Source organism: Noviherbaspirillum sp. FW303-A3 (genome assembly GCF_058788695.1).
On the sequence record NZ_JBYTAZ010000002.1, the window covers coordinates 278,178 to 319,095 of the forward strand.

Annotated in this window: 47 protein-coding genes and 2 tRNA genes (1 of these 49 running past the window's edge); 40 read left to right on the forward strand and 9 right to left on the reverse strand. The window is 57.8% G+C overall.

Translation table 11 applies throughout. From position 1 onward, the window contains the following. Positions 1 to 343, reverse strand: partial view of an ATP-dependent helicase gene (locus AC3WOY_RS27560; RefSeq protein ID WP_492429676.1) — the 5' end (the start) only. Its footprint begins 1,853 nt before the window's first position; the window shows 343 of its 2,196 coding nt (coding positions 1-343); it begins with the start codon at positions 341 to 343; its stop codon lies beyond the left edge, outside the window. 207 nt (positions 344 to 550) lie between these two features. Here AC3WOY_RS27560 and AC3WOY_RS27565 point away from each other — a divergent pair, with 207 nt between their 5' ends. From AC3WOY_RS27565 to AC3WOY_RS27580, 4 genes are all read left to right on the forward strand, one after another. Continuing rightward, positions 551 to 1,297 (forward strand): SprT family zinc-dependent metalloprotease, encoded by a 747-nt coding sequence (locus AC3WOY_RS27565; RefSeq protein WP_492429677.1) that lies wholly within the window; start codon positions 551 to 553, stop codon positions 1,295 to 1,297. 7 nt (positions 1,298 to 1,304) lie between these two features. Continuing rightward, on the forward strand, positions 1,305 to 3,296 hold the full coding sequence (locus tag AC3WOY_RS27570) for an O-linked N-acetylglucosamine transferase, SPINDLY family protein (protein ID WP_492429678.1): 1,992 nt from the start codon (positions 1,305 to 1,307) through the stop codon (positions 3,294 to 3,296). Beyond that, positions 3,296 to 4,585: a hypothetical protein gene (locus AC3WOY_RS27575; protein ID WP_492429679.1), complete on the forward strand. Its 1,290-nt coding sequence runs from the start codon at positions 3,296 to 3,298 to the stop codon at positions 4,583 to 4,585. Before AC3WOY_RS27570 ends, AC3WOY_RS27575 begins: the two co-directional genes overlap by 1 nt. 78 nt (positions 4,586 to 4,663) lie before the next feature. Beyond that, a complete protein-coding gene (locus AC3WOY_RS27580; protein ID WP_492429680.1) occupies positions 4,664 to 5,170 on the forward strand; it encodes a hypothetical protein in 507 nt (168 codons plus the stop codon). 241 nt (positions 5,171 to 5,411) lie between these two features. On the opposite strand, the gene AC3WOY_RS27585 is transcribed toward AC3WOY_RS27580, so the two are convergent. Further along, positions 5,412 to 5,840, reverse strand: a complete 429-nt coding sequence (locus AC3WOY_RS27585; protein ID WP_492429682.1) for a bacteriohemerythrin — start codon at positions 5,838 to 5,840, stop codon at positions 5,412 to 5,414. A gap of 179 nt (positions 5,841 to 6,019) precedes the next feature. On the opposite strand from AC3WOY_RS27585, the gene AC3WOY_RS27590 reads away from it, so the two are divergent. From AC3WOY_RS27590 to AC3WOY_RS27625, 8 genes are all read left to right on the forward strand, one after another. Further along, positions 6,020 to 6,952, forward strand: a complete 933-nt coding sequence (locus tag AC3WOY_RS27590) for a hypothetical protein (protein WP_492429684.1) — start codon at positions 6,020 to 6,022, stop codon at positions 6,950 to 6,952. Between the two features lie 118 nt (positions 6,953 to 7,070). Further along, positions 7,071 to 7,691 (forward strand): hypothetical protein, encoded by a 621-nt coding sequence (locus tag AC3WOY_RS27595; RefSeq protein ID WP_492429685.1) that lies wholly within the window; start codon positions 7,071 to 7,073, stop codon positions 7,689 to 7,691. Between the two features lies 1 nt (position 7,692). After that, positions 7,693 to 8,259, forward strand: a complete 567-nt coding sequence (locus AC3WOY_RS27600; protein WP_492429687.1) for a hypothetical protein — start codon at positions 7,693 to 7,695, stop codon at positions 8,257 to 8,259. Beyond that, a complete protein-coding gene (locus tag AC3WOY_RS27605) occupies positions 8,256 to 8,861 on the forward strand; it encodes a phospholipase D-like domain-containing protein (protein WP_492429688.1) in 606 nt (201 codons plus the stop codon). The genes AC3WOY_RS27600 and AC3WOY_RS27605 overlap by 4 nt, the downstream gene beginning before the upstream one ends. Further along, the gene (locus tag AC3WOY_RS27610) at positions 8,861 to 10,267 is read left to right on the forward strand and encodes a tetratricopeptide repeat-containing S1 family peptidase (RefSeq protein ID WP_492429689.1); all 1,407 of its coding nucleotides are present in this window, start codon (positions 8,861 to 8,863) and stop codon (positions 10,265 to 10,267) included. Before AC3WOY_RS27605 ends, AC3WOY_RS27610 begins: the two co-directional genes overlap by 1 nt. Before the next feature lie 80 nt (positions 10,268 to 10,347). Next, complete coding sequence (locus AC3WOY_RS27615; protein WP_492429690.1) at positions 10,348 to 10,851, forward strand: hypothetical protein; 504 nt, start codon at positions 10,348 to 10,350, stop codon at positions 10,849 to 10,851. 34 nt (positions 10,852 to 10,885) lie between these two features. After that, entirely contained in the window at positions 10,886 to 11,152 is a 267-nt protein-coding gene (locus AC3WOY_RS27620; RefSeq protein WP_492429691.1) for a hypothetical protein, read from the forward strand. A gap of 20 nt (positions 11,153 to 11,172) precedes the next feature. Continuing rightward, positions 11,173 to 11,937: a tetratricopeptide repeat protein gene (locus AC3WOY_RS27625; protein ID WP_492429693.1), complete on the forward strand. Its 765-nt coding sequence runs from the start codon at positions 11,173 to 11,175 to the stop codon at positions 11,935 to 11,937. A gap of 28 nt (positions 11,938 to 11,965) precedes the next feature. Here the strand turns inward: AC3WOY_RS27625 and dnaG are convergent, their stop codons facing one another. Together dnaG and AC3WOY_RS27635 are read right to left on the reverse strand one after the other, a co-directional pair. Beyond that, positions 11,966 to 13,699, reverse strand: a complete 1,734-nt coding sequence (gene dnaG / locus AC3WOY_RS27630) for a DNA primase (RefSeq protein ID WP_492429694.1) — start codon at positions 13,697 to 13,699, stop codon at positions 11,966 to 11,968. 4 nt (positions 13,700 to 13,703) lie between these two features. Then, entirely contained in the window at positions 13,704 to 13,940 is a 237-nt protein-coding gene (locus AC3WOY_RS27635; RefSeq protein ID WP_492429695.1) for a helix-turn-helix domain-containing protein, read from the reverse strand. 223 nt (positions 13,941 to 14,163) lie between these two features. On the opposite strand from AC3WOY_RS27635, the gene AC3WOY_RS27640 reads away from it, so the two are divergent. From AC3WOY_RS27640 to AC3WOY_RS27660, 5 genes are read left to right on the forward strand one after another with little or no spacing between them, the layout of a single operon-like run. Further along, complete coding sequence (locus AC3WOY_RS27640; RefSeq protein ID WP_492429696.1) at positions 14,164 to 14,694, forward strand: hypothetical protein; 531 nt, start codon at positions 14,164 to 14,166, stop codon at positions 14,692 to 14,694. An 8-nt stretch (positions 14,695 to 14,702) separates the two neighbouring features. Continuing rightward, positions 14,703 to 15,122, forward strand: a complete 420-nt coding sequence (locus AC3WOY_RS27645) for a hypothetical protein (RefSeq protein ID WP_492429698.1) — start codon at positions 14,703 to 14,705, stop codon at positions 15,120 to 15,122. 3 nt (positions 15,123 to 15,125) lie between these two features. After that, on the forward strand, positions 15,126 to 15,398 hold the full coding sequence (locus tag AC3WOY_RS27650; RefSeq protein WP_492429699.1) for a hypothetical protein: 273 nt from the start codon (positions 15,126 to 15,128) through the stop codon (positions 15,396 to 15,398). A gap of 1 nt (position 15,399) precedes the next feature. Then, a complete protein-coding gene (locus AC3WOY_RS27655) occupies positions 15,400 to 16,014 on the forward strand; it encodes a hypothetical protein (protein WP_492429700.1) in 615 nt (204 codons plus the stop codon). After that, positions 16,014 to 16,319, forward strand: coding sequence for a hypothetical protein (locus tag AC3WOY_RS27660; RefSeq protein WP_492429701.1), 306 nt, complete (start codon positions 16,014 to 16,016; stop codon positions 16,317 to 16,319). The genes AC3WOY_RS27655 and AC3WOY_RS27660 overlap by 1 nt, the downstream gene beginning before the upstream one ends. Before the next feature lie 2 nt (positions 16,320 to 16,321). Here AC3WOY_RS27660 and AC3WOY_RS27665 read toward each other — a convergent pair whose 3' ends face one another. Then, the gene (locus AC3WOY_RS27665) at positions 16,322 to 16,831 is read right to left on the reverse strand and encodes a hypothetical protein (RefSeq protein WP_492429702.1); all 510 of its coding nucleotides are present in this window, start codon (positions 16,829 to 16,831) and stop codon (positions 16,322 to 16,324) included. Positions 16,832 to 17,020: 189 nt separating this feature from the next. On the opposite strand from AC3WOY_RS27665, the gene AC3WOY_RS27670 reads away from it, so the two are divergent. The 4 genes from AC3WOY_RS27670 (at position 17,021) to AC3WOY_RS27685 (ending at position 19,349) form a co-directional block, all read left to right on the forward strand. Continuing rightward, complete coding sequence (locus AC3WOY_RS27670) at positions 17,021 to 17,311, forward strand: hypothetical protein (RefSeq protein ID WP_492429703.1); 291 nt, start codon at positions 17,021 to 17,023, stop codon at positions 17,309 to 17,311. 3 nt (positions 17,312 to 17,314) lie between these two features. Beyond that, the gene (locus AC3WOY_RS27675) at positions 17,315 to 17,833 is read left to right on the forward strand and encodes a hypothetical protein (protein ID WP_492429704.1); all 519 of its coding nucleotides are present in this window, start codon (positions 17,315 to 17,317) and stop codon (positions 17,831 to 17,833) included. A 478-nt stretch (positions 17,834 to 18,311) separates the two neighbouring features. Next, entirely contained in the window at positions 18,312 to 18,734 is a 423-nt protein-coding gene (locus tag AC3WOY_RS27680) for a chemotaxis protein CheW (RefSeq protein WP_492429734.1), read from the forward strand. A 246-nt stretch (positions 18,735 to 18,980) separates the two neighbouring features. After that, entirely contained in the window at positions 18,981 to 19,349 is a 369-nt protein-coding gene (locus tag AC3WOY_RS27685; RefSeq protein ID WP_492429706.1) for a hypothetical protein, read from the forward strand. A 2-nt stretch (positions 19,350 to 19,351) separates the two neighbouring features. Here the strand turns inward: AC3WOY_RS27685 and AC3WOY_RS27690 are convergent. Further along, positions 19,352 to 19,440: transfer RNA gene (locus AC3WOY_RS27690), tRNA-Leu, on the reverse strand. A gap of 7 nt (positions 19,441 to 19,447) precedes the next feature. Beyond that, positions 19,448 to 19,534: transfer RNA gene (locus AC3WOY_RS27695), tRNA-Leu, on the reverse strand. Between the two features lie 165 nt (positions 19,535 to 19,699). On the opposite strand from AC3WOY_RS27695, the gene AC3WOY_RS27700 reads away from it, so the two are divergent. The 13 genes from AC3WOY_RS27700 to AC3WOY_RS27760 all read left to right on the forward strand — a co-directional run bounded on the left by AC3WOY_RS27700 (position 19,700) and on the right by AC3WOY_RS27760 (position 28,930). Further along, on the forward strand, positions 19,700 to 20,158 hold the full coding sequence (locus AC3WOY_RS27700; protein WP_492429708.1) for a hypothetical protein: 459 nt from the start codon (positions 19,700 to 19,702) through the stop codon (positions 20,156 to 20,158). 60 nt (positions 20,159 to 20,218) lie between these two features. Continuing rightward, on the forward strand, positions 20,219 to 21,781 hold the full coding sequence (locus AC3WOY_RS27705; RefSeq protein WP_492429709.1) for a sensor histidine kinase: 1,563 nt from the start codon (positions 20,219 to 20,221) through the stop codon (positions 21,779 to 21,781). A 197-nt stretch (positions 21,782 to 21,978) separates the two neighbouring features. Continuing rightward, positions 21,979 to 22,215 carry a hypothetical protein gene (locus tag AC3WOY_RS27710; RefSeq protein ID WP_492429710.1) on the forward strand — a complete coding sequence of 79 codons (237 nt, stop codon included), beginning with the start codon at positions 21,979 to 21,981 and terminating at the stop codon, positions 22,213 to 22,215. Between the two features lie 51 nt (positions 22,216 to 22,266). Continuing rightward, positions 22,267 to 22,872: a hypothetical protein gene (locus AC3WOY_RS27715; protein WP_492429711.1), complete on the forward strand. Its 606-nt coding sequence runs from the start codon at positions 22,267 to 22,269 to the stop codon at positions 22,870 to 22,872. Between the two features lie 410 nt (positions 22,873 to 23,282). Beyond that, positions 23,283 to 23,549, forward strand: coding sequence for a hypothetical protein (locus AC3WOY_RS27720; RefSeq protein ID WP_492429712.1), 267 nt, complete (start codon positions 23,283 to 23,285; stop codon positions 23,547 to 23,549). Between the two features lie 69 nt (positions 23,550 to 23,618). After that, positions 23,619 to 24,062 carry a hypothetical protein gene (locus AC3WOY_RS27725; RefSeq protein ID WP_492429714.1) on the forward strand — a complete coding sequence of 148 codons (444 nt, stop codon included), beginning with the start codon at positions 23,619 to 23,621 and terminating at the stop codon, positions 24,060 to 24,062. Between the two features lie 54 nt (positions 24,063 to 24,116). Further along, a complete protein-coding gene (locus AC3WOY_RS27730) occupies positions 24,117 to 24,530 on the forward strand; it encodes a hypothetical protein (protein WP_492429715.1) in 414 nt (137 codons plus the stop codon). A 57-nt stretch (positions 24,531 to 24,587) separates the two neighbouring features. Beyond that, positions 24,588 to 24,827, forward strand: a complete 240-nt coding sequence (locus tag AC3WOY_RS27735; protein ID WP_492429716.1) for a hypothetical protein — start codon at positions 24,588 to 24,590, stop codon at positions 24,825 to 24,827. Between the two features lie 91 nt (positions 24,828 to 24,918). Beyond that, positions 24,919 to 26,478 (forward strand): DNA cytosine methyltransferase, encoded by a 1,560-nt coding sequence (locus AC3WOY_RS27740; protein ID WP_492429717.1) that lies wholly within the window; start codon positions 24,919 to 24,921, stop codon positions 26,476 to 26,478. An 80-nt stretch (positions 26,479 to 26,558) separates the two neighbouring features. Beyond that, on the forward strand, positions 26,559 to 26,996 hold the full coding sequence (locus AC3WOY_RS27745) for a hypothetical protein (RefSeq protein WP_492429718.1): 438 nt from the start codon (positions 26,559 to 26,561) through the stop codon (positions 26,994 to 26,996). A 400-nt stretch (positions 26,997 to 27,396) separates the two neighbouring features. Next, positions 27,397 to 27,747, forward strand: coding sequence for a hypothetical protein (locus AC3WOY_RS27750; RefSeq protein WP_492429719.1), 351 nt, complete (start codon positions 27,397 to 27,399; stop codon positions 27,745 to 27,747). Positions 27,748 to 27,833: 86 nt separating this feature from the next. After that, complete coding sequence (locus tag AC3WOY_RS27755) at positions 27,834 to 28,331, forward strand: hypothetical protein (protein WP_492429721.1); 498 nt, start codon at positions 27,834 to 27,836, stop codon at positions 28,329 to 28,331. Beyond that, a complete protein-coding gene (locus AC3WOY_RS27760; RefSeq protein WP_492429722.1) occupies positions 28,328 to 28,930 on the forward strand; it encodes a hypothetical protein in 603 nt (200 codons plus the stop codon). Before AC3WOY_RS27755 ends, AC3WOY_RS27760 begins: the two co-directional genes overlap by 4 nt. Before the next feature lie 289 nt (positions 28,931 to 29,219). Here the strand turns inward: AC3WOY_RS27760 and istB are convergent, their stop codons facing one another. Beyond that, entirely contained in the window at positions 29,220 to 30,002 is a 783-nt protein-coding gene (gene istB / locus AC3WOY_RS27765) for an IS21-like element helper ATPase IstB (RefSeq protein WP_492429723.1), read from the reverse strand. A gap of 22 nt (positions 30,003 to 30,024) precedes the next feature. After that, the gene (gene istA, locus AC3WOY_RS27770; RefSeq protein ID WP_492429725.1) at positions 30,025 to 31,575 is read right to left on the reverse strand and encodes an IS21 family transposase; all 1,551 of its coding nucleotides are present in this window, start codon (positions 31,573 to 31,575) and stop codon (positions 30,025 to 30,027) included. 1,004 nt (positions 31,576 to 32,579) lie between these two features. On the opposite strand from istA, the gene AC3WOY_RS27775 reads away from it, so the two are divergent. From AC3WOY_RS27775 to AC3WOY_RS27800, 6 genes are all read left to right on the forward strand, one after another. Then, a protein-coding gene (locus tag AC3WOY_RS27775; protein ID WP_492421301.1) for an IS3 family transposase occupies positions 32,580 to 34,135 on the forward strand; the annotation gives its coding sequence in 2 pieces (ribosomal slippage) (positions 32,580 to 33,042 and positions 33,042 to 34,135; 1,557 coding nt in all). Between the two features lie 653 nt (positions 34,136 to 34,788). Next, entirely contained in the window at positions 34,789 to 35,118 is a 330-nt protein-coding gene (locus AC3WOY_RS27780) for a hypothetical protein (RefSeq protein WP_492429727.1), read from the forward strand. 341 nt (positions 35,119 to 35,459) lie between these two features. Continuing rightward, positions 35,460 to 36,170 (forward strand): hypothetical protein, encoded by a 711-nt coding sequence (locus tag AC3WOY_RS27785; RefSeq protein WP_492429728.1) that lies wholly within the window; start codon positions 35,460 to 35,462, stop codon positions 36,168 to 36,170. Further along, positions 36,167 to 38,185, forward strand: a complete 2,019-nt coding sequence (locus tag AC3WOY_RS27790) for a hypothetical protein (RefSeq protein ID WP_492429730.1) — start codon at positions 36,167 to 36,169, stop codon at positions 38,183 to 38,185. Before AC3WOY_RS27785 ends, AC3WOY_RS27790 begins: the two co-directional genes overlap by 4 nt. Before the next feature lie 8 nt (positions 38,186 to 38,193). After that, positions 38,194 to 39,312 (forward strand): ATP-binding protein, encoded by a 1,119-nt coding sequence (locus tag AC3WOY_RS27795; protein ID WP_492429731.1) that lies wholly within the window; start codon positions 38,194 to 38,196, stop codon positions 39,310 to 39,312. A gap of 109 nt (positions 39,313 to 39,421) precedes the next feature. Next, complete coding sequence (locus AC3WOY_RS27800) at positions 39,422 to 40,735, forward strand: hypothetical protein (protein ID WP_492429732.1); 1,314 nt, start codon at positions 39,422 to 39,424, stop codon at positions 40,733 to 40,735. Positions 40,736 to 40,918: the final 183 nt, after the last annotated feature.

The following is a 40,918-nucleotide window of genomic DNA, read 5'->3' on the forward strand; positions in this document are numbered from 1 at the left end:
GCACCTTCCAGTCTTCCGTCATCAACTCGGCGCGTGGGAGCAATCCCTGCGCTTCCAGCCAGGAGCACACCCGGCCGCCAAATGCATGGAAGGTCTGGACGTCGGGCGCGGTCACGCCTTTCTCTGCGCAGAGTGCCCTCATGCGTGCGGCGAACTCTTCCTGCGCGTTGGCGTTGAACATCAGAACGAGGATGCGGCGCGGATCGATACCTTTCTCGATTTCACGCGCTACACGGTAGACAAGCGTGTGCGATTTGCCCGACCCGGCCACAGCGGAGACGATCGCGTGCTTGCCGTCGAACTGTTCGACAGCGGTCTGTTCCTGAGTGAGGCGTTTCGTCATATTTTGAAAAGTTCTCTGTTTTGAGAGAAATTATACGAACCGCTGCAGGGGGTTCAAATTCCGGCTGCGGAGGTGCCGGTACCCGGGCGCGCAGCATGATCGCCGCCGGGAAACTTTTTAAAGTGCCGTTTTGGGCAAGAAAGGCCCGTTTTTCTTTACACAGCTTACTGCCACAATCGCTCGCACCCATTGGTCTCAAGCCACCTCATGAACGATGTCAAAACGCCAATCCTGGAAACCCTCGACCGGATGGTCGACGAGGAGTTGACGCGCTGTGAGCAGGTTGCCCGGAGTCAGCTGGGCGCGGCGTTTCCACGTCCCCAGGTGGATTGGACGCTGAAGGGGCGCTCGGCCGGACAGGCATGGGGGTTCGAGAAAATCCGGCTGAACCGTATGGTGGCGCAAAGCCACCCGGAGCGGCTCAAGGAAACGGTCGCGCATGAGTACGCGCACTCCGTCACGGAGTTCCTGCGGGCTCGGACGCCGCGGGCGACACGAAAGGGTGAGTGGTCCTCGCACGGCGCGCGCTGGGGAAGCGTCATGACCGCCTTCGGCTACGAGGCATCGAGGACGCATTCGATGGAAGTCGTGGCTTCGCGGACGGTCACTCGCTACGAGTACCGGTGTAACTGCCGCTCCCACGCGTTGACGAACGTCTGGCATCAAAAGGCGGTGCGCGCCGCAAAGACAGGACGCGGCGTGCGTTGTCGCGATTGTCGGGGAGCGTTGCGACCCGTGATGAACAAAGCTGGAACTGGTGTGGCTGTTGTCCCGATTCGGCGGCTGTCCATCACGAAAGAGGGCTTCGCTGGCCTGGCCGTGTGGCAGCGGCTTGCGGACAGTTGGCGGTGTGCTGAGGTCAGTTCTGCCGCGCTGTCTTTCCTGAAAACGGTGCCAGTCGAACGTGCGAAAGACGCGCTGTTGGAGCGCGGTTATTTATTTGTGTGGCAATAGGAGCGCAATGTCTTCAGATCGAATCGCAAAGGCGCTTCAACGCGCCCACGCCAGTATGCAGATGGGTGATGCCGCGGAAGCTGTCGCTGTGCTGCACAAGACGGTTCAGAAATTTCCCAAGGATTACGACTGCTGGCTGTTGCTCGGACAGGCCAAAGGTACTCTCGGCGACCATGCTGGTGCCGACCCCTGCTTTCGGAAGGCGATTGCAATCGACGCCCGTAACTTGAACGGATGGAACGGCTTGGGCCAGACGTTCCTGGCCCGAAACCTTCATGCACAAGCTGCAACCTGTTTTAAGCGGGCACTTGAATGCGAAAAAAACCCGCATCCTGATATCTTCCAAAACTACTGCGCTGCGCTGATCCGGTTGGACCAATTCGGCAAGGCCGCACAGGTCCTCGAAACGGTAACGGCGCAGACGCCAACTCGCGACTTGCTGAGGATGCTGGCCGTAAGCTATCAAGGTCTTGACCGTTTCGCCGATGCCGCCCGGGTCTATCGTCAGATGCTGGCAGGAGGGGCGAGGGACCACACCGTCGACCTGAATTTAAGCTGCGTGTATATCCAGCTCAACGACTTCGAGCAGGCCACTGAACATGCTCGGCGCGCGGTGTCCGTGAACCCGTCGGACGGGGCTTCGATCTACAACCTCGGATTGGCGCTTCTGAATAGCGGGAAGATTGAGGAAAGCATCGAGGTGTTGCAGGCAAGTGGCGAAGCGTCGGCGCGCAGCGCGCTTCTCCTCGCCCATAGCTACATGGACCCGCCTGACCCCGTGGCGCTCCGTCGCGCACATGAGGAACAAGGCGAATTCTTCGCCGGCGGCGCACCGCGCACCATGGGTCTCGACCTCACTAGTCCGGATGAGAGGCTGCGGCTGGGCTTCTTTTCCCCTGATCTGCGCGAACATCCGGTCGGCTTCTTCTTCGAAGGCCTGTTTTCGAAGCTCAATCGGGAACGCTTCGAGCTTTTCGTGTACTCGGACACTCAAAAACCTGATGCCATGACCGCGCGGTTCCAGGTCGGTGCGGAGCACTGGCGCGACGTTTGCGGCAAGTCCGACAACGACTTGGTTTCCATGGTCGCGGAAGATAGGATCCACATCTTCTTCGATCTCGCCGGCCACCTCGCAAACGAGCGACTTGCGCCGATTGCAAGGCGGATCGCACCAGTCCAGGTCAGCTATCTCGGATACAGCGCCACTACCGGCCTCGCGGCAATGGACTACTTTTTCTCCGATGCCGTCATTACCCCGGACGCGGAGGCAGAATCGCACTATACGGAGACCGTCATCCGTCTCGGCGACGTCGTCGCCACCTATACGCCGCCCTCGGACAGTGACCCCATTTCCGCACCGCCGCTCGCCTCGAACGGCTATCCGACTTTCGGGTCGTTCGCAAAGTTGAGCAAGATCAGCGCTACCACCGTGCGGCTCTGGGCAGATACGCTCCAGGCGGCGCCAACTTCAAGGATGTTGCTCATGGCAAAAGGCCTGAGTAGCCCGGTCGTACAACAACGGATCTCCGATCAGTTTGCCGCCCGTGGGATCGATCCCTCCCGCCTCACCTTCCGCGATGCCGGGTCGCTCAGCGAATACATGAAGGCACACCATGACGTCGATCTGATTCTGGACACCGTGCCGTGGAATGGGCACACAACGACCATGCATGGGCTCTGGATGGGCGTGCCGACGCTTTCGGTAGTTGGCGCGCATCATGCTGGCCGTTTTGGTGAGTCGGTGTTACGCGCTGCTGGATTGACTCGTTATCTGTCGCCCAATATGGACGGCTTTGCCCAACTGGCAGCGGCGATTGTTGGCGATGCGGAGAGCCTCGCGCGCGATCGCAGTACGATGCGCGAACGACTGTCAGGCTCGCCATTGATGGACCATGATGGTATTGCCCGCCGCTTTGAAGAGGCGTGCATGGATATCGTCCGGATCCATGCTTCGCGTGAAGAGATGGGAGCGCCAGAACTCGAGCTGGAGGCCGCGTAATGCGAAAGGCAGTCGTTTTTGCGACCTTGCTTGGCATTGCGGCAACCGCAACGGCCGCAGTGTATTTTGGTATGCGTGAGATCCACAAAGACTCGGCGCTGGCATCGTTGATCGATGTACCGCGCCGAGGAGCCGACTGGGTGCTGACTGTCGATGATGGGACGCGGCTGCAGATGCCGTCCCAACGCGCTGAACTGGAGCGCGCGGCGAGCGGCAATAGGCTGTCCGAGCTATCGACCTTGATCGAACTGCGGGACGTCAATATTGACGCCATGAGGAACGCGGCTCGTCAGCTGGAAGCGCTCGTGCCCGCCGCACAGTTCCTGCCCGCCTACAGGTCGCCAGCCTCCATGGTGCTGGTAACGGTGCGGGATAGCGCCGATGTTGAGGGCATTATTCCTGTTGTGAAGGCATTTCCAGCCGGATTGCGCATGCTCGCCGTGGCGGCGCCTGGCCAGAAGGGCGTTGTCGAGCAGGCTTTGCGGGCGAACGGCGTCCCGGTAACTGTCGTAGAGGAACAGAAGAACCCGCACCTGTCGGCGCCCGCAGTTGGCTCCGCACAGCTCGCCGCCGCAATTTACCCATTGCGCGCGCGTGACGGTTCTGCCTGGCTCCCCTACACCGTATTCCACCGGTCGGCAAAGGATCTTAGCTGGCCAGACGTCTCTTTTCTGGACGATGTGGCCGGGGTTGCGGGGATGACCGCCGTGCGTATGCCGTTGGCGGGAAGCAGCGCAGACATCCTGCTGGCAAAAGGGCAACAGAAGGATCTTTTCATCGCGGAATCCTTGCTGCGCGAGGAGGCAAGCAAGCGGGAACGTCTGCTGCTGCCCCGTCCCTCGCGCGAAGGTCTGCTCGAAGCGTACAGGCGCACCTTCTCTGCCGACCGGGTGTTCACGGTCGATACGGGGAATAACAGCCTCTCCTCATTCCTGCTCTTTAGCGGCGACGGTAATGCCGTGCTCTCTTCGATACCCCATGATGATCCTGACCGGCACCGGCTCGGAGACCTTCCAGTCGGTCGTCTGTCGGAGACCTTGTTGAGCGCCGGGTACAAGGTGCACCTGGTGCCGACGACGGCAGCACACATTCGGGAAGGGCGGTCGCCGCTCGCCGGGCCGTACTTTTTTGACAAGGGCTTGAATCGCCCCGTGCTTCTGGTACCGCTGACCGGATCGAAGGCCGATGGCGAGACGCTTGCGGCCCTTTCCGGTGTAGGCGTGCACGTCATCCCTTTTTCCCTCGGAGAGAAGTACGCCGCCATTTCCCGGTATGTCGCGGCCCTTTGAGGATTAGCCAGCTCTCGAAAATAACGACTGACGCATCGAGATCGATTCACAACGAACATTCACCATAGCGAGGTACACATGGCTCTTGGCATCAAAAAACCGGCATCCACGCCTGCATCGACCATTCCGACTCCGGATATGTGCGGCCCGATGAACGTTCTGCAATTCCGCACGACGATGGACAAGGCAATTGCGGCAGAAGCGGTGAAGGCGCCGATTGCCGACAGCCTTTTCCCGGCCCATTTGAAGAAGAACCCGTTCCTGCAGAACCAGACGATGCGCCGAGTCCTCGGGGTGGCCATGGTGGAATTGAAGGACATCGACCTCGCATTCAACTTCTTCTTGCGTTTCATCGCCATGCAAGGCGTCATTGCTCTGCCGAGAATGGCGGACTGGATGCCGGAAAGTAATGAGAAGGTCGCCGCCTTGCATCCGGCAGTCTTTGAGGCGCTGGCAACCCACCCGATGCGGCGCAACGGTGGCTTCGACGCCGACGACTTTTTCGCAAAAGTCGCGGAGCTGGCCGCGGAAATCGACGCGAATGCCGAGGTCGCATCCGACGAGTCGTCGCAGGAAACCGCATGAACGGCTTGTAAAGTGCCCAAAAGGGAAAGAAAGCCCCGTTCCGCGCGTCACTGGTTGGTGCAACAATCCGTGCCAACCATACAGCGGAAATGCGGCCATGTTGCCTTGGCCCTGTCATGGGGCACCGTAGATCTACCTATTCCCCTTCACGAGGCATTGCCGCTCCATGGAAATCCAAGCACCCCGGACGCTACTGCAAGCAGAATATGCGTTCAGCCAGGCGCGGCTCGGCGACGCAGCATCAGCGCCGGGGATGGAGCACGTGGACGGTCGCCTTTGGAAGTTGGCGGGCGTATTGCAGATCGATGCCGGTGATGTGCTCAAGAATCCAGTCCCCCACGAGGAAGGACATGATTTCGTTCTCGGCCGCCAGTCCACGCTTCTTGAAAAGCTCCTCAACGCGCAGAAGCTCCTTGCGAAGCTGGGCGTGACTGGCCTGGTGAAGCGGCAGATCGTCGTAGCCCGCCTCACGCAACATCGCTTCTTCCTGCGTGAAATGGTAGTCCGTGTAGTCCTTCAGCGCCTTAAACGCTTCGTCAATCACTGTTCTTTCGCGCCGCTCGGTTATCGCGGTGTACAAGGTATTGATGGTGTCGAACAAGGCGCGGTGCTGTCGATCCATTTCGCTGTTATTCACAGCATAGTCTTCGGTCCAGGTCAGGATGGTCATTGGGCGCTCCTTCGCTCAAAGTCCTTATGTATTTATGGAAATCATACACGACCGAATGCAGCAAGGCTTTGGCCCAACGTGTGCCGTAATTGGAACAGACCTCAGGGCAGCGGTATGTTGAATAAGCGATTCCAACTCTGGAATCCTGCTAGCCAACCGATTTAACCAGGAAATTTCGAATGTCAGTACAAGTTGTTGTCACCCCGCTCGTTCCGCCCTCGATGCTCTGCGGGGCCGTTCGCCTTATGCTTCAGGCTGCCGGGTACACAGTAGCCGATCAGCGCGACGGCTCTGCCGAGATCCGTAGTGCCGACACAGTCGTCGCGGAGGAAAGCGTGCCTCCGCTGAAATCCTTCCTGGCGGACCTCGCAGCAGCTGGTGGTGTGTCGTCCAATGTCTCCGATTTTTTCGACACCCTGAAGCGTTTCGAGCCCGATTCCTCCGCGATCGCGTCGTTGCGATCGGCCTCGGGGTTTCAGAACGAATACCTCGCTGCAGTCGCACTGCAGTACGCGTTGCAAAAGGCCGGAAGTGACTCGCCAGTGAGCGACTTCGAAATGCTCTGCCATGGCACCGATGACCTGTCTCGCGGGTTCGTGAAACTGATCACCCCGCAGGCGATCAGGACCGCAACGCTGAAGGACGCCGGGAAATTGCTCCGCTCAGCGCCGCTGCCGCCGCTGCCGGTCCTGCGTCAGCCCCTCGATGCAGAAACAGTCGAACGACTTGCTGCAGACGCCGGGGGAATTGTCGAGGCCTTGGTGCCGTTCAAATTCATGGGCGTATTTGAAGAAGAGGGCTGCGCTGGCATCTATGAGCTCTTTCTGGATGAGGTGGCAACCAAAGTCGTCGGCGCACCGACTCTTGGCGAAATAACGGTGACACCCGTCGGTGTCGATGATGCCGGAGACCTGCTCCTGCGCGTGCGGGGTCGGATAGCCGCCCACGCTCCCAGCCACGAAGCACAAAGCGGCCCGGATGCAGGCGGCTGTTGCGGGGGCGGCTGCAGCGGAGACGGTTGCGGCGGCAGCTGCGGGAGTGGCGGAGGTTGCGGTGGCGCTTGCGGCGGACAACACGGCAAGGAAGAACATGCCTGCGCGTGCGGGCACTGAGTCACCAGCGGATGGATGGGCGGATGTACAACGAAGCGGGGTTCCAATGAAGGTCATAGAGAAAGACAGTACAACGGCAGGTCTATTCATTCCTCTCCGCTATCCGGAGGGAAGCAGCGTGGACTTGATCTATACGCAGGCGATGGCCACGATCGAGGATCTCGCCCAGCAGCAGCTCGATATCGGATTGCGCCGCCTATTCGACGCTACCCCGGCACTTGCCGGATTTGTGTTGCGGCTGCATGCCGCTGACGGCAAGTTCGACCTGCTGACGGAAAGCGTGGAACTTGCGGCAGATGCGCCTGACGATACCCGCCTGGCCGACGTCAGGTCTGCAATCAGCGCCTTTATCGAGGGCACGGTCCCTGTTCTCCTGTACGGCAATCTGGACGGTCGCCGGCTGTCACGGGAGGACATTGCCAAAGCCGAAGGCGCAGTTCCGCTGCGCCCGATCGCGCCCTCGGGTCGAGCGCAGGGGGTCGGCGTGGACGAAGAGGGGATCACGGTGGCAGGAATTACGCTGGCGTTCCCGAAGACGGACGCCCAGCCAGGGTATATCCGGATGCTTGATGCGGCCGGCGAAGAGTCCTTGTTCCTCGACACGGCTATTGCACATGCTGAACCGGCCTACGTGATCCGCATTTTCGTTGATCTCTTCCGATCCTTTGCAAGTGCAGGCTATGCGCAACCGGTGACGCAGGGGACCAGTGAGACGAGGGAGCTTTCCGAGGTAGCCTGAGATGATGTATCGAACCCGCGCCGCGCTGGCGCTCATGATGGATGCCCATGCGGAGCACTACGACCTTGCAGGAGAGCCGTTTTTTTGGCATCCGCTTCGGGTCATGGTACGGCTTGGACCCAACGCGACGGAGGACGAACGCCAGGTCGCACTGCTGCACGATCTGCTCGAGGGCGGGCATGCGACCAAGAAGGTGCTCATAAAACTTGGATTCGGCGCAGCGGTGGTCGGTGCGGTCGACCTGATGAGCCGTCCCCCTGGATCCACGTATTTCGGCTATATCCATAAGCTGCTTCGGGCTGGCGACATGCTCCCGCTTCGCGTGAAAGCGAGTGATCTTGCCGACAACACCGCACCCGGCCGCGTGGCAATGCTGCCCCCCGACAAGGCAGGCTTGGAACGGCGCTATCACAAGGCTATCAGCATGCTGGGGGCGGATTATCCCGGCATCATGGAGACAGTAATGACCGGCGACCTCCACCCGATGGACGTGGTCACCTGCATGCCGCCGGACTTGGTCGATATTCTGCGCCGGTACCCGCAATTCTCGCTCCGGGAGGCAGCATGAACATTTGGCGCCGACTTGCTGTCGCGTCTTTGGCTGCCGCGCTGGCCGGCTCTGCGGCAGCGGGGACAGCGGAGCGCATCGTGTCCGCGCTTGCCGACGAGGCCGCCAAGTTTGTCGACCGGACCCTGAGGTCGTCGGAGCGCATGCAGGCGCGCGGGACCGTCGAGGTCGGATTCAGCCCCGGCGGCAACGTCGGCGCGATGATTGTCAACGCGATCAACGAGGTGGAACGGGGCGATTTTCTGCTGGTGAGCGTCTACACGTTCACCCATCCCAAGATTGCAGAGGCATTGGCGAAGGCGCACGCTCGCGGCGTCACGGTGCGGGTCATTGTCGACCGCAGCATGAAGACTGCCCGCTATAGCGTCGCCACATACCTCGCCAATCACAATGTCCCCGTGCGGTTCGACGGCGCGCATCCCATCCAGCACAACAAATTGTTCATCAGTGGAGAGATGGTTGGGCAAGGGAGTTTCAATTTCACTGAGCGTGCTGACAAGGAAAACAGCGAGTCGTTCGTCATTCACCGCGGGAACCCCGAACTGGTGAAAGCATTTGTGCGCGACTGGGAACTGCACTGGCGTCATGCGGAGGATTACTGATGAAACGTTTGCTGCTGACTCTGTATTGCTCGGCCTTCGCGGCGGCAGCCCATGCATCCGAAGCAGACGCTTTGTTCAGCAAGGTGAGCCCGAGCATTGTCTCGATCTTCACCCAGGTCGGTAACAAGAGCACCGGTTCGTTCGGGAGCGGGGTCACGGTGGGAACCGGACTGGTCGTGACGAACTGCCACGTCGTGGCCCGTAACGCCGGCATCTGGATTCACCATGATGGTAAGTACTATCGCGGGGAATCGGCAGCGTCAGATCCGCGGCGGGACTTGTGCCTGGTCCGCGCCCCCGGCCTGGCCGCCCCAGTCATTGTTGTGGGTTCGTCGCTCGCTCTGAAGGAAGGGCAGGAGGTTTGGAGCCTCGGCGCTCCCAAGACGCTGGAGAAAACCATCGGCAGCGGCATTGTCGCTGGCCTTCGCGCGATGGACGGCGGGCATATCATCAAGACCACTGCCCCGGCCTACGCGGGGGCGAGCGGCGGCGGACTGTTCAACGCGCAAGGGCAACTCGTCGGCGTGTTGACCGCAACATCCAAGAGCGGAGCGAACCTCCAGTTTGCGCTGCCGGCTGAATGGATCCGGAAGATCGGCGAACCGCAGGGCAAGGAGGGGTTCCGTCCCCCGGTGTCCATCCTCGAAGAAGCGACCAACATCGAGGCCGGTCACATTTCCAAGAGTGGTGTGATCACCGCCGCCGATCAGAACGATGAGTTTTTCAACAGCAATCCGAAGAAGGAAGCGGAGAAGAACGAACAGGCGCGCAAGATCATGGCCAACGGTAACTGGGAACGGCTGCGAGGCTATGCTGAGCAATGGATCGAGGCGGACCCGCAGTCGGTTGACGCATGGATGTACCTCGGGCATGCCAATTCGGCGCTCAAGGACACGAAGGAAACCATCGCAGCCTTTACGGAGGCGGTGAAGCTCGATCCCGAGAACGCACTCGCCCATTACTATCTTGGCAATACCTATGTATTCCTTGGAAAGAACTCCGATGCGGTAGCGGCGTATCAGGAGGCGGTCCGGCTCTCGCCGCGCGACAAGACGTTCCGAAATGCGCTGGAGTGGGCACAGGAAGCGATCGAACGTCACACTGCAGCGGCACGGCCGCGGGTGACAGCGGCGTCTCAGCAGCGCGCGGAGCCAACAGACCCGGTCATGGAAGAAGCGGACCTTGGCTATAAGCCGACGCCCGATCGTCCGGGGGTTGGCAAGGCGATTCTGATTCTTGGTTTCCTGTATGCGCTGTCGGCGTTCGCGATCTACGTGACCTACCTGGTCAACGTGGCAAAGCCGTGGGGCACGCCGTACCCCGAGGAGAATCGGAAGGGAGCAGCAATCCTGGCGGGTGCCGGGGCGTTCGTCCTGTTCGTTCCGACGTACATCTTTTTCTTTTAGTGATATTGCTGCCGGCCCTTCAGGATGGGGAGGGACGGTGGGTAAAATGAAGCACGAGTCGGTGCAGTTAGAAGAAAGTTATGCAACAGATACATTTGTTATTACCCGTCCCTCCGATTTTTGAGCGCGCCCTTTGGTACAACGAGAGCCGCCGGTATATCGGCATTTACTGGGACTGCCTGTTCGACGATTGCATCATCGCCGACGGTCGCGGTGAGCACGTCGGTTCGGGCCGGGCGTGGAAGGCGTTTATTGGGCACACGAGGATCGCGAAGGCGCTCAGCCAGTACCACTTCGGGACATCCGTGACACACCCAGATCATATGTTCATGCTGGACCGCAAAATGCGGCGAGCTTTCGTGATGGAGTACGCGGAGGGCGATGAATTCCTGCGCTTGCAGGCATGCGATGGTGAGTCGCCGGTACCGCCGCCACCACCCCGCAAGCGTCCGGTCCTTACGGTCGTTGGACAACCGGAAGCCGAACTTGCAATGCCGATGGTTTCGAAAGAAGCGATCGACGACATCATGAAGATGAGCCGCGGACTGGAAACCGCAATGATTTCATGGCTGGACGCGCGCTAGGGCGACGTCCATATCTCACAGTGGGAGGAAGGAAATGAATGACGTAGTGCCGGCCAGCGCCGTGCAGGAAGCCGAAAACGAGGTTTGCGCCGTTGCGCAGGCAGTTACTCCGGGCGGACTCTTCGTTCGCCAGACGTCGACGGGTGAGTCCAGTTACCAGGTTGCCGAAGTCGTCTCGCGCGACCCGGCGGATGCGGTTGTGAAGCTGCACGGCATAGGCGCACGGGCTTCACTCGGTGACTTTAAGGAAACCGTCTCCAAGCTCGTTCGCAACGGATACCACTACCGTCCCGGCAATTAGTCGATCAAAGAAAGTCAGGCATGAAACGCAGCCGCGCCCGTAGCGCTTCCCCGTCGTCCATCCGCAATTACCTTGAGCAGACACTCAACCCGGCAAACCCGGAGATTGAGGCGATGGTAGAGGACGCTTATGCCCGCTTCGAGGCATCGCCCGCCACCCAGGAGCCGCTCGTTTGCACCTTGGCCGTCTCCCTTCTACATCAGGGATCGGTTACTGCGGCGGCACACGGGATACGCTTGCTGGAGCGTCTGTGCGCGAAGGATGTTGTCCCGGCCATGTACAACCTGGCAGTGGAAAAGCAACGGGGCGTACTCGTGCCCAAGGATTTTCACGGGGCGAACCAGCTCCTCGCGAAGGTCGACGCTTTGGGCTACCACGACCCGAAGCTACTCGCGTTGGCGCACTCGTCCATCGGCACTGCGGCAATGCAAGGGTGGGGACGTCCGGTAGATCTGGACCTTGCGCTGGCGTGGTTTGACAAAGCATCCCGGTACGGGATTCCTGACGCGGCATACAACGCGGGACTTATTTGCCATGGCAAGCTCGATTCGAGACGCCCCAATTTCCCCCGCGCAGCTCATTACTACCAGATCGGTGCCGACGCCGGCCATACGTTTGCGCGCACCAACCTTGGATTGTTGAACGCAATGGAAACGTTTCCCGGTGCGGATCCGGCGCGCGGTATCCTCATGTTGCGTAGGTCGATCCAGGAAGGCGATGCCGTTGCAGTATCGACACTGAAAACAGTGTTGGAAGTGCGCGCATCGTATGGCGGACGTCTGTAGAGTTGTACCTTGTCCCACAGGCGTCGGTTCACACCGACGCGTGCTCTGCCAGCAGATCCTTCAGACGAACCTTGTCCTCCCCGTCTAGCACCGGGCCCTTTGCCAGCAGGGCATCGATCTTTCGCTGAATCGTGAAGCGCTGGAATTGCTTCAGTGCGCCGTCAATCTCGGCGGAGAGGTCGTATGCCTCCATGTCACCCAGCGTGTCGTTCATTGCCAACTGCGCGACAAGGTCACCGATGTAGAGGTCGCGTTGGTGTTCAAAGATTCCGGCCGCCGTCTTGATCCCAGGATTGTCCCTGATGATCCTTACCAAAGCGTAGAGCGCGTCGCCGTCCTCGCCGCAGACATCGCGTTCCACCTCGAAATCGAGGGACCGGGCGAACTGCGGCGCAAGCGCCAGCAGACGGAACAAACTGAGTGCCGGACTCAAGGGCTGGGCGCCGACTGCGACGACAGCTGCTGCGCCCACGCTGTCTTGGCGCCGGGTGAGGGTGCAGATCTCGGACAAGGGCAGGGAGGTCGCGCCTGCCAGGTCGCTGCGTATGGCGGCAGCCAGGGCCGGCGCATTGTAGATATGGGCGAGGTGTGCGGCAGCTCGTGCGATGAGTGTCGCTTTGCCTTCCGCAGTCGCCAGGGCGAGGCCTTGCCCCAGTCCTTGAAGCAGAAACGCCGACAGCGGGATCGTGCGATCGAGCAACTCTTCAAACCTTTGCGTGCCGTTCTCGCGGACATAGCTGTCCGGGTCGTGCTGTTCGGGCAGAAAAAGGAAGGACACGTGCTTGTCGTCTGTGACAAGCGACAGGCATACCTCGAGCGCGCGCCACGCCGCCTTTTGCCCGGCCTTGTCGCCATCGAATGAGAAGATCACGCGATCGGTCAGACGGAAAAGATTCTGGATATGGATAGGCGTCGTCGCGGTACCCAGGGTCGCCACGGCATAATGGATGCCACTCTGCGACAGCGCGACGACGTCCATATACCCTTCGACGACGAGAACCCGCCCGGCCGCCTTGATCGCGTCTGCGGCTTCAAATAGGCCGTATAGCTCGCGCCCCTTGTTGAAGCAAGGTGACTCCGGCGAGTTGAGGTATTTCGGCTCGCCGGCGCCGAGCACCCGGCCGCCAAATCCGATGGTTTTGCCTTTCCGGTTACGGATCGGAAACATCAGGCGGTCGCGGAAACGGTCGTAGCGGCGCTTCGGATTGTCCGCCTGCTCGATCAGCATCCCCGACTTGACCAGCATTTCGCTGCTCGAATAGTCGCGATACACGGGCTCCAGCGACTGCCATCCCGCCGGCGCGTACCCGATACCGAACCGTTCCATCGTTTGCGCGTTCAAGCCGCGCGTTGCCACGTACTGCTGTGCGGCGTCCGATTTGGCCAACTCCTTCTGATAGAACGCGGCCGCTTGTCCGATGAGGTCGGCGCACTGGTCGTATTCCGAGCGCCCTTCATTTTTCCTGTTCTGCTCGCGCGGTACTGCCAGCCCGGCCTTTCGCGCCAGCTCCTCGATGGCGTCGACAAACCCCATGCCGGCGTACTCCATCAGGAACGAAATGGCCGTCCCGTGCGCGCCGCAACCGAAGCAGTGGTAGAACTGCTTGCGCTGGCTGACGGTGAATGACGGCGATTTTTCGGTATGAAATGGACAACAGGCCGAGTGATTCGCACCGGCCTTCTTAAGCTCGATGTGCGCGCCGACGACATCAACGATGTCGGTTTGGTTCAGGAGCGTGTCAATGAAGGATTGTGGAATCATTGCGCTACTTCGCCGAGACCTTGACGGCTTTGAAATCGAGTGACAGCGCCTGGAGCTTCACCAGCAACTCCATATGCATCAACACCAGCTTCGGGATTGTTGCGCCCCCTAACCAGCGAGTAACCTGATACTCCGAATAGTCGAACTGCTCGGCGAGGTCTGCCTTGGACCAATTCAGGATGGCAAGCATCTCCTTGAAGCGCTCGGTGTCGGCTGGCGAGAATGTAGATGGCGAAGTCATGGCGCTATGGTAGCAACGCAGCCGCTGAAATTCTACGTGTGCAGAGTATCTTCCCGAGAGTTGACCGTTTTGGTCACCTTACGGGAACATCGCGTCACCCTTTTTGGATAGTATGCAAAGGCATATTCATGCTGCACGCCAACGATGCTGTTGCGGCTCTTTATCACTACCTTGGGAACACTGCACAATTATGGGAATCGGAGCGCGCATACGCCAGGCCCGCATGGGCGCAATGAAAAGCGTGGCGCACCTTGCCAAACTGTGCGAGACCGATCTGGCTACGGTCAATGGCTGGGAGAATGAGTCAATCGAATTCCCGAGGGAGTTCATCTATCGGATCGCCCAGGATCTGAACGTGTCGATCGCGTGGCTCGAGAAGGATGAAGGTCCAGCAGAGGTCGAAGCACCCCCGGCGGACGCCAAGCCCCCGAATGGCGGAGGGCTCCTGTCAGCTCCACCAGTAGTGTCCCGCCTTCCCATGGCCTCAGCTGGGCGAAGCGAGCAGACAGCGCAGGCTGCCGAACCTGCCGTTCGTAGGCCAAAGGGGTTGTCGCGTGAAGATGTTGGCGCCGACGGTGAGCCAGGCACGCTGCGGGAGAGCTTGCTCGAGTCGCTCGCTTCGTGCGCGACTATGCTTGCTGCGGATCCAGCGAACGCCCTGACACGGCGAACCATGAAGGACATCCTCCAGGCGCTCGATTCGTATGAAGCGTTGTCGACAGCGCTGACCAACATAAACGGTGGACGCAGATGACGGGACCCGTGAACTACAACGACGGTGCGCCATTGGAGCTCTACGCCGGGGAATACGATCGTCTGGAGCCGGTGCTGCAGAAGGCGCTGAGCGCCAAGATTCTGCATTGGGAGTGCAATCAATTTGCGCGTGTAATGACCCGCACCGCCGCCAAGTTGACGGCAATACCGGTCGTTCTTCTTCTGGCGACGAGTGATGCTATGGGGGTTGTGGCGCTGATGCCGCCCGAATTGCCTGAGTACCTTGCATTGTGTGGAAAGGTGCTGATCGGATGGATTGCCCTTTATAGCGTCTTGGATTTCCGGACTCTGTACCGACTAACCATGTCCAAAAGGAAAGCCGAGCACGTGGCCACGGCCGCTGGAATTGATCTTTCCTGCGTCGTTGTGCACTTTGGCGATAGACACAATACGACGAAAAAGGAGTAAGCGATGATAGCTCTTCGCAATCTGAACAGGCGTGAAGCCTACGCCGCAGTCGCCCTGTTGATGGCCACCCCGACGTTGTTTGCGGGTGCAGCGCTGAAGATGGACGCCGCACTGGCAGCGGGCTGGATACTGGCAATAACGAGCTTCCTGCTCTACATACCGACATATCTCTTCTCGCGTTCGACGCCGCATGTTGCATCACATGGTGACGGCGCGGAGAGCCGGAAAGACCGCAGGGCCCGGCAGCGCGCGGAACGGCGTGCTGGGAGGAACTGAAATGATCGACAGTGCACGTTTCGTTTTTACAAATCCTGCCGTGTACATGGCGGGGGTGAGAGGCTTAAACGCACTTGCGGCTGACGGGCACGGGATGGCGCCGGCGCGCGGCCTCTTTGCTTCCGAGCTGGCGACAGCGGCCGGCAAACTGCGGCTGAAGCCGCATGAGGACGGCTATCGGTTCGCGCCGTACGACATGACGGCCGACGACAAGGAAGAGGTTTTGCACTTGCGCGTGGCGACCGGGGCGGATCTAGCCAACGTACCGTCCGCGCTGCAGGCCTTCCGAGGGTGGAAATGCACTGCCATTGAACCGAGCGTCGTTGAACCTGGTGGTGCGGTTGACCTTCTTTTCTACGTGAAGAACAATGACCGCTGCGCCAGCTTCGCATGGCTGACGGTCCACGACGAGGAACTGCGCGAAGCAGTGCTTATCATGGCGGGCGCAGAGCGCGCATGGCTGCCCCAGATCAGCCTGCGCCTGAATGACTCCCATATCGCTCCGGAAGATCGGGTGAAGGTGCGGAAGTCCGTTGCCTTTGCCGAGCACCTGGTGCGAAATGCCGGCAAGGTCATGTCTGATCCCCTGGACGAGAACGCGAGGGAAGTGGAGTGATGAAACGGCTCGTCCTCGCCTTTCTGGTTGGCGGTTTTGTCCTCTGCGGGAACGCGTTGGCAACGCCTCGCGCTGACAGCGTCGCAAGGGACGAACAGAAGACCACACAGCGTACGGTCCATAAGAAGGAAAAGGCGCGTGAGGATCGCGCTAAGCGTGGGGCGGACAAGCAGGCGGCCGCCTTCGATCCTGCCGTTGAGTGCAGTTGCGATGCTGGGAAGTACTGTCTCAATCCGAGGAACGTCGCGTTCTGCGTGAATCGCAAGGGCCAGAAGCGCATGCTCGGCACTGCCCCTGATAGCTGATCCTACCGGCCAACCCAGTCCAGAAACCGACCCAACAACGTTGTCCGCTGCTGCTTGGCTGCGAACCCCGGTGGCGCGTACCGCAAAGGATTGTTCAGCAGATCATAGACGGTGTGATTGAATCCGTCATAAGCGTGGTCAAAGGGGAGATGGCATTTCTCGGCCACGTACTTCGCCACGGCAGCAGAGCGGCTTTTTCCGGCATGGCAGTGGACGACCAGGTCGTAAGCCGTGGGGCTCTCGCGCAGTGCCTCAACAAAAACACGGATCTCCTGGGCATGCTCATGGTTAAAGAAGCCCATCGCGAGGTATTTGTCGTACCCGCCAATGAACTCAATCATGCGATCGTCGCACCCTGCGTCCGGGAAGTAGCACCGTTTCAACGGTTGCCAGCCTGGCTGTAGCGGCACCTCGTAGATTCCGGGATCCGTGATCGACAGCATGGCTGCATCCCGTCTCGGCACACGATTAACCGCTTCTTTTTCCGATATGAACTCGACCGAACGAATCATGGCTCCCCCTGTGGACATCGCATTCTAGCGGCATTCATGACACGGGAAATTGTGAAAGGTGACCGTTTCGGGCCGCAATCGCCTATGGTTCTGTGCGCGCTGGCGTGCTGTAATCCTGTCGCGCTGAGTGCCCCGTTAAATTGAACAACGCTCTCCCGCAAGGCATCCTGTTCCTCGAAGGAGAGCACCATGAAACTGACAGGAAACGGCGTGCAGCGACTGATGCGCAGGCATCGGATCACGATCCGGCAATTGGCCGCAAAGATGAACGTGACCCAAAAGCGCGTGCGGCAGGTAAGGCACGACGGCGTGGAAGGGGTCCTGATGACAACGGATTGGCTCGAGGCGATCACCGGCGAGCCGTGGTTCGCGCGCGTGAGTTCCGCCGGGGCGCAATCAGGCAATCTCCAGCAGGACACGACGCAACACCGCCGGCAGCGACTCCCAGTCGGACGTGACAGCACGATAATTGAAAGATAACTGATGCCCACCGAAGCTACTGCAGAAACGCGGAAATCCCCGAAATGGTTCATTGGCCTTCTCGTGTTCGCCGGTCTATACGGCGGGTGGGTGGGCATCTCACTCAATTACGTCATCCCCTGGTTATGGGGGCCGTATGCTGAGCTATTTGGGGACGCGGGTCCGTTGGTCGTGACTCGCGGTGGTGCGATTGTCACCGTGGGGTTGTTGCCGTTTGTGGTGCGAGCGTTGATCGCATTGCTGGCCCAAAGGGAATTCCTGCGCATCGCGGTCCTGACAATCTGCACGGGCGCGGCCTTCGTCGGATACGGGTATTACCTCCACCACATAGTGCACTTCCAAGGAGTTGGCAAATCGGAATTGTTTTGGCGCGCAGAAGTCGGTCTTCCAGCGGACGCGCCCACGCCGGCGAGAGTGCTCCAAGCCTTTGCCCTGTCCGACGAGCTGGCTTCCGAAGGTAATGCTCCATGGCTGCCGCGGCAATGGACGCGGGTGAGCTGGCCCGGGTTACTGAAGCCCTGACGCGACGGAACGAACGCGGTTCGAAAACGGCATGGGCGCAGATCGGGCGAGCAAAGTTGAGAAAATGGTATGGGAGCGAGGCTCCCGCAGCCACTCGCTTTGGCTTGGCAAAAATTGCGTCGGCCGCATCAAGCTTGAAGACACTGAAGAAGGCACCGTCTACCGGTGCAGCTCGGGGACTACGACCGGCGAGACGACGAACCTTCGGGCCGCAAAGAAGTGGGTGAAGTTTCATGCCGAACTAGCGCTTGTCCAGTTGTCGCTTTTCTAATCTGCCGTTGTAATTTTTTCCCTGTTGTTGGAATCGACTCTCAAGATTGGTGGGAAAAACGCGTTCGCTTCGGCAGTACAACGACATACCTTAGGCCCGCGTACGACTTTTGAAGCTGGCCCGTCATTTGCATACGTCTCGTGGACTATGGCTAATCCAACACACGTGACTGCAGCCTTTGAGCTACCCAAGGACGTCTTGACGTTCGTGCTCGGTCAGACGCATTACGGCGTCGATGCGATGCGGGTGCAGGACGTGCATGCGGTGCCTTCTCCGATGAAGATCGCAGGCGATCTCACCAGCGGCAGCCTGAGCATAGCGGGATCGACGCTGCCCGTGTTGGACCGGCGAACGAACGTCTCCTCGGAGTCTTGTTCCAATGGCGAATTGGTGAAGGTCCTGGTCCTGAAGGGCGCCGACTGCACTTTCGCGCTGGCGGTTGACCAGGTTGCGGATCTCGTTCGGCTGCTTCCGACATGGATCGAGCCTGCGAACGACGAGCACTGTGCGATGGGAACCTGCTATGTCGTGGAGGTAGCGGACCAGGCTCCCAAACTCTCGGTCGTGTGCGTTGACCGCTTACTCGACCGCGCGAAGCGATCAGGATCGATTCAATCCGCGGCGGGTTAGGCGCCGTTGTACATCGATGTCTCCTCTAGTCCCAAATGGGATTGGCTTGAGCCCGCTGCCACACAGGCCAGCGGGCTTTTTTTCGCTACTGAGCTGAGTACGGTCCCACTGGGGGCACTCGAACACTGAGAACGGTCTAAAAGAACGCCAGGCACTCCTCGCGCAGTGGGAATAAATTCGCTTTTGCGGCCAGCTCTCCTACAATCGACATTACTGACCCTATACCCGAAAGGCGCCCGTCACCTCATGGCCGTGTTCACATTCCCCAGTACGACTCCCATTGCACCCGAACAAGCCGCATGGGCTCGCGCACAACTGCGTGATGCGATGGAGAGCAACAAGACGCGCTTCAAGGAGTTGGTGGGCAATGCGCAGGCAACGGCCGATGCAGAGGCGGCAGTGCTTCTGGTCGCTTCTCGCAAACGCGAGGCATACGAACGGGCGAAGAAGGGCGCTGCTGCAGAGTCGTTCGGATGGGTGCTTGCCGATCCGGGCCTCGCCGCGGCCAGCGCGGTGCTGGACCGCCTTCACGTCATGTCTCAAGACTTGGACGCTCTCCCATTGGAAATCGCTCAGATTGTCCCGGTCGACGAGATGCAGGCTGCGCTTTTCTGATTTGGTCGGAGAGGCCGGGGTCAAACCGGCATAGCATTGCAGCTCTCATTGGGTTTAAGCCACGGGCGTCTACCGATTGCGCCACTCTCCGCTTAAAGTGGTCGGCAAGACGGGGCCTCGATCCCGCACGCTCTTTCGAGCACCAGTTTTTGAGACTGGCATACCTACCAATTCCAACCTTGCCGTCGTAACTTCGCGCTTCAATGCCCAGTTCGGCGGCGACGTTGTAACAGTGTCAATGTTTGTCGCGTTTCTGCTGCTGACGCGGCCAAGAACCGGAATCTAGGTCAAGGATTGCGGCAATTCACTGCCGCATAATCTTGTATTTTGGACCTCCGACTATATCGGCTATGACCATCTCCAACCACTCCGACGTAATCTACTGCGATGCGATCGTGTGTCGGCTAGCCGATCTCAAAGCGGCCATGAAGGCGCAAAACGTCCATGTCATCGCAGGGGACTGGCCGCTCGTCAGATCTACCGTGGTGGGCAGTAATACGCGGCACCCCGCCGGGGAAATGATGGATGAGTTCCGCGCGCTTGCCGACGTTGCGGCGCAAGCCGAAAGAGCCCAACTGGGAAACTGGCGGCTGGGATGCTTGGTGCGCACCACCTATGTGTCCCAATATGCTGAGCAATTTGCTAAGGAACATGGCTTGGTCGATCCGAAGACAAACTGGCCCGCGAGGCATATCAACTGGCATGAAGCGGCGCGTGATCTCCTCCAGTCCTGCCAGCAGGTGACGTTTGACGGTGTGCCGTACTTTTTTGTGGCACCTGAAAGCGAGTGCTTGGCCCTTGAGCGATAAAATGCATTACCACATCAACCGGGCCGGGTTCGAGTCGGGGTAGAAAAAGGGATTCATAGCTTGATCCGAATATTGCGCTCCGCCTTGCGGGAATACCTGAGTCGAACTGGCTTTCGGTTCCAGATCATTGTCCTAGTGAGTACGGCCATTTGTTGTGTGGCGTTGCTCTCGTCACTGGTCATCTCCTTGCAGGTTCAGTCGCGTCTGCGAGAGTTTTTCGTCAGCCAGGGTGAGCATGCGGTTGAAAACCTCGCCAGCCAAAGCCAACTGGTGTTTCTATTCGCGTCACCCGAAAATGCCCAGCGAATTAGTGAAATCGCTCTGAACTATCCGGATGTCCAACGCATCCTTTTCACGGACGACAAATTCAATCTGATTCACGCCCAGGAGCGTAAGGGAACGGAGTCGATCGAGATACCGCTCCAAAAGGAGCCGATCCGGCGAACGAAGCTCACGGGTGAAACTGCGGAAGCGTGGCGGTTTGGTACCCCAGTAATCAATGAACGTAAAGATTCGCCATTTGACGTCAACGTTCCAGTCGCGTCGACGCTCGGGTATATCTACATCGACGTGAGCAAGCGCTCAATGCAAACACTGACGTGGGCGCTTCTGCTCGGCAGCGGGCTCGTGATGGTAGTGGTGGCGGCCATCGTTCTCTTCCTGGTGAGTTTGCTGACTCGTCAACTAATCAAGCCGCTGAACAATCTGGGGCAAGCGATGCTCGACGCCAGGCGCGGGCAGTCCGGTGTTCGCTCAACCCCGTCCGGGCCGCGAGACCTCAGGGAAATGGCTTTGGTCTTCAACAAGATGATGGATGCGCTGGAGCAGCGCGAGGGAGACTTGGAGAGGAAGGTTGTCGAACGTACCCTCGCGCTGGAGCACGCACGCGATGAGGCGGTCAAGTCGAATGAAGAACGGCGAAAGCTGATTCAGACAGTCAATAACGCGATCGAGGAGGAGCGGAAGAGCATCGCCGTCGAGATTCATGATCATCTAAACGCCGAGTTGATCGGCATGCGTCTGCACATACAGCGTATCGTCACCCTGTCTGACAGGCTCCAAGGCGGCGAACTCACGGGGAAGATTCAGGACACCGCCCGTTCGGTTCTCGCCACTACGTCGGATCTATATACCCTTGCGCGTCGGATCGTGAAGCGCTTGCGCCCGGAAATTATTGATACGATGGGGCTTCGTGACGCTGTCGAAGAGGTTATTCGGCACTACGATTCGCTGAACGAACGAACTTCATTCTCCTACGACGCGACCGGTGACTTTTCGCAGGTCGATACCGGTGTCGCCATTACGGTTTACCGCCTCGTGCAGGAGGCGCTGTCCAACATTTTCAAGCATGCAGAAGCGACAATGGTGACGGTTCAGCTCAATGCTATTGAGGAGAATCGGACTCTCTACGTTTCCATTGTTGACAACGGCAAGGGGTTTGACGCCGATACCACGTCCTCAGGTATAGGTTTGATCGGCATGCGGGAACGCGTGCTTGGAGTAAACGGCGCAATGTCGATCGAGTCGGCGCCGGGCGAGGGCACCTCTATTCATTTTTGGATGCCTGTCTCGCTCGCGATCGTCGGGGCACCCGCCTTAGTAGCTCAACCAGTGGAAAGCTAAGCAATCTGGTTCGCTCGGCGAGAGTTGAACTCCCATTGCCTTTCGGCGCCTGGTTCTGAGCCAGGAGTATCTGCCATTTCGCCTGTTGATTGCGAGGTCGTGAAGCTGTTTGAGGCGGTGCCGGAGGGGTGATGGCGTAATGTCTAAGTCAAGGAAGTTTGAGACACTTTATACGTATAAAGTGGGGTGGGCCGCACATGAGCAGGAAAGCCGAGCGACGTGAAGTGTTTTGTCCGGTACCGGGCGCGATGGTGCGCCCGATGTGGACCCGTTTCACGCCCCCGGACGGACTCGACGGCTCGTGCACACCTGTTCGCTGTTCCCGTTACGAGCTCTGCCGCAGGGAGAACGCGGACATCGATGCGGACGGCGATTGTCGCCTGAACCATCCCGGCACGCTCGACGGGGAGGCCGGTGAAGGGAATTTGCATTGAGCCGGGCCGATAGCGACACTTTCCACATCTTCAACTAGTCCAGGAGCACCCATGGGTCAAGCGAAGCAGCGTGGCACCCTCGAAGAACGTATTGCCGCAGCTCAGAAATCCGCGGAGTTTTGCAAGATTGCCCGTAAATCGATCATCTCGACCAACGGCCGCGATATCGAATACCTCACCATCCCTCGCGCCCAGGTCGAGAACAGCGCGCCCCAATCACTGATTGAGCTGCTGCACAGCCTGGTCGCGACGCCTGAGATGGCGGCGAAGAAGGCGCAGAGCGTTGTCGTTGCGTTTGACGGCTATGACGATGATCCCCGTGAGATCTTCATGGTCCCCGAGGTGCGCAGCTTTCTGGAGGCTGTCGCGACGAATTGTCCGTGGTTTCTCCATGTCCTCAAGCCGGATTCGTACTTCGTCTGGTTCGCTTCGATCATTCGGATCGTCGACTTCGCCAAGGACAGCGGCAAACGGATCCGCGTGACCTTCGACACGCCTCAGCTGCGCGCTGTCGCGCAGACGGCGCTCGCGGAGGTGCGCAAACTTCACCTTTCGCTCAACATGCCGTTCAACGACGGCGATGCCTTCATTGAGGACATCGCGGGAGCGGTGAAGGCGTTCCTCAGCAACGTCGATCCGACCCAGCGCCCGTCGTAATGCCTCCTCCCTCCTGGCGGCATTGCCGCCGGCCGGGGGGTGTGCTACGCTTCGTGGCTGGTGTGCATGCACCCGCAAGCTAGGCGTTACAAGCATGATCAATTAGCCGACCCCGGCGCTCCTGCAAGCTTTTCTTCATTACCAGCCCCCGGCTGGTGTTTTCGTTTCCCATCCATTTTCGCGTCACGGCGTTGAAACCCATTTCCATTGCGGCAGTCGCTGTAACGGTGATCGGTTTTTCTGTGCTGTTTGTCGGCACATCGCACGTCGCGTGCGTCGCCCTTGGGCGGAAATAGCGTAGCCCTGCTACGCCTCTCGCAATACCGGCTTGTCCGGGTCTTTCTCTCAACCCTAGCGGGGCACATCCCGTACGGGCTGCTGCTTCGCGCCTCTCACCGAAGGAGCAGTACATGAACAATCAGTCAGCACAAGCCACTTCCCAGCAGATCGAGCCAGGCACAGTCGTCACCGGCACCTACTGCGGCGTTCCTTTCGAGGGCGCCGTGCGGGAGATCGATGACAACTGGCCTCCCGTGATGCATGGGCAGCCGGCTGGACGCCGCTGCTACATCGACTTGACGCCTCCGATCGTCTTGGATCGCGGCAAGTCGTTCGAGCGTACCGAGACTTCCATTTCCGCATTTGCGGTGGAGTTGAAGATCGCCCCGAACCAGTAGAAGCTCCGTTTCACCGCAGTGTCCACTTTCAATTGCCGCGCAAGCGGTTTCTTCTCTCAAGGAGTTCTCATGAAACAGTTGTATGCGCTCGACGCCGAGTCTCACGCCACCATCATCGCCGCGTTGCGGTACTACCAGCAGCAAGGCATGGGTGACCCGTTTAATCGATCCGACGATATTCACGAGATCGCCACCAACGGTGACGAGGTGCAGTCTCTGGATGAAGGCGATATCGATAACCTGGTCGTCGAACTGAATACCGGCGCAGTCTTGCCGGTCGCAGTGGTGGACATCGAAGGATCCGTGGTCAGTTGCGTTCGTACGTCTGTGCCGATGCGTGTCATCGTGCTCGACGCCGATACGGAAGACTGCGATTCCGACGCTGTGAAAGAGATCTACGGCGACAACGTCTACGTGCACCAGTTCTTGTGTGACGAGACGGCTGAAATCGGGCAGTCGGGCATCAATCCCGAGCATGTCGAAGGTGTGCTTGCCCAGATCGACGCAGCGTAACAAACGTTCTCAATCTCACGCCGCGCAAGCGGCTTCTTTTCTCAAGGAGTGCAAATGAAAAACGGTCAGTCGTTGCTGGATCATCCGGCATATAACGAACGCGTCAAACTGCGGGGTTACAACTGCAGGGTGAACGTGCTGATGGCCACCACTGATACGGACGGGGGCAGGGTGCTCAAGCGCCTCAATCCCAGCTGGACCAAGGGTGACCACAAGGCTTTGGCCGAGCAGCACGCCGAACTGGGCGAGCAGATGCAGAACGAGTGGAGTGAATTGCTGGATGTTGCGGCGCTTCAGGCGTTCGGACGGAAATACCGTATCACGGACTACCGCATCAGCGGGATCGCGTGTGAGGAATTTTCGGACGAGCACAAGGATCGCCTGCGTTATCTGGCCCATGCGTCCACGCACCATCACGCCGCCGCACGCGCACATGCTTCCGCCGCCAGGTGGATGCGTAATGCGTGATCGCAACGGTATTTCAATCGCCGCGCAAGCGGTTTCTATCATCAACAGGAGTATGAAATGGCATTCGAAGAACAACTGAAGGCATTGGCCGACCAAGGACTTACCTTCTCTGACTGCATCAACCACTTTGGCACTGCATCGGATTCCCATCCGTACGCAATCGCCGCGGAGGAGATGTATGCGGAGGAGGGCAAGATCGAGATCGACGACAAGACGATTGTTTCCGACAGCAATGGCGGCAACTACGTGATGGCGTGGGTTTGGGTACCTGAGTCGCGCGTGACCGATCCGGCGTAAATCCGGTTCTTCCTTTTTTCATCGCCCGAGGGTGAAGTACGCCCTCAAGGGCGTGCTTCCTCTCAATTTTCCATTTCATTGGGAGTCAAGCATGACAGCAATGTCTATGAATCAAGGCGCATCCGGTGCCTCACTTCTTCAAACCATGACACGCCTGGCTGGAGCCGCTTTCCACCAGGCCGTCGTCACGATCCAGAACGTCCGCCACGGGAGCAGCAGTATCCGTTCCCGCATCAACATCGAGAACACCCGGAAGTTGAAGCAGGCTGGTTTCCCCGTTGGAACGCGTTTTTCTGTGAATTACCGCCCCGGCATGGTGGAGTTGGTCAAGGACAACAATGGCACCAACGTCATTGCTCCGAAAACCTTCCCCAAGCGAGACGGTACTTCCACCGTTGGCGAACGACTCGACCTGCGCTCGTCGCAGATTCACGAGAAGTTCGCCGGGGAGGAACGCGTGCTGGCCCTGTATCTGGATGGGCGAATCGTTTTCCTGCATTTGCCGACCGTCACCCGCGGGCTGGAGCGTGCGGAAAAGCTGGCAAAGGCCGTCGAAAGCGGTACGTTGCGCACGGCAGCACTGTACGCTGGTATTGCAACGCTAGACGCTGCACTCCACGATGGTTTCAAGAAGGCTGGACTCACCTCCGAACTGGTCTTTGCGAATGACTCATGGGACGTGGCTGTGGACTGCCTATTGAACGATAACCCGGCTGGGGTTCCGCATACGCGAACCTTCACCGGCGGGATTGAGCAGTTCATCGCTTCGGGGATGCGCATGTCCGGCCTGGACATGATCGCCCTCGGCATCCCATGCCGTGGTGCGTCCAAGCTCAACATAGCAACACGGTCTCTTCCGGAGACTCATGAAGAAGCAGGTCATCAAGTGCTTAATGCCATCATGGCATTACAGCAGTTGGACTTTCCGCCGCTCATACTTATCGAGAACGTTTTGAGTTACTCGACGTCGATTTCTTTATCCATGATCGATCGGGTACTGAAAGAGCAGGGGTATCAGACGATGTTGATCGGTGATCGTGGTGAGGATGGCCAGTACCTGGGCATCAACTCCAATGATTACGGAGACATCGAGCGTCGTGTTCGCATGGCACTTCTTGCGTATCCGACGGGCGTGGAGTTGCGGTTTGATGGCATGGTGAAAACCGGGCCGTCAAAGCTGACAGTAGGCGACGTGCGATTGCCGGAGACCATGGTCGATGAAGGTGAGTACCTGAAAGGCGCGCATCTCAATTCCGAAGCAAAAATTGCCAAGGGGTGGAGAAACCGCATTGTCGATGACAGTGACAACATCACGCCATCCATATCGGCAGCGTGCTGGAAAATGCGGCCGGAGGATGCGAAGTTTAAGCACCCGACTGACCCCACCAAGAGTCGCTTGCCTCTCCCTGAAGAGCATGCGGCTTTGAAAGGTCACGACAAATCGATCATCAATTCCCTGACGACGACAACCCATGCACATACCGCACTTGGCAACGGCACGGCAAAGAAGTGCTGGGTCGAACTGGCGCGCGTGTTGGGAACGGAACTGCGCAAAGGCTGTTCCGCCCTGGGTGAGTATGTCCGTCAAATGCGCGAAGGCGTGCAAGTCGCGGCCGAGTCTTCTCAGCCCGATCTGTTCCAGTTCGCGTAATCACATCATTTCAACCCCGCGCGGGGCTCTTTCCCCGATGTTGGGATAGGGCTCCGCGCATTCCTATTACGGAGTCAACTATGTACAAAGTCATTCCTCTTCAATTCCCTGAGTACGAACGTGGCAAGTTCGAGTTCGCCGTTACGGATGCGCGTGGTAAAGCACGCTTGGGGTTCTTCCCCAAGCAGGCAACGGCTGACAAAGTCTGCTCGCTGCTCAATGCAGCGGCAGGCGGCGTTCGCAAGATCGAAGCGTTTTCGCTTATGCACACCGGGAGTAATCCCGGCGGCTACCTGGCCGAGGCCTCTCGCACCGGTGATCCTGGGAGTTACGAGGAGGTCCGTATCAGCGTGCTGCACCCGGAACTCGGCTGCGTCGGTGATGTCCTCGTCGGTCTGACCGACAAGGGCGAGCCGCGGATGCTGATTACCCACAACGGCGAAGGCGACGGTGACCATGCGATTGCGGTCTACCCTCTCAAGCCAAAGGATGAAGCTGTAGATATCCGCTACAACTGAGATCCCTTTCAAATAAGCCCGGCCTTTGTGCCGGGCTTTTTTTATGAGAAAAGCCTTTCTCAAAACAAGTTTCGTAATTTGATCTACAGATGCGCTGTGGCACTATACCTTCGCTGTACATACGCGGCACTCGTGGACGAGTTCAGGGACACGGCACGTCGAGCAACATCGGCGCGAAGTGGAGGAGGAATCCACGTATTCCCGGTCAAGCAGCAACTCATCCAGCAGTTGGAGCAGTTCGTCTTCCAGCGGCGGTGGTAGCTTTAGTACCAGCGATAGCTTTTAACCAACTTTATGAGTAGGGCGGGGCAGATCCAGCCGAGGACAACAAGAAAGGAACGCAATGGGTTATAGAAAGCGGTATCCCACAAAACGGCGGTCAAAGAATGGGTATGGCGCCGTGGTCGGCGATTCAGTGCGACTTGCGAATACCTACGGCCCAAAGGGCACGCTCGCCGTCGGGGTGCTCGGGTTCGTCTTCTTCTACTTCTTCGTTCCGTGGGCGCTTGCCGCGTGGGCGGGCGCCAGCAAGTCGAAGATGACCGGCCCTTATGCTTCGATCATCGGGAAATTCTTCGATGATATTTTCATTAGGCGTTTCATCAATCCGGCGGAGTGGGCCGGGATCGCAATCCTGGTAGCCTGCGTTCTGCTGGCGTGCTGGAAAACCGTTTTCCGGAAGAACGTCGGCCGCGAGGGCGAACGGAATGTGGCCACTGTATCCAAGGTGGCGTCGCGTTTATTGGACTAAAAGTCATCGTTGGCGAGCAGCGAAAGCGCTACTTTACGAGAAGGGTAGGGATGGGAAAGCGGAGAACGCTGCGCAAGCAGGGGCTGTTGAATTTGATCGTTGCTGTGCTACGCGAGTATGCGGCCGGCAAGACAGTGTGCAACTCGAACGAGTGCACACTTGCCGTGAGTCACCTGATGCGTGTCTACGGCGACCTCTTCAGCTGTCACCGATATGTATCGACCGGCGTTTTGAACAATGAGGGAAAGCGTACGCTGGAACACGTAGTGCCAGTGATCTTTATCGTCCGCACGTTCATGCAATGGGCCGATACTGGCAAAGGAATCAATAGCTCTGAGGTTGAGCGTTATCTCGATCAGTACTCGTATCTGTGCTGGGTCGTGAAGGCGACCGAAGGACAGAGATTACGAGCCGCGGGATGGGAAGATAAGCTCCCGCCTAACGCGTATGACAACGACAGGGAAATCCACGATATTTGGGCACGCTACACGGATACCCGAGTAAATATTCAATGGGTGCCAGATATCAAGGCAAGGGACGCAGCGCTTAAGCGCATTGCGGAGGATGAGGGGCGCTTGAAATGAACGGCCTTGCGCACCTTGTCCATGAGTTCGTGTCGCTGCTGAGCCGCGGCCAGGCTGAAATCTATAACGAAATCAGCCTGCAGCTTGAGTTGGGCCTGTTCCTTCGGGAACGGCTACCTCAGTACAAAGTCCAGTTTGAACGCAACGTCGGGTACTTCGGACTCGACAAGGAACTGTTCACAAAGAAGGAGGTGGACATCTCTATTTTTACAGCGGACCGCAAGGACTTGATCGGCGCCATCGAACTTAAATTTCCCCGTAACGGCCAATATCCGGAGCAAATCTTCAAGTTCTGCAATGACGTGGCGTTCGCCGAGGAGTTGTACGGTGCCGGCTTTACGCAAGCCCGGTGTTTTATCAAGGTAAGGCGGAGGGAATCTACCGTTACTTCAGGGGAGCCGTCCCGCTGCATGGCGAGGTGGCTAAGCCGACAGGCAAAGAGATTGCTGCAGTCGAGATCCACGGCAACTATACTGTGCGCTGGCATGCAGTGCAAGGATCACTTCGATATGCTTTGGTCGAAGTTGATACTCCGGCGTTTATTGTCCCGCGTCACGCTTAAGCACGCTTCGGGCTCTGCGAAAGCGGGAAGAAAGTAAAAGTATGTGGGAGAGGTCAGTAGTGCTCTGAAGTAAAAGCATGACGGCAAAAGCGCACGTAACTCATTGATTTATAACCGAGCGTGCTTTATGCCAACATAAAATCCCTTCTCTTTCGGGAGAACTGGAAAGCATGTCGACAAAGCGGAAAGAACTAATCCCCGTTGGCCAGGTTAAATTCCCCCACCTTTGGCCGGGTCAAACTCCCCCAGGGCAGGACATGCGGATTGTAGGGCAATCGGCGACGCATTGACGAATTTGTCCGGTTGCCGATGATGGTCTGTGTTGGTCAGCCAGCCTTTGTCTCGGTTGCCGTCGACTGCGTCAGGCGGTTTGCTGCCTCCTTCAGCCGGTAGCTGCGTCCCTCGAACTCCAGCAGATGCGCGCGGTGCATGAGCCGGTCCAGGATCGTGGTCGCCATAGTCATGTCGCCCAGGTATTTCCCCCAGTCCTGCACTACCCGGTTGGAAGTGACGACGATGCTGCGCTTGAGCTTGTAGCGCTGATGCACCAGCGCTTGCAGCAGTTCACCCGCGGTCTCGCCGATGCGGCGCGCCAGGAACAGATCGTCGAGCACCAGCAGGTCTGCCTCAACCAGCGCGCGCATCTGCTGCCGCTGCTCGGCCTCGTTGCCCATGCCGTACTGCGCGAAGGCGCTGTCGGCTTCCAGGTAACGCACCGCATGACCGGCCAGCGTGGCCTGGTAGGCGACGGCCTTGGCGACATGGCTCTTGCCGGTGCCGGGCTTGCCGACGATCAGGGCGTTCTGCCCTTCGGCGATGAACTTCAGGGTGTGCAGCTCGAAGCATGCCGCGCGCGGCAGCTTGGGGTTGAAGCGCCAGTCGAAGTCGGCCAGCGTCAGACGCTCGTCCAGCCCGCTTTGCTGGTAGCGCCGTTCCATCAGGCGTGAGCGGCGCCGGTCCAGTTCATCCTGCAGGATCAGCGAGAAGGTCTCCAGGAAGGGCTCCTGTGTGGCCTGGGCCTGCAGGATGCGCGTTTCCAGCGTGGCGCGGATGCCGGACAGGCGCAGCGCGCGCAAGGCACGCTCGATTTCGTTCATGGTCATGCTCATCGTGATGATTCTCCTTGGTGGGTTAAAGGGTGGCGGCAGCCTGCGCGCCGAGGGTGAACAGGTCGGCGTACTCGTCGCCGTCCCGGATCAGGGGATGCTGCTGGGTCAGGTCCAGTTCGTGCTGGATTGGCGCGTCGAGGGCGGTCAGCGCCTGCTGCAGGAGGCGCTCGGTCAGGGCCTGGATCGACTTGTAGTGCTGTACACCATCGCGCAGCGCCTGTTCGCACGCCTGCTCGATGAGGCGGCGCGGGTAGCGCCGGGCCAGGCCGACCACGCCGCGCAAACGGCGGTGGCCGACGCGGCCGTCGCGCTCGAACCATTGCCGGCACAACGCGAGCGTGGCCGGCCCGATTTGTTCGGCCTGCGCCAGGATGCTCTTCGTCTCGCGCGACGGGTTGTACGGCCGCTCCTCCTCCGGCAGCAGCACGCTGCCGGGGCGTTGCGCGCGTGGGTGTGTGCGCAGCAGGTCTTGCGTGGTGCGGTCGCGGATCTCGATGTGGCGCTCGAACACGCGTACCAGCACGCGGCTGCCGATGGCCGCCGGACGCGCTGCATAGCTGCTGTGGTCGATGCGCACGCAGGTGGCGTCGTCGACGGTGCGTTCGCACTCGGTAAAGTACGCGAAGCCAGACAGCGGCAGCGGCTTGAGGTGCGCGCGTTCCTCCTGGAACATGGCTTCCACCTGACGCCGGGTAGCACCGTGCACGCGCTGCGCGGCCCAGCGCGTTTCCCAGTGTTCGAGGAAGGCATTCTGCTCCTCGATCGATTCGAAGCGCCTTCCCTTGAGTGCGGTGTTCTGCGTGTGCTGGATGGCGTTCTCCACGCTGCCCTTGCGGTTCGGGTCGCGCACGCGCGCCGGGTCGGCGACCACGCCGTAATGGGCCAGCACCGCGCTGTAGACGGGGTTCAATTCCGGCTCGTACAGGTCGGGCTTGATGACGCCCTCCTTGAGGTTGTCGAGCACGACGTAACTGGCGGCACCGCCGAAGTAGCGCCAGGCCTGCTCGTGCAATTGCGCCCATGTCTCCTTGCTGGAGTTCCAGACCACCCGCCGGAAGCAGCGCCGCGAATAGCGCAGCGTCATGACGAACAGGCGCGGACGGCGGTAGCGGTCGCTGCCGGGCACGCGCGTGAGCGCGCCTTCGCCGTAATCGACCTGGGCTTCTTCGCCGGGGGCGAACTCGAGCCGGTCGAATTGCTCCGGTTCGTGCTGCACGATCTTGCCGGCGAAACGCTTGACGCTGTTGTAGCCGCCGGTAAAACCGAACTGGTCGACCAGGTCCTGGTAGATCGCGGTGTAGTTGCGGCGCAGGCGCAGCTGGGATTCGATGAACGCGCGGAACGGCTCGCAGGCCGACGGCATGGCCTGCCCCGGTGGCCGGGGTGGGGGAATTTGCGCTGCCGGCCCGGTGGCCACCCCGGGGGAATTTGCCGGCTGAGCCGCTAGGCGCTGGGCCAGGCGACGGATGGTCTTGCGATCGATACCGGTAAGGCGTTCGATCTCGCGCTGGCTCTTGCCGGCCGCCAGCAGCGTGGTCACGGTGGTTTGCAGATGTGGCTTCAAGACGTTCACTCCGGATTCCCCTCGACATGCGGAGGGGGAAGGTTACGTCCTGCCAGCGGGATGCCTCCCGGGCGCCGGAAGCGGCACTCTACAGTGCCGTTACGCGGGCCTCAGGTGGGGGATTTTGGGGTGGCCAGAAGTGGGGGATTTTGACCGGCCAACGGGGCTAATTGCATGCCGATAAGGCATCGGCAAAATTCAATAACTAAAGATAAGCCGACAAGGACAGCTAGCGTAGTCGAGGGCTTAAACTCGAAAAACACTTGAGCAACGATGCCGCGACAGACCAAGCGTTCAGCATACTCGGCAGGGGAGGTCGCAAATGCAGCATTATTCGAGCAAAGGACCGAGTTTAGTCACTGGCCTCATCGGCACTTGTTCATGGCGTTATCTTTTACAGCACGGCAGAGCAATGCCGGCGCAGCTCGCTTGTTAATGTGCTAGCTACAGAAAGGTGATGATAGCTAGGACGACGATTGTGCATTGGCAGCCTTACTGAATGCCTGGTTTAGCGCATCCTCGATTTCCTCATTTAATTGCTTACGTTGCTTGCGTCGCGCGTCGCATTCCTCGGAAATCTCGTGAGAGGCTGCGTCAACTTCATTTATCGAAATAGGTGCGAAGAGACTCCCGCTGCCTGGTAGGTTATACGGGGCCGTATTGATGTCATCTTCAATTATTTTGTACACCTCGGCGTAACTTGATTTCAGAGCGGAATGGTCTTTCCACGCGCGAAGTGTGTTCAAAAGATGAATGGATGCGTAGCGCTGAATCGGGGCTGCGCCAGTAATTTGTGCGATTCGTACTGCGCACGCAATAGCCCCTAATCCCCAAGGGCCACCCGAAATAGCGAACTCCTTGACGGTCTCCCGAGAAATTCGTCGTAAAGAAATTTCGATTGGACCGGTGGAGCGAGCGACTAGCTCATCTTGGTAGGGCACCCCCCGGTGTCAGACTAGTTGTCGCGTCACCTGATGGAAGTAAATCTTATCGGGGGCGGTTAAAGAGTCGAAGTGAAGGCATATTCAGCGGAACGGAAAGAAGCGGTGTTGCGACGGATGATGCCTCCGGAGAACAAGGCGGTATCGGAACTGGCCAAGGAGACTGGTATCACTGAACAGACGCTCTATACTTGGCGGCGTCAATTGAAGAAACAGGGAATGCCGGTGCCGGGAGATGGGAAGAATCCCGAGGGATGGTCCTCGGAAGACAAGTTTGCGGTGGTGCTGGAGACGGCCGCGCTCAATGAAGCGGAGCTGGCCGAGTATTGCCGGCGCAAAGGTCTGTACGTGGAACAGATTGCGGCGTGGCGCGAGGCATGTCGGGCCGCCAATGCGAATGCGGGCGAGCAGGCGCGCAGCCAGCGCGAGCAGTCGAAGGAAGACAAGAAGCGCATCCGGCAATTGGAGAAGGAATTGCATCGCAAGGAGAAAGCGTTGGCCGAAGCGGCGGCGCTGCTGGTTCTGCGAAAAAAAGCCCAGGCGATCTGGGGGGACAAAGAGGAAGACTGATCAGCGCCCCAGATCGCCGTTTATGTGTTGCGTTGATCCGTGAAGCGCAAGAGGCTGGCTGCCGCTTGCATTGTGCCTGTGCCGAACTGGAATTGAGTGTGCGCACGTTCTTTCGCTGGGTGCGCGAAGGGGATGAGGTAATTGGCGCCGATGGTCGCACGACGAACGTCCGGCCGGCGCCTGCGCACAAGCTCAGCGAGTCTGAACGCGAGCGGATGCTGGCGGTGGCCAACAGCGAGGAATTCGCCAGCTTGCCGCCCTCGCAGATCGTGCCGACGCTGGCTGATCGTGGTGTCTATCTGGCGTCGGAATCGAGCTTTTATCGGGTGCTGAAACAGGCATCGCAGCAGCATCACCGAGGGCGCGCGAAGAAGCCTTCCGAGCGCGTGGTGACGAGTCATTGCGCGACCGCTCCGAACCAGGTGTGGAGCTGGGACATCACGTGGTTGCCGGCGGCGTTAAAGGGTCAGTATTTTTACTGGTACGTGATGCTCGACGTGTTCAGCCGCAAGATTGTTGGCCATGAAGTGCATGTGGCGGAATCAAGCGAGCTGGCCGCGCTGCTGATGCGCAAGGCGAGTCTGGCCGAAGGGTTGGGCGGGCGCCCGCTGGTGCTGCATTCGGATAACGGCAGCGCGATGAAAGGCGCCACCATGCTGGCCACATTGGAGCATCTGGGCGTGGCTGCGTCGTTCAGCCGACCGCGCGTGAGCAATGACAATGCCTATGCCGAGTCGCTGTTCCGCACTTGCAAATACCGGCCCGATTACCCGAGAAAACCGTTCGACAGTTTGGAACAGGCGCAGGCGTGGACGCAGCAGTTTGTTCGCTGGTACAACCAGGAGCACAAGCACAGTGGCCTGAAATTCGTGACACCGGGGCAGCGTCACGCCGGGCAAGCGACTGCCATTCTGAGACATCGTGAGCACCTCTATGCCGCCGCCAAAAACAGCAATCCGAGGCGATGGTCAGGGCAGACAAGGAATTGGGAATTGCGGGATGAGGTTTGGCTGAATCCGGAACGGAGTCAGGCGGAACAGCTAAAGCAGGCAGCTTGAGGTCATGTGACAACTACGTTGACAAACGCCGGCACCGGCATCCGTTCAATAAGTGAAGTGATACCCGGAAGCGATAACATACGTTCGCTCGTAAACCACCATAGAGGGGTTGCTATCCAGGCGGCGGTTCCTGGTATCGCGTTATCCACGCGCTCGACTAATGTTGGGCGATCTGGGCTTTCGCGTTCGAGGGGCGGGAACCGTGTTCCCAATTTGTACCCCCGCCAGATTCTGCATCTATCATCACGAGGCCTTTCAGGGTCTAGATCGGGAACAGCTAGAACCGGTCGTGAGACGCCACCCTGGCGTGTCATACCCCCTTCAATTTGCATCCTCACTTGTTTCGGCATGCGCGCTCGAGCGGCTACAGCGGAAACCTGAAAATCGGGAGGAAAGAGCTTTCCAAGCTTTCCCTCCCCTAGGTTGCCGCTCGCCGAATTTACCATCGCGTAGTACACGCGAGCCCCCAGGCGCATTAATGGTGTCGTGCGTACTTTCTTTTGTCTCATTGACATTGGTTTTCCACGCGGTATCGGAAAAATGGGAACGCGACGCCTACTTTACTGTTCCCATTGAGACTTTACTCGAAACCTGAAATATTTCGCTTCTAGCAATGAAATTAAAGCCGGATAAATATGGATTATTCAGGACCAATGGTGACAATCGACGTTGCTGCGGAGCATGAGTCGCCGGTCTCGGCGGCTCAGTGTACCGAGAAGGTCTTTGAGGAACGTATGTTTGAAAAATACGGGCCGATTATTGCGGACGAAGTTCTCGCTCCGATTCTGGGCTTCGCTTCGCAAGTCACATTTCGGCGGGCTATAGCGCAAGGGAAAATATCCCTTCAACTCTTTCAAATCGGAACAGCGCGAGCCCGTTTTGCCCTGACGCAGGACGTTAGCCGGCTAATCTTGGAGGCTCGCCGTATGTCTTCTCGGGCTAATTGTTTTGAGATAACGGAAGAAAACAACTCGACGACGTAAAAGAAAAACGGTCAGGGCGATATGCCGAGTCCTCGTCATCTGACACGTACCGGCGCGTAAAGCGCCAATTCCAACCGTGACCCGGTGAATGAATAGCGTGAGCTCTTACTCAAGCTAGGGAGGATCTATGTGAACTGAAAAAATAAAAAACGGACACGCTGCAGCAACAGCATGTCCGTTTCTGTTCAGCAACTGTTGTCGCAGTTGCCTAATTCGTACAGCTTAGTGCGTTTGATTCTAGGTCTGCTTTGACCTGGCGTCAAGTCCCCGTTTTATCTGCTGTGCGCCTACCCAACGGGCGGCGTGTTTCTGCGTGCCGCCGATTTTATGGAGTTGGCACCATGTACCTGGACGTAGACGAAGTTGGTTCGTGCTTTCCGCACGAACGCCACATTGCAATTACCCCGGCAATCCGGCAACGGGGAAGACATCCCTCAACCATCTGGGTCTTTGACTCGCCTAAGAACAACCTGCGCTTCACCATCTCCGGCGATGTGGCGTTCATGCATTGCGTTCTGCTGGAAGGCGACACAACTGTCGCCAGCTATAACCCTTATCCGGCACCCGTCCAAGCTCAGGTCGAATCGCAAATCTATACGACCGTTCTGGACCTCGTTGTTAACCGCGCGGACGGCACCACGGAATGGTGGGAATTCAAGCGAAATAAGGATGTCAGTCCGTCCCCCTCGGGCCGCGCAAAAATCCAGCTTGCAGCACAAGCCAAGGCGGCGAGCAGCGCTGGAGTGAAATACCTCATCAAAACTGAAAAAGATCTGCGTCGCAAGGAGCTCTTCTTTGATAACTGGCTGTGGTTGTGCAGGGCGATGACCGCAGCTCGTGCTTTCTCATGTCAGCAAGAAGCTCAGCTTATCCAGGAGCAACTTCGGAGGCACGACGCATTTACCTATGGCTCGCTTCTCGATCATCCCAATACGGACCCGGCACTAATTTTCGCCGCGACTGCACGTTTGCTGCAGAAAGGCACGCTGATCGCCAATCTCGAAACTGAATTGTTTGGCCTAAACACCGTTCTTTATAGGAGACCAGCATGAGCAGAGGAACAAACCGAAGTCTGATCCCCATCCCGTATCAAGATACCTCGAAATGGCATCAGCCAGACCTCCAAAGCATGACGCGTGAAGAGCAGGTCGAATATCTGGCACGTAAGCTTGCCGTCGAACTTTACGCAAGCGGGGAGAGCTATATTTCCATTCGTGAGAAAACTGGAAAAAGCGAGTCGGAAGTTCGCCGTCTCGTTCGCCGCTGCGTAGAAGGAGAGCAGGGCATTTACGGGTTCATGGCGCTTACGCGCGGATTCCGGATCTCTTCCTATGTGCGGGAAGCGGACGTCGAATGCCATGTAATAGGAGCGAAGGGGGGCTGTGCTGGAGCCCTGGCAAAGTGTTTTGCGCAAGACCCGGACAGGGAGGAATTCGTTCGAAGACTTCTGTTCCGACAGCGTACAAAATCAACCGCAGTGCAGGAAGTGCGAATCTCATATCGCAACATCCATCGCAAGTTCCTGAGGCTCCTGAAGTTGCAAAAGGTGGGTGAAAACGAGTGGCCGTTTAATACCATACATCGTGGATATAACTCCATTCGAAAGTTCTGCGATTCCTTAGTTAAACGGCTGGCTGAGAGTGGAATGGCAGTCCGATTTGGAATTGAATCGGCGCGGCGGAATGCGTTAAACCCAGCACACGAAACAATCGTGCCAGTTTTCCGTCCTTTCACCTATGTCAGCCTCGACTTCCACAAAGTTGACGCCACCGGAATCATCATGCTGGAAAACGATTATGGAGACATTGTCGAAATTCCGGTGTCGCGATGGTGGATCGGTGTCCTTTTTGAAGAACGGACGATGGCGGTTCTGGGGTTGTACGTTTCACTAGAAGTCAATCCGACCGAGGACTGTGTGTTGGAAACTTTGGAAAGCGCGCTTCGTCCAGGCGTATTCGAAGCTGGAGACCTTCGGGTGAAGTACACCCCAGACGGAAAAGTGGTTATGCACCAGTTGATGCCTGAATTTGCGCGCCATGGATTTGCCGTCATCAAGATGGACAATGCATGGTCGAACACTGCAAAAATTTCGGTGAATAACTTGATCGACACCGTCGGCTGCGCGGTAAATTTTGGCCCTGCTCGTTTCTGGTGGCATCGTCCAAAAATCGAACGCTTCTTTAAGACACTCACAAACAGCACGTTACAGCGGCTGCCATCGACCCATGGATCGGGGCCGCAAGACACCCGGAAAGACAACCCAGGCGAACAAGCAATCAAATACAAAATCATGTTGCGCGAGCTTATTGCGCTGATCCATGACTTCGTCCGGGAACACAACACATCGTCTTCGGAAGGGCTGCAAAGTTCAACCCCTGTTTCGGCTCTCCAGGCTGCTCTCAGGCGGCCCGAGCTTGGCTTTTTTCTTCAGCCGTTACCTCGTGCAGTCCAGCCGGAAATGCGCTTGCTGTCACAGGTTCTCGAATGCCGGGTAGTCGGGAATATCAAGAAAAACGTACGACCGCATATTAAGGCGAATCGCTGGCGCTACTACAGTCCGATCCTCTCAAGGGCATACCAGTTAATCGGGAAGAAGCTAATCGTCTATATCGACAGAAGGAACCCGTCGCACGCCTATGCAACCGTTAAGGATACTGGCGAGGATCTTGGTCGGCTTCTGGTCGAGAAGCGCGTCCGTCACTCCAAGTTCACCCTACGTGAGCAGATTCACTTTAACCGCATAGCTGTGGCAAAAGGAAATCAAAAAGACGTTCCTGATGGTGTAACGCTTTGGGAGGAGGAAAAAAGTGATCTCTTTAACCAGCGCAATGGCAAAGCGAAAAAAAAACAGACCAAACCATCAAAGGACGCGCTAGGTGTCGCCAAACGGGAAATTCGGCACCAAGGCGACGGCGATAAGGATGTTCGGAATGATCAATCCGAAGACATATCCGAGGAAAACGAAATTGAGGTCGACGGTGTTCAGCAATCCTACACACCCCCAACGCCGCAGTTCGATCCGTTTGGCTTCAATCGTACTCCTTCATCTCGAACACTTTTTGAGTAGGACTTACCATGGACCCCACCCCAAACGAAATCGCCTCGCACGAACAAACAATCCCGCGGCGCACTGAATCCGGCAGATCTGATAAGAGTGCTGAAGAAAACGCTTCAAAAACTACTGCGGACAGGACCGTCACTCTGATCTTAGAAGCTCGGCGCAAATTGTTTATGCGACACCCGCTCATGACGCAGACGGAGACAACATTATTGACGCCTCCAATTGAGCATCTTATCGCGATCGTTCGCAGAATTATTCTTCTTCGTCAGGTCGGCATCTACTTTAGTGGAACCAGCGGAATAGGGAAGTCAAAGGCACTCGATTTTGTCGAAGCTGTGCTGCGCAAGGAGTTCAAACACTTGTATTTGCTGAAGCATAACGCCCTAAACAAGCAGGTCCCATCCATTCGTGCGTTTTTCATGCACTTTTTGAAAACTGTCAAACATTCCGAAAAGCGTGGGGAAACGTATCCGCTCCGCGAACGGGTGTTGAACAAAATCGTCGAGTGCGCAATTCAAAGCGGACTTGGTCTCGCGGTTTTACTAATCGACGAAGCGCAAAATATGAATGTAGATGACTTTCTTTTCCTTAAAGATCTTGGGAATGAGGCGGCCCATGAAGGCGTTGTTCTGTTACCCATTCTTATGGCACAGGAGCCTGACTTTGAAGGAGTGCTTGAGCGGTTGCGAATGGACGGACGGCTCGACCTCATATCCCGGTTCGCCATCAAGAAAATCCCGTTTGCCGGTTTCAATAGCCTAAGTGATATCAAGACCGTACTGCGAGAAATCGATGAACAGATCTATCCCCGAGAAAGGGGATGGTCCTGGACCCAGTTCTTTATGCCAGCTGCCTACGCGAACGGATTCCGATTAGAGCACTGCGCTGCGGACTTATTTGAAGTTCTAAAGAGTATGTCGCCTGCGAAGAATGCAAGAAGTCACATCTTCCCAGCTAGGCAACTCTTCGCCGCAATTCGGGCATTTCTCGTCAGCGGAGCGGGAATAGACAAGCCAACGTTCCACGCAGGCCAGGCAATGTGGCGCGAAGCGCTCGAAGCAGTGGAAATTGAAGAAGCAATGCGGCTGTCGAGCGGAGCAGCAACGAGAGGTAAAGTCCGGGTCAACGTGTAGACAGAACCGGAATGCAAAGAACGCATGAGGGCGAGAGTTGCCCTCATGCCCAAGGCCGGGCTGATTAACAGCACACGGCGAACCCAATTAGTTTAATAAACAACCGAATATGGAAAATCAGAATAAAACGGTCTGGGCCGCAGATTGCTATCGGCCTTTGCCGTATGAATCAACGCTCAGCGTATTGCTTTGGTTTGCATGGCGCAACGCGCTATCGTTGCCCCAGTTAAAAGCGCTCTGCAGCACGAAAATGGTGACCTCAAAAAAACTATCGTTCTTAGACCTTGCATGGATTGATACAAAGCATTTGAAAAACGGGACTGCTCTACGCCTTCCCATGGATCAGGAATTGAATACCCTATCCCAGCTCGTTCCCGACCGGGAGGTATGGATGCGGCGATGCTTTCATTATTGTCCTATTTGTCTTGAAGACGGGTATCACTCGTTCTGGTTTCAATTCGAATATCTTCATCAGTGCCCTATTCACCGTTGCAAGCTGCAAAATGTCTGCCAATGTTGCGGTGAAATGACGCCGGAATATCGAATGGGTCCCGATTTGTTCCAACGTCCTTATTTCTGTTTTATTTGTGGTGGCCCGTTAAGTGGCGGGATCCCTAGACTTCGAAATCATCTCGAAGGTCGTGAGAATGACCAAATATATGTTAGAGCATTTACCGACCTTGCTGTATGGGCTAGCAACCGAGGGGTGGGTCGCGATATGGTAGCTGCATGTCGTTTGGAACGATTAAGTTTTATACGATGGCATGCTTGGTGCCGGCCTCAAGAAATGCTACGTAGTGCTGCTTGCTTCGATAATCCGATGCCGCACACTTGCGCCACCCCGCGTTACAATGAATTCACGGTGCTTCGCTGGAGAGTACGTTGGTATGAGAATGACCGGCGTGATTATGATTCGCCACGTCGTGTTTGGGAGCGCCGTACACGCCCGTCAAATTCAGCGTATCTCGCGACGTTGCGTCTTCTGGAGCGATGGATAGGAAGTCGCTATCCGGCCATAGAGGAAAAGTATATTCGGTGCGTATCGGAGTACAGTCGTTTCAGTGAAATCCCAGAACTTACAGCATTGGCACTGCTTCGAAGAACAATGGAACACTTCACTGGCTATGACTCGCGGGAAACGCGCTTAGCGGAAGAGCCGGATGTTTTCATGCTCTACAAAAATGGCAGGTCGCCTCGTCTTGCATGGCGTGCTTTTTTTCTTGGGGCGTACGCGGTTCTGTTGTGGATCGTGCGGAGGGGGCGCGTTGAGCAGGCTAAGAAAGAGGTTTCTTTGTTCAGGACACTTGCTCGGATGGTTCCATGGTCTATAGAAGTAAATGATGGTTACGTGTCAGGAACCGTATTCTTTCCAAAGTTAGACCCGCTTCCGTTGCAACCGTTCGAAGATATTCGGAGAGAGTAGAAGAGGACAGCGTGATATCAGACGAAACTCATTAAAAAATGGGGCGCGTGTGGAGGAGGCCAAGGCGAGTGAGGCCCTTCGCACCGTCTGTACTTACGTAGGGAAGAGAGGTTGCGCGGACATTTAAGGTACCGCAATCATGCGATTACATCGCAAAATTAATGACATTATGAGCATAATGTC

Excerpts from the sequence above, each read along its gene's own strand:
- AC3WOY_RS27625 (WP_492429693.1), top strand. The coding sequence starts at position 11,173 with ATGAAACGCAGCCGCGCCCGTAGCGCTTCCCCGTCGTCCATCCGCAAT.
- istB (WP_492429723.1), bottom strand. The coding sequence starts at position 30,002 with ATGAGCATGACCATGAACGAAATCGAGCGTGCCTTGCGCGCGCTGCGC.
- AC3WOY_RS27575 (WP_492429679.1), top strand. The coding sequence starts at position 3,296 with ATGCGAAAGGCAGTCGTTTTTGCGACCTTGCTTGGCATTGCGGCAACC.
- AC3WOY_RS27660 (WP_492429701.1), top strand. The coding sequence starts at position 16,014 with ATGAAACGGCTCGTCCTCGCCTTTCTGGTTGGCGGTTTTGTCCTCTGC.
- AC3WOY_RS27725 (WP_492429714.1), top strand. The coding sequence starts at position 23,619 with ATGAAACAGTTGTATGCGCTCGACGCCGAGTCTCACGCCACCATCATC.
- AC3WOY_RS27620 (WP_492429691.1), top strand. The coding sequence starts at position 10,886 with ATGAATGACGTAGTGCCGGCCAGCGCCGTGCAGGAAGCCGAAAACGAG.
- AC3WOY_RS27605 (WP_492429688.1), top strand. The coding sequence starts at position 8,256 with ATGAACATTTGGCGCCGACTTGCTGTCGCGTCTTTGGCTGCCGCGCTG.
- AC3WOY_RS27585 (WP_492429682.1), bottom strand. The coding sequence starts at position 5,840 with ATGACCATCCTGACCTGGACCGAAGACTATGCTGTGAATAACAGCGAA.
- AC3WOY_RS27700 (WP_492429708.1), top strand. The coding sequence starts at position 19,700 with ATGACCATCTCCAACCACTCCGACGTAATCTACTGCGATGCGATCGTG.
- AC3WOY_RS27760 (WP_492429722.1), top strand. The coding sequence starts at position 28,328 with ATGAACGGCCTTGCGCACCTTGTCCATGAGTTCGTGTCGCTGCTGAGC.
- AC3WOY_RS27600 (WP_492429687.1), top strand. The coding sequence starts at position 7,693 with ATGATGTATCGAACCCGCGCCGCGCTGGCGCTCATGATGGATGCCCAT.
- AC3WOY_RS27785 (WP_492429728.1), top strand. The coding sequence starts at position 35,460 with ATGTACCTGGACGTAGACGAAGTTGGTTCGTGCTTTCCGCACGAACGC.
- AC3WOY_RS27735 (WP_492429716.1), top strand. The coding sequence starts at position 24,588 with ATGGCATTCGAAGAACAACTGAAGGCATTGGCCGACCAAGGACTTACC.
- AC3WOY_RS27780 (WP_492429727.1), top strand. The coding sequence starts at position 34,789 with ATGGTGACAATCGACGTTGCTGCGGAGCATGAGTCGCCGGTCTCGGCG.
- AC3WOY_RS27665 (WP_492429702.1), bottom strand. The coding sequence starts at position 16,831 with ATGATTCGTTCGGTCGAGTTCATATCGGAAAAAGAAGCGGTTAATCGT.
- AC3WOY_RS27710 (WP_492429710.1), top strand. The coding sequence starts at position 21,979 with ATGAGCAGGAAAGCCGAGCGACGTGAAGTGTTTTGTCCGGTACCGGGC.
- AC3WOY_RS27715 (WP_492429711.1), top strand. The coding sequence starts at position 22,267 with ATGGGTCAAGCGAAGCAGCGTGGCACCCTCGAAGAACGTATTGCCGCA.
- AC3WOY_RS27635 (WP_492429695.1), bottom strand. The coding sequence starts at position 13,940 with ATGACTTCGCCATCTACATTCTCGCCAGCCGACACCGAGCGCTTCAAG.
- AC3WOY_RS27615 (WP_492429690.1), top strand. The coding sequence starts at position 10,348 with ATGCAACAGATACATTTGTTATTACCCGTCCCTCCGATTTTTGAGCGC.
- AC3WOY_RS27730 (WP_492429715.1), top strand. The coding sequence starts at position 24,117 with ATGAAAAACGGTCAGTCGTTGCTGGATCATCCGGCATATAACGAACGC.
- AC3WOY_RS27745 (WP_492429718.1), top strand. The coding sequence starts at position 26,559 with ATGTACAAAGTCATTCCTCTTCAATTCCCTGAGTACGAACGTGGCAAG.
- AC3WOY_RS27675 (WP_492429704.1), top strand. The coding sequence starts at position 17,315 with ATGCCCACCGAAGCTACTGCAGAAACGCGGAAATCCCCGAAATGGTTC.
- AC3WOY_RS27795 (WP_492429731.1), top strand. The coding sequence starts at position 38,194 with ATGGACCCCACCCCAAACGAAATCGCCTCGCACGAACAAACAATCCCG.
- AC3WOY_RS27740 (WP_492429717.1), top strand. The coding sequence starts at position 24,919 with ATGACAGCAATGTCTATGAATCAAGGCGCATCCGGTGCCTCACTTCTT.
- AC3WOY_RS27640 (WP_492429696.1), top strand. The coding sequence starts at position 14,164 with ATGGGCGCAATGAAAAGCGTGGCGCACCTTGCCAAACTGTGCGAGACC.
- AC3WOY_RS27720 (WP_492429712.1), top strand. The coding sequence starts at position 23,283 with ATGAACAATCAGTCAGCACAAGCCACTTCCCAGCAGATCGAGCCAGGC.
- AC3WOY_RS27590 (WP_492429684.1), top strand. The coding sequence starts at position 6,020 with ATGTCAGTACAAGTTGTTGTCACCCCGCTCGTTCCGCCCTCGATGCTC.
- AC3WOY_RS27800 (WP_492429732.1), top strand. The coding sequence starts at position 39,422 with ATGGAAAATCAGAATAAAACGGTCTGGGCCGCAGATTGCTATCGGCCT.
- AC3WOY_RS27610 (WP_492429689.1), top strand. The coding sequence starts at position 8,861 with ATGAAACGTTTGCTGCTGACTCTGTATTGCTCGGCCTTCGCGGCGGCA.
- AC3WOY_RS27655 (WP_492429700.1), top strand. The coding sequence starts at position 15,400 with ATGATCGACAGTGCACGTTTCGTTTTTACAAATCCTGCCGTGTACATG.
- AC3WOY_RS27570 (WP_492429678.1), top strand. The coding sequence starts at position 1,305 with ATGTCTTCAGATCGAATCGCAAAGGCGCTTCAACGCGCCCACGCCAGT.
- AC3WOY_RS27565 (WP_492429677.1), top strand. The coding sequence starts at position 551 with ATGAACGATGTCAAAACGCCAATCCTGGAAACCCTCGACCGGATGGTC.
- AC3WOY_RS27580 (WP_492429680.1), top strand. The coding sequence starts at position 4,664 with ATGGCTCTTGGCATCAAAAAACCGGCATCCACGCCTGCATCGACCATT.
- AC3WOY_RS27650 (WP_492429699.1), top strand. The coding sequence starts at position 15,126 with ATGATAGCTCTTCGCAATCTGAACAGGCGTGAAGCCTACGCCGCAGTC.
- AC3WOY_RS27685 (WP_492429706.1), top strand. The coding sequence starts at position 18,981 with ATGGCCGTGTTCACATTCCCCAGTACGACTCCCATTGCACCCGAACAA.
- dnaG (WP_492429694.1), bottom strand. The coding sequence starts at position 13,699 with ATGATTCCACAATCCTTCATTGACACGCTCCTGAACCAAACCGACATC.
- AC3WOY_RS27790 (WP_492429730.1), top strand. The coding sequence starts at position 36,167 with ATGAGCAGAGGAACAAACCGAAGTCTGATCCCCATCCCGTATCAAGAT.
- AC3WOY_RS27670 (WP_492429703.1), top strand. The coding sequence starts at position 17,021 with ATGAAACTGACAGGAAACGGCGTGCAGCGACTGATGCGCAGGCATCGG.